Origin of the sequence: Vibrio sp. 10N.261.55.A7 (assembly GCF_002877365.1) — a bacterium.
GTDB lineage: Bacteria > Pseudomonadota > Gammaproteobacteria > Enterobacterales > Vibrionaceae > Vibrio.
Genome location: NZ_MCWZ01000001.1, coordinates 1 through 43252, shown reverse-complemented (window position 1 = coordinate 43252; position 43252 = coordinate 1). Strand labels below are relative to the sequence as shown.

Annotated in this window: 39 protein-coding genes and 1 riboswitch; of the genes, 14 read left to right on the top strand and 25 right to left on the bottom strand. The window is 44.9% G+C overall.

The genetic code is table 11. The features are described 5' to 3' along the window. Positions 1-172 precede the first annotated feature (172 nt). Complete coding sequence (locus BCU12_RS00195) at positions 173-859, top strand: SDR family oxidoreductase (protein ID WP_102402400.1); 687 nt, start codon at positions 173-175, stop codon at positions 857-859. 92 nt (positions 860-951) lie between these two features. On the opposite strand, the gene BCU12_RS00190 is transcribed toward BCU12_RS00195, so the two are convergent. Then, positions 952-2895: a DNA topoisomerase III gene (locus BCU12_RS00190; RefSeq protein ID WP_102402399.1), complete on the bottom strand. Its 1944-nt coding sequence runs from the start codon at positions 2893-2895 to the stop codon at positions 952-954. Positions 2896-2980: 85 nt separating this feature from the next. Then, positions 2981-3316: a Grx4 family monothiol glutaredoxin gene (locus BCU12_RS00185; RefSeq protein WP_102402402.1), complete on the bottom strand. Its 336-nt coding sequence runs from the start codon at positions 3314-3316 to the stop codon at positions 2981-2983. Between the two features lie 256 nt (positions 3317-3572). On the opposite strand from BCU12_RS00185, the gene sodB reads away from it, so the two are divergent. The 3 genes from sodB (at position 3573) to BCU12_RS00170 (ending at position 5699) form a co-directional block, all read left to right on the top strand. Next, complete coding sequence (gene sodB / locus BCU12_RS00180) at positions 3573-4157, top strand: superoxide dismutase [Fe] (protein ID WP_102402398.1); 585 nt, start codon at positions 3573-3575, stop codon at positions 4155-4157. Between the two features lie 163 nt (positions 4158-4320). Continuing rightward, positions 4321-4824: a VC2046/SO_2500 family protein gene (locus tag BCU12_RS00175; protein WP_102402397.1), complete on the top strand. Its 504-nt coding sequence runs from the start codon at positions 4321-4323 to the stop codon at positions 4822-4824. A 191-nt stretch (positions 4825-5015) separates the two neighbouring features. Beyond that, entirely contained in the window at positions 5016-5699 is a 684-nt protein-coding gene (locus BCU12_RS00170; protein WP_102402396.1) for an SDR family oxidoreductase, read from the top strand. A gap of 37 nt (positions 5700-5736) precedes the next feature. Here the strand turns inward: BCU12_RS00170 and BCU12_RS00165 are convergent, their stop codons facing one another. Continuing rightward, positions 5737-6207 (bottom strand): low molecular weight protein-tyrosine-phosphatase, encoded by a 471-nt coding sequence (locus tag BCU12_RS00165; RefSeq protein ID WP_102402395.1) that lies wholly within the window; start codon positions 6205-6207, stop codon positions 5737-5739. Between the two features lie 436 nt (positions 6208-6643). Here BCU12_RS00165 and BCU12_RS00160 point away from each other — a divergent pair, with 436 nt between their 5' ends. The 4 genes from BCU12_RS00160 (at position 6644) to BCU12_RS00145 (ending at position 9985) form a co-directional block, all read left to right on the top strand. Further along, the gene (locus tag BCU12_RS00160) at positions 6644-7009 is read left to right on the top strand and encodes a GntR family transcriptional regulator (RefSeq protein ID WP_102402394.1); all 366 of its coding nucleotides are present in this window, start codon (positions 6644-6646) and stop codon (positions 7007-7009) included. Positions 7010-7012: 3 nt separating this feature from the next. Continuing rightward, a complete protein-coding gene (locus tag BCU12_RS00155) occupies positions 7013-7885 on the top strand; it encodes an ABC transporter ATP-binding protein (protein ID WP_102402393.1) in 873 nt (290 codons plus the stop codon). Then, on the top strand, positions 7885-8715 hold the full coding sequence (locus tag BCU12_RS00150; RefSeq protein ID WP_102402392.1) for a hypothetical protein: 831 nt from the start codon (positions 7885-7887) through the stop codon (positions 8713-8715). The genes BCU12_RS00155 and BCU12_RS00150 overlap by 1 nt, the downstream gene beginning before the upstream one ends. A gap of 145 nt (positions 8716-8860) precedes the next feature. Beyond that, on the top strand, positions 8861-9985 hold the full coding sequence (locus BCU12_RS00145; protein ID WP_102402391.1) for a M14-type cytosolic carboxypeptidase: 1125 nt from the start codon (positions 8861-8863) through the stop codon (positions 9983-9985). A 146-nt stretch (positions 9986-10131) separates the two neighbouring features. On the opposite strand, the gene phnE (BCU12_RS00140) is transcribed toward BCU12_RS00145, so the two are convergent. From phnE (BCU12_RS00140) to phnC, 4 genes are all read right to left on the bottom strand, one after another. Further along, the gene (gene phnE / locus BCU12_RS00140) at positions 10132-10998 is read right to left on the bottom strand and encodes a phosphonate ABC transporter, permease protein PhnE (RefSeq protein WP_102402390.1); all 867 of its coding nucleotides are present in this window, start codon (positions 10996-10998) and stop codon (positions 10132-10134) included. Further along, a complete protein-coding gene (gene phnE, locus BCU12_RS00135; RefSeq protein WP_102402389.1) occupies positions 10995-11870 on the bottom strand; it encodes a phosphonate ABC transporter, permease protein PhnE in 876 nt (291 codons plus the stop codon). Before phnE (BCU12_RS00135) ends, phnE (BCU12_RS00140) begins: the two co-directional genes overlap by 4 nt. A 62-nt stretch (positions 11871-11932) precedes the next feature. Further along, the gene (gene phnD / locus BCU12_RS00130; protein ID WP_102402388.1) at positions 11933-12856 is read right to left on the bottom strand and encodes a phosphonate ABC transporter substrate-binding protein; all 924 of its coding nucleotides are present in this window, start codon (positions 12854-12856) and stop codon (positions 11933-11935) included. Between the two features lie 41 nt (positions 12857-12897). Then, positions 12898-13737: a phosphonate ABC transporter ATP-binding protein gene (gene phnC, locus BCU12_RS00125; RefSeq protein ID WP_102402387.1), complete on the bottom strand. Its 840-nt coding sequence runs from the start codon at positions 13735-13737 to the stop codon at positions 12898-12900. Positions 13738-13989: 252 nt separating this feature from the next. Here phnC and cobO point away from each other — a divergent pair, with 252 nt between their 5' ends. Beyond that, positions 13990-14595 carry a cob(I)yrinic acid a,c-diamide adenosyltransferase gene (gene cobO / locus BCU12_RS00120; RefSeq protein ID WP_102402386.1) on the top strand — a complete coding sequence of 202 codons (606 nt, stop codon included), beginning with the start codon at positions 13990-13992 and terminating at the stop codon, positions 14593-14595. 89 nt (positions 14596-14684) lie between these two features. On the opposite strand, the gene BCU12_RS00115 is transcribed toward cobO, so the two are convergent. The 3 genes from BCU12_RS00115 to apbC form a co-directional block, all read right to left on the bottom strand. Further along, a complete protein-coding gene (locus BCU12_RS00115) occupies positions 14685-16880 on the bottom strand; it encodes an AsmA family protein (protein ID WP_102402385.1) in 2196 nt (731 codons plus the stop codon). A gap of 191 nt (positions 16881-17071) precedes the next feature. Beyond that, positions 17072-17713, bottom strand: coding sequence for a uridine kinase (gene udk, locus BCU12_RS00110; RefSeq protein WP_102402384.1), 642 nt, complete (start codon positions 17711-17713; stop codon positions 17072-17074). A gap of 159 nt (positions 17714-17872) precedes the next feature. Beyond that, positions 17873-18964 carry an iron-sulfur cluster carrier protein ApbC gene (gene apbC / locus BCU12_RS00105; protein ID WP_102402383.1) on the bottom strand — a complete coding sequence of 364 codons (1092 nt, stop codon included), beginning with the start codon at positions 18962-18964 and terminating at the stop codon, positions 17873-17875. A 156-nt stretch (positions 18965-19120) separates the two neighbouring features. On the opposite strand from apbC, the gene metG reads away from it, so the two are divergent. The 3 genes from metG (at position 19121) to BCU12_RS00090 (ending at position 23133) form a co-directional block, all read left to right on the top strand. Further along, positions 19121-21196 carry a methionine--tRNA ligase gene (gene metG, locus BCU12_RS00100; RefSeq protein ID WP_102402382.1) on the top strand — a complete coding sequence of 692 codons (2076 nt, stop codon included), beginning with the start codon at positions 19121-19123 and terminating at the stop codon, positions 21194-21196. A 195-nt stretch (positions 21197-21391) separates the two neighbouring features. Continuing rightward, entirely contained in the window at positions 21392-21934 is a 543-nt protein-coding gene (locus tag BCU12_RS00095) for a hypothetical protein (protein WP_102402381.1), read from the top strand. 377 nt (positions 21935-22311) lie between these two features. Beyond that, positions 22312-23133, top strand: coding sequence for a hypothetical protein (locus BCU12_RS00090; protein WP_241909702.1), 822 nt, complete (start codon positions 22312-22314; stop codon positions 23131-23133). Between the two features lie 113 nt (positions 23134-23246). Here the strand turns inward: BCU12_RS00090 and BCU12_RS00085 are convergent, their stop codons facing one another. After that, a complete protein-coding gene (locus BCU12_RS00085; RefSeq protein ID WP_102402380.1) occupies positions 23247-26369 on the bottom strand; it encodes an efflux RND transporter permease subunit in 3123 nt (1040 codons plus the stop codon). Continuing rightward, positions 26362-27543 carry an efflux RND transporter periplasmic adaptor subunit gene (locus BCU12_RS00080; RefSeq protein WP_157939848.1) on the bottom strand — a complete coding sequence of 394 codons (1182 nt, stop codon included), beginning with the start codon at positions 27541-27543 and terminating at the stop codon, positions 26362-26364. The genes BCU12_RS00085 and BCU12_RS00080 overlap by 8 nt, the downstream gene beginning before the upstream one ends. A 266-nt stretch (positions 27544-27809) precedes the next feature. On the opposite strand from BCU12_RS00080, the gene BCU12_RS00075 reads away from it, so the two are divergent. Beyond that, a complete protein-coding gene (locus tag BCU12_RS00075) occupies positions 27810-28622 on the top strand; it encodes a hypothetical protein (protein ID WP_102402378.1) in 813 nt (270 codons plus the stop codon). 199 nt (positions 28623-28821) lie between these two features. Here BCU12_RS00075 and udp read toward each other — a convergent pair whose 3' ends face one another. From udp to moaA, 10 genes are all read right to left on the bottom strand, one after another. Next, positions 28822-29580 (bottom strand): uridine phosphorylase, encoded by a 759-nt coding sequence (gene udp, locus BCU12_RS00070; RefSeq protein ID WP_102402377.1) that lies wholly within the window; start codon positions 29578-29580, stop codon positions 28822-28824. Positions 29581-29890: 310 nt separating this feature from the next. Further along, positions 29891-32242: a zinc/cadmium/mercury/lead-transporting ATPase gene (locus BCU12_RS00065; protein WP_102402376.1), complete on the bottom strand. Its 2352-nt coding sequence runs from the start codon at positions 32240-32242 to the stop codon at positions 29891-29893. Positions 32243-32332: 90 nt separating this feature from the next. Continuing rightward, positions 32333-33808 carry an MATE family efflux transporter gene (locus tag BCU12_RS00060; RefSeq protein ID WP_102402375.1) on the bottom strand — a complete coding sequence of 492 codons (1476 nt, stop codon included), beginning with the start codon at positions 33806-33808 and terminating at the stop codon, positions 32333-32335. Positions 33809-33886: 78 nt separating this feature from the next. Continuing rightward, positions 33887-34303, bottom strand: coding sequence for a CBS domain-containing protein (locus tag BCU12_RS00055; RefSeq protein WP_102402374.1), 417 nt, complete (start codon positions 34301-34303; stop codon positions 33887-33889). 150 nt (positions 34304-34453) lie between these two features. Beyond that, positions 34454-34669, bottom strand: a complete 216-nt coding sequence (nrtS, locus tag BCU12_RS00050; protein ID WP_102402373.1) for a nitrate/nitrite transporter NrtS — start codon at positions 34667-34669, stop codon at positions 34454-34456. 120 nt (positions 34670-34789) lie between these two features. Continuing rightward, positions 34790-35245 (bottom strand): molybdopterin synthase catalytic subunit MoaE, encoded by a 456-nt coding sequence (gene moaE / locus BCU12_RS00045; RefSeq protein WP_102402372.1) that lies wholly within the window; start codon positions 35243-35245, stop codon positions 34790-34792. A gap of 2 nt (positions 35246-35247) precedes the next feature. After that, the gene (moaD, locus tag BCU12_RS00040; protein WP_102402371.1) at positions 35248-35493 is read right to left on the bottom strand and encodes a molybdopterin synthase sulfur carrier subunit; all 246 of its coding nucleotides are present in this window, start codon (positions 35491-35493) and stop codon (positions 35248-35250) included. Then, a complete protein-coding gene (gene moaC, locus BCU12_RS00035; protein ID WP_102402370.1) occupies positions 35490-35969 on the bottom strand; it encodes a cyclic pyranopterin monophosphate synthase MoaC in 480 nt (159 codons plus the stop codon). Before moaC ends, moaD begins: the two co-directional genes overlap by 4 nt. 12 nt (positions 35970-35981) lie before the next feature. Then, a complete protein-coding gene (gene moaB, locus BCU12_RS00030; RefSeq protein WP_102402369.1) occupies positions 35982-36494 on the bottom strand; it encodes a molybdenum cofactor biosynthesis protein B in 513 nt (170 codons plus the stop codon). 83 nt (positions 36495-36577) lie between these two features. Beyond that, positions 36578-37567, bottom strand: a complete 990-nt coding sequence (moaA, locus tag BCU12_RS00025) for a GTP 3',8-cyclase MoaA (RefSeq protein WP_102402368.1) — start codon at positions 37565-37567, stop codon at positions 36578-36580. After that, a riboswitch (molybdenum cofactor riboswitch) is annotated at positions 37556-37700 on the bottom strand. It overlaps the preceding gene by 12 nt. A 233-nt stretch (positions 37701-37933) precedes the next feature. On the opposite strand from moaA, the gene BCU12_RS00020 reads away from it, so the two are divergent. Further along, positions 37934-38824 carry a YvcK family protein gene (locus BCU12_RS00020; protein WP_102402367.1) on the top strand — a complete coding sequence of 297 codons (891 nt, stop codon included), beginning with the start codon at positions 37934-37936 and terminating at the stop codon, positions 38822-38824. A 66-nt stretch (positions 38825-38890) separates the two neighbouring features. Here BCU12_RS00020 and luxU read toward each other — a convergent pair whose 3' ends face one another. From luxU to uvrB, 3 genes are all read right to left on the bottom strand, one after another. Beyond that, positions 38891-39232, bottom strand: a complete 342-nt coding sequence (gene luxU / locus BCU12_RS00015; RefSeq protein ID WP_102402366.1) for a quorum-sensing phosphorelay protein LuxU — start codon at positions 39230-39232, stop codon at positions 38891-38893. A 2-nt stretch (positions 39233-39234) separates the two neighbouring features. Continuing rightward, complete coding sequence (gene luxO, locus BCU12_RS00010; protein ID WP_102402365.1) at positions 39235-40623, bottom strand: quorum-sensing sigma-54 dependent transcriptional regulator LuxO; 1389 nt, start codon at positions 40621-40623, stop codon at positions 39235-39237. Positions 40624-40877: 254 nt separating this feature from the next. After that, the gene (gene uvrB / locus BCU12_RS00005) at positions 40878-42908 is read right to left on the bottom strand and encodes an excinuclease ABC subunit UvrB (protein ID WP_102402364.1); all 2031 of its coding nucleotides are present in this window, start codon (positions 42906-42908) and stop codon (positions 40878-40880) included. Positions 42909-43252 lie beyond the last annotated feature (344 nt).

Here is a 43252-nt window from a genome sequence, read left to right as displayed (position 1 = left end):
ATCATTTAATTTATCGGGTTGATTTTTATGTCTAAGAACATCTATTTAGTCCTAGGGGTTCTCTCTGGCGCTCTAGGTGCCATCACACTATTCTCTATAATGACTTTTACGAGCTATTGGTTCGTACGTACTATCTTACTTAGCTAGTTTGAATTTAGTGAATGAGGAATACATGAAAACAGTTTTGATCACAGGTGGAAACAGAGGTATCGGGCTAAGCTTAGTCACCCAATATCTTCAGCGTAACTGGCATGTTCATACTACTTATCGAGAAGTGAGTAAATCAAGAGAGTTACTGGACATTGAAAGAAATAATCACAACCTAGTCTGCCATCAATTAGAGATAACGGACTACACCAAGTTTCCTACATTGGCCGACATCCTTCCCAACCTCGACTTACTCATCAACAGTGCTGGCTATTATGGCCCTAAGAGTAACCAACTTGGTCAAATCGACGTTGAGGAATGGCGGAACGTTTTTGAAACCAACACTATCGCTCCCTTGAAACTGGTTGAAGCGCTCTACCCTAATCTACTTGAGGGGGCAGACAAAACAATCGCCTGTCTTTCATCTAAAGTTGGGAGCATGACAGAGAACACATCAGGTGGTGGCTATATCTATCGATCGTCAAAAGCCGCGCTCAACTCGGTCGTTAAGAGCTTGAGTAACGATCTTTCTGCGGAAGGCTTCAGAGTGGTTGCCCTTCATCCTGGATGGGTAAAAACGGAAATGGGCGGGCCCAATGCGCTAATAGATACCAATACATCGGCCTCTGGCCTAATCAACGTGATTGAGCAGTTAACACCAGAGAAAAGTGGCCACTTCTTGAACTATGATGGAACCTCTATTCCTTGGTGACACCAATGTTGCCCTCACATGCTGAGTACCCGCACATGCTTATCACGCCATTCATTGGTCATGTTCGTAAGACTTGGCACTGACTGGGTCACCTAAGCAGCGGGCTTCTTGCCTTTCTTGGCATAGGCTCGCTTTTTGCGCTTGAAGGCCGGGCGCTCTACCTTTGGAAGAGATCGCAGAGATTCTGGCACTGCGTTAACTTTTACATCTGACATAATGGACGTTACACGGTCTTGTAAAGCGTGCATAAAAGGTTGATAAGCTTGATTCTTTTCTGCCATCCCTTGAAGCTGATGTTCCCAGTGCGCTGTCATATCAGGATAGGTAGACTCTTTGGGCAAAGCATGAATCAGCCCTCTTCCTGCAGGGCTTCCATTGATGCTTTTACCGTTTCGAATCAGCAACTGCCTCTTAAAAAGCGTGTCCAAAATACCCGCTCTTGTCGCCTCAGTGCCTAAGCCATCGGTTTCTTTCAAAATTGATTTCAGGCTTCTGTCTTCAACAAAGCGAGCGATACCCGTCATCGCTTGCAGTAGGGTGGCTTCCGTAAAGTGTTTTGGCGGCTCTGTCTTTCGATCATGAATTCGACCTTCTCGACAGGTTAGTACTTCTCCTTGCTTTAATGCAGGAACCGTATCACTGGTCTCATCGTCGGATTTACTTTTTCCAACCAGTTCTTTCCAGCCCGTCTCGACTAACTGCTTGCCTTTAGCAATAAATAAACCACCCGCAATATCAAACTCCAGCTTGGATTCCGCATAGACTGCCGGCGGATAAAACTGCATCAAATACTGCCTAGCGATCTGTTGATAAATTTTCATCTCACTGGCAGAAAGCGCGGTAAGTGATGATTTTTTCGGAGTAGGAATGATCGCATGGTGAGCGTCGACTTTGCTGTCATTCCACGCTTTGGACTTGATCGACAAGTTTGCGTTTGAAACCGCTTGGTTTAGATCGCTGATATTGTTTGCGATCGCTTGTGTCACCGATCCAGCCTGAGCATAGTGTTCTACTGGCAGGTAACGGCTATCAGAACGAGGATAGGTAATAAGCTTATGCTTTTCATACAATGACTGACACGTATCCAACACTTGCTGCGCGCTCATACCAAAGCGTTTGGCAGCGTCAATTTGAAGAGATGAAAGCGAATACGGCAATGGCGCATACTGTTTGGTGTGCTTTTGCTCTGACTTCACCACTTTTGCAGGCTGACTAGCGATTCGTTGCGACACATTTTCAACCAACTTCCGATTGAGTATTCGCCCTTCTTCATCCTGCCAGGGCTCACACGCCTCACTGGGCTTCCACTTTGCAACAATATCAAACATTGCGTTGTTATCTTGATATGGGATGAGCGCATCGAGCGTGAAATAATCTTTCGAGATAAAGTTCTCTATCTCCTCATCACGCCTTACCACTAAGCCCAATACAGGGGTTTGCACTCGCCCCACAGACAGTACGCCGTGATACCCTGCTTTTTGTCCAAGCAACGTATAAGCGCGAGTCATGTTCATGCCATATAGCCAGTCGGCTCTTGAACGTGCTAACGCAGAAATAGAGAGGGGAATAAAGTCGCGGTTACTTCTCATGTGAGTAAGTGCTCGCTTAACAGCTGGAAGGTTTAAGTCGCTAATAAGAAGGCGTTGGGCCGCTTCTTTTTTCTTCTTAGCCACTTTGCAGTAATCAAGAACTTCATCAACTAACAGTTGCCCTTCTCTATCAGGGTCGCCTGCATGAACAATAGAAGACGCTTCTTTCAGAAGTTTTCTAATCACCGTGAGCTGTTTACTGGATGTCTTTCTAGGTCGAAGCTGCCACTGTTCTGGCACGATGGGAAGATCGGAGAGATTCCATTTTTTATAGCGCTCGTGGTAAGCATCGGGCTCAACCTGTTCTAGCAAGTGACCAATACACCAGGTCACAATATCGCCATTTCCACAGCGGATAAAACCTTGATCTTTCTTTTGTGGATTGGGTAAGGCGGCGGCGATAGCTCGGCCTAAACTGGGTTTTTCGGCAATAATTAGACGAGACATGAATACCGTCGCTATAAAAACAATCAGGGCCACATTCTAAAATGTGGCCCTGATATTTCAAGCAATATTGTATATTTACACAGTATTACTCAGCGTCGTCTTGCTTGTCAGCCATCGCTTCTTTTATTAGAGGCTGAAGTTCGCCTTTTTGGAACATCTCTAAAATGATGTCACAACCGCCAATCAATTCACCTTCAACCCAAAGCTGCGGGAATGTAGGCCATTGAGCATAAGCAGGCAGCTCAGCACGGATATCTGGGTTTTGCAGAATATCTACATAAGCAAACTTCTCACCACACGCCATTAGCGCTTGTGATGCTTGAGAAGAAAAACCACAGCTAGGTAGTTTAGGCGAACCTTTCATGTATAGAAGGATAGTGTTTTCAGCAATTTGCTGTTTAATTTTATCGATAGTTTCCATTGCTTCCTCTGAATCGATGTCCTGCATTGAGTTCGTCATTCTAAAGCATTGCTAAAGAATAAAAACCATTGAAATAGTCAGGTTATTAATTTGTTCTCATTTTGATGCAAAACTTACAACAAAATTGGTGACAAACCTTTTAATAAAGTAAAAACTTGCTAAACTATATCTCAAGTCGCCTTGACCGACAAAAATAAAAATATATTGGAAGCAATGAAAGAGAGTTAAGTCTCTCATCTAACTGGAGAATTAAGCAATGTCATTTGAACTACCAGCACTACCTTATGCAAAAGACGCACTAGAACCACACATCTCTGCAGAGACTCTAGATTTCCACCACGGTAAACACCACAACACTTACGTCGTTAAGCTAAACGGTCTTCTCCCTGGTACTGAGTTCGAAGGCAAGTCTCTAGAAGACATCATCAAGACTTCTACTGGTGGCGTATTCAACAATGCTGCTCAAATCTGGAACCACACGTTCTACTGGCACTGTCTAGCTCCTAAAGCGGGCGGCGAGCCAACTGGCGCTGTTGCAGAAGCGATCAACGCTGCATTCGGTTCTTTTGAAGAGTTCAAAGCAAAATTCACTGATTCAGCAATCAACAACTTCGGTTCTTCATGGACTTGGTTAGTGAAAAAAGCTGACGGCTCTCTAGAGATCGTAAACACGTCTAACGCAGCGACTCCACTAACAGAAGAAGGGACAACTCCACTTCTAACTGTTGACCTATGGGAACACGCTTACTACATCGATTTCCGTAACGTTCGTCCTGATTACATGGCTGCGTTCTGGAACCTAGTAAACTGGGATTTCGTAGCACAAAACCTAGCGAAGTAATTCGTCTACGTTTTCACTCAATTTAGTCATTTCTAAAGCCCACATTTTTGTGGGCTTTTTCTTTATTCATCCATATCTTCTGTAATTTAGCTTCCCTTCACTGCATATAAACCTAAAGTTATCCAAACACTTGCCGCTAAAAGTGAATTCAACGGGGAGTGTCATGCAAATACATACGTTAGACAAAGCAGCAGTTATCAACGAGCTACAATTTGGCTCGGGGATAAGTCATGCCGTTCAAACGGGTCGGCGGGCTGATTTTGCACTCATTATGTCAATGTTCTCAGACGATGTTCGAGACAACACACCTGTAGAAAAAATTGATGAGCCAGAGTTCACCGATCAAACTCTACGAAAACGATTTGAGCTTCGGCCCCCTCAACAACTGAGATCTGATCAAAATTCCTACAAAATATCCGCAACACAGGCAAACGCGTTTCATCAAGGTGGGTTAATGAGTGCCAAACTCAATCATTACCTAGTTCCTGAAACGCTGACATTTTTACCTGAAGAAACGAGCGGTCTTCCGGAAGAGGTTTATCATAACTTATCCGGCCATGTAAGAAGGCAACTTACTGAAAGTAAACCAAAAAACCTTCTTCCACTTGACCTTTACAATCAGCTTGTGGTCGCGCAACGAAGTTTCCAAATACAATCCCAAGTCTAGAATATTGTTCTCACTATTAAGACCGATTCAGCAAATGAATGCATTAATGTGATGGCTCGCTAACTTTCATCATTAAACCTTCTCATCCACAGCTTATTTGAAGTTATTCACACATAAAGCACAGTTAATGAACCATGCTATGTGGACAAAAAAATCCCACCAATAAAAATAGACAAGGGGTATTATCATTAATGGATATTAAAAGTGCTGTCATCTTAATTACATCTGCCGGTTCGTTGTTAGGGGGTACGCTGGCAACTCACTTTGCATCACTCGGTGCAAAGATTGTACTGTGCGATCAAGATATGAATCTGCTGAACGACACCTATCACCGTTGTAAAACAATCTCTGATGACGTGTATTATTTCAAGGTAGAAGATTACTCTTTAGGCTCCATCCACCAGCTTTTTGATTTTGTTGATGACAAATTCCAGCGCTCGCCTGATGTTCTAGTTAATAACTGGCCAAATGCGCCACTACCTGGTTTGATTGGTAACCAGTCTGCTGAGCAGTTTTCTCATCAGTTAACAACATTAGCGTCAACTCTGTTTGGCTTCGGGCAAGCAAGCGCTGAAAGAATGTGCCTAGAAAAGAAGCACGGCGTCATCGTTAACGTTATTTCAGTCGACGACAGACATGATTTGGAAGGGTTTGAGAACGCCTCATCGATTGTGACAGGCTTTACCCAGAGCTGGGCTAAAGAGCTGACACCATTTAACATTCGCGTTGGAGGCGTTGTGCCAGCACTGAGTCGCTCTTCTAAAAATCGAGATTACCACTGGCCACAGGTGAGAGATGAACTGATTCGAAATACGGAATACATTGTCGCTAATGACTATTTTAGTGGACGCATAATGGCAGCAGAAGCATCATGATCCCCTCCATTCCGGCACTTATCTCTATCCAAGTACGCTAATTTTGCAGTTGGTCTAATAGTCGGTCAGCTGCTTCTTCTATCAAATCGAGCACCAAATCGAACCCTTTGTCCCCACCATAGTACGGATCTGGAATTTCACTATAATCAGACGATGAATAACTGAGAAATAGTGCCAGTTTATGTTGATGTTCCACCGGGCAAATGTCGTAAAGATCAGCTAAATTCGCTTTATCTGCCGCCAAAATCAGACCAAATCGTTCAAAATCCGAACTTTCAACCTTTCTTGACTGAATGTTAGCAAAGCTATATCCACGTTGCTCTCCAACTCGTTGCGATCGGCTGTCAGGCGCACTTCCTTGATGAAAACCAATCGTTCCCGCAGAATCAACGTCAATATCCATCCCCCGCTCTTTGGCCTTAGCTCTTAGTACAGCTTCCCCAGTGGGTGAACGGCAAATGTTGCCCATGCAGACCACTAATATTGAGGGTTTGTTCATGTTTTCCATTCTATTGATTCCTTTCTTATCCATACTTCCGAAACACACATAACGGATGTTATCACCAACAAAGTCAATGGTTTATAATTCTTTTAGGCAGTATCAATTTTGCAAACTCTTTCCATGCTTAAAATCAGTACGAATTGAAACCGATTGTATCACTAGCTCCAATTAAGGAGTTGAACCCTAAAGATTTTTATCGTCAGTCGAAGCAAAGTCTAGTTGATCCACATGTTCAGATCTTGCTATAGGGCCTTAATACCGCTGTACAGCAGCACTAATGCCTACCAGTGCCATCGCCCATCATACCCACTTAACACCATTCTATTCGGATACTGCCCCTCATTCCTAACCTTTGTGCTATCAAGGAATAAGAAAATCTCTTTCTTTGAACCCTTCTAGGTGTTATACATATATATAACACCAATTCAGCAGAGACCCATTTATGACGCACTGGAATGATCGCCAACCGATTTTTCGCCAGTTGGCTGATCAAATCACTCAACAGATATTGAAAGGCGTTTGGCGAGAAGGCGAAGCTTTGCCTTCGGTTCGCAATATCTCGGCAGAGATGAAAATCAACCACCTAACCGTCATGAAAGGTTACCAACTACTGGTTGACGAGGGCTTGGTGGAAAAGAAACGAGGTCAAGGCATGTTCGTGGCACTTGGTGCAAAACAGCGATTGCTCAATGATGAAAAATCTCGCTTTCTTGAACAACAAATTCCTCAGATCGCCGCAACATTGCAGCGTCTCGACATGTCTTTAGAAGAATTCGTCTTGCAACTTAAATTACATACGAAAGGGTGACAAATGAGTGCATTAGTCAGTGTAAAAAACGCCTCCAAGCTCTATGGTAAACAACAACATAGCAAACAGGGAGATGCCCTTCACAACGTCAGTTTTGATTTGCAGGCAGGTCAAGTTCTAGGTCTTCTCGGTCATAATGGTGCCGGCAAATCAACCTTAATCAATGCCCTACTTGGGGCTCATAATTACCAAGGCTCGATTAGCATCAATGGGTTTGAGCCTATTTCGCAACGTGACAAAATCATGCAGAGCTTATCGTACATCTCTGATGTCAATGTACTGCCAGGCTGGATGACGGTGACGCAGCTTCTCAGCTATACCCAAGGTGTTCACCCGAGTTTCAACCGAAGCAAGGCTGATGGCCTGCTCCAGCAAACCGACATAAAGCCTCGTGCTCGTATTAAGACCCTTTCCAAAGGGATGAAAGTGCAATTACACCTTGCCATCGTCATTGCAACAAATACCCAAATTTTAATACTGGATGAACCGACACTCGGTCTTGATTTGGTTTACCGAGATACCTTTTATCGCCATCTTTTGGAGTGGTTTCATGATGGTGAGCGCGCATTGATCATTGCTAGCCATGAAGTCGCTGAAATAGAACATCTACTGACCGATGTGTTGATCCTCAAACACGGTCAGCCGGTACTGCAATCTTCAATGGATAGCATCAGCGAAGACTACTTTATTCTGGATGCCAGTGACAATCATCGTTCGGTAATCGAAACCCTGAACCCGCTTTCTTCTCAAAAAGGGCTCGGCACGACCAAATGGCTACTTTCTTCTCAATACTCTGACCAGGTTGAAAGTCTAGGCGACATCTACACAGTGAAATTAGCGGATCTATTTTTAGCTTTACAGAAGGAGGGATTGTAATGCGTTCTACCTTAGCGATGTTACGTAAAGAATGGTTAGAAAACCCTCTCGTTACGCGTATTCCTTTATTCATGCTGGCTTGCGGCATACTACTTTTTATTAGTTTGCTCAGTAGTTCAACCCTGCAACACAATATGTTTTTCCAAATGAGTTTCAACGGCGATGTGAGCGACATCCATAAAGAGTTGGGCGACGACGTCAACATGCTGATCACTGGCGGTGTTGGGCTGTTGTCCATCTTGCTTGGCACACAATATTTCCCTAGAACACTTCGCAAAGAGCGGTTAGAAGGCAGTGTCATGTTTTGGCGCAGCATGCCTGTTAGCGATGTAAAAACGCTGTTGGTTAAACTTGCTTTCGGTTTACTTGTGATCCCGTTGGTGTGTTCACTCTTAGTTTTTTTCGCGGATTTTTTGCTTTGGGTTTTAAATATATCAACAGAGAATCAACTGGCTTTACTGTATCGCCAAGCATCATTGGGCTACGTCTTATTCCACTGGATTGAGTTTCTACTTCGAATGGTTGTCGCTGGCGTACTTCTGTTGCCATTGGCTCTGGCGGCGATGGCTGTCTCTCAAAAAGTCAAATCTCCACTGTTGATACTGCTAATTTCGATTTACGCATTACGTTGGATGCCCATCGCAATGTTTAACTTTTACGGGCTAGACGAATTCTTCTCTAAAATATTCTTCATGCCTCTGCATGCTGTTCTCGCGCCAAATCCTTTCAGTGCGGTGCCGGAAGCTGGTTGGCTAAATGTTGTGATTTACGCTTTGTTAGGCATGATTGCTTGGGCGACAACACTTAAATTCAGTCGAACAATCAACTAAACCCAATAATGATAGCGAGGTAAATACCTCGCTATCAGCAACAATAACCCTATTTTACATTGTATGAACAAGTTATCTCAGTGCATCGTTTACTAGAAAAAATGTGCTAGTCTTACGGCAACTCAACAAAGAGATAACAACTACAATGAAAATTTTCAGTAATTTCGAAAGCGGCAATATTCATGTCGTTTCAGCAGATAATCCACAAGACATTCAACTCACCATCCCTGCAGACAACCAGACAGATATCTCTCAATGGTTTCATTTTCGCCTTGAAACAGACGCACATCAGCCTCACCACTTTACCATCAGTGAACTGGCGACATCCGCTTACCCTGAGGGTTGGCCAGATTACGATGTGGTTGCATCCTATGACCGCGAAGAATGGTTCCGAATTCCAGCTCAATTCGATGGCAATGCGCTGAGTTTTGATATCATTCCTGAACATGAATCCATGTATTTCGCCTACTTCGCACCCTACTCTTATGATCGTCATCAAGACCTTTTACATGGCGCTCAAACTCACCCAGCATGTAAGTTGGAAACGCTTGGCCACACGCTAGACAACAACGACATCAGCATATTAACGATTGGTGAGCCAAGCCCTGAGAAGAAAAACATCTGGATTATTGGTCGCCAACATCCAGGTGAAACGATGGCCGAATGGTTTATTGAAGGGCTAGTGTTACGCTTGCTTGATGAAACCGACACAGTGGGTCGCTCGCTGCTCGACAAAGTCGTAATCCATGTTGTTCCTAACATGAACCCAGACGGCAGTATCCGTGGACACCTTCGTACCAACGCTGTTGGCGTGAACCTAAACCGTGAATGGCAAACGCCTTCTATGGATCGCAGCCCTGAGGTTTTCCTTGTGCGCGAGCGAATGCTAGAAGTGGGTGTCGACATGTTCTTAGATATCCATGGTGACGAAGCTATCCCATACAATTTTGTCGCAGGCAGCGAAGGGACGCCATCTTACAATGCGCGTATTGCCCATCTTGAAAATCACTTCAAGCAAGCATTGCTGACGATCACACCTGAGTTCCAAGATGACATTGGTTACGACAAAGATGAACCAGGCAAAGCGAACCTTACCGTGGGTTCAAACTGGGTCGGAGAGCAATTTAAGTGCTTGTCTTACACCGTAGAAATGCCATTTAAAGATCATATTAGCCACGCAGACGAACTGTACGGCTGGTCGCCAGAGCGCAGCGTGACATTCGGCCACGACATGCTTGCAGCAGTTTGGGCAACCGTTAGCGAACTCTAAGTCGTTAGAATGAACAACAACAAGGCCTGTCAGCATTTTGCTTTCAGGCCTTTTTTTGACTTCGTGGGAGTGAATACATTTTGTGACAATGAATAAGGTGAGATTCACTATGTTTAAATGGAATGCTCCCAATACCCTAGTTCGAGTCAGCGTTTTTCATACAATGGGATGTTCTCACCCACGATGTATTTCTGCCTCAAAATACTCGATACTTTATCCAGCACCATGATAATAACGACCAATATCAGCGTAATGAACGTCACCACATCCCAGTTCCATAGCCGCATATTCTCAGCGTAGACTAAACCGATACCACCAGCACCCACAAAACCCAGTACCGCCGCCGATCGCGTGTTTGATTCTAATTGATAGAGACTCAACGCCAAAAACGTAGGAAAGGACTGAGTGAAGATACCAAATCGATGTTTCTGTAAGTTGTTCGCACCCAGTGCAGTTAGGCCTCGAGACGGTTTTTTATCGGTTGCTTCGTGACTTTCCGCATACAACTTACCAAATAGCCCTAAATCTTGAACAAAAACAGCCATCACACCCGCCAATGGACCAAGGCCCACCGCGCGTACGAATATCATCCCCCAAATGGCCATATCAATGCCACGCAAAACGTCGAACAGTCGGCGCATTGCAATCGCTATGATTCCAAAAGGCCCAGTCATGACATTTCTTGCTGCGAAGAAGGATAAAGGCAGCGCGACCACAGAGGCGCTCAATGTGCCGCCAAACACAATCGCTAACGTTATGCCGATCTGCTTAAAGTAATACGCAAATGGCCAGTCAAGAAAGTCTCTCCAAATAAACATATGCTTGAAATAACTGAGAATTTTTCCGTTACCCAACTCAAATTGTTTTCCTGATACACCAAAGAAGCTGAAAAACAGGAAGTAATAGGCCAAAACGATCACTGCCGCCACGGTTACTCCTGTCAGGTAGCGCCTTTGTCGAGAGAAAATGTCGCTGTTCTCGAGTTTGATTTGCTCTATTGTCATCTGTGTCATTTTGCATCCCCACTGATAATTTTCTTTCTAAGAATGCCTGAGGAAGTATCAATCAAGCCGACCACGATGATGATTAGCATTAACGTAATGCTCACTTGATCATGACGACCTAAACTAATATTGGTCATTAGCTCTTGGCCAATACCACCAGCCCCTACGAGGCCAAGAATGGTAGAGGATCGGAAGTTAATCTCGAATCGTAGGAAAATGTACGACAATGCGGTGGGCTTAATTTGAGGCCAAAAGGCATATCGAAGTCGTTGAATTGGGTTGGCACCGCAGGCAGTCAAACCACGAACAGGCTTGTCTGAAATCGTCTCAATGGATTCATAAAAAAGCTTGGTTAAGCTGCCAATCGTATGCAGCGTCAAGGCAACGAACCCAGGAAAGGTTCCAACGCCATAAGCCATGACAAACATGACCGCCCAAGCTAACTCTGGCATCGTTCGTAAGAAGGCGACAAAAGAACGGATACCCACTCGAACCGAGGTAGGCGCGTATCCGTTTGACGCAGATAAAAATGCCAAGACTATCGCAACAATGGAAGACACCAATGTCGCCGCTATTGCCACATTAATGGTTTCCCAGAGCAATGGAATCTGAATATGCAGTCGGTAGCCCCAGTAAATTAGAGAGCCGGGGACTGCCCTGCCATTTTCATCACGGCTGACAAACAGCACATCCCATGAGAGTGTTGGCAGAGTATCGTAGATATAATCAAACAGTGCTGGCGCATTATTGATGATCGTATAAAGGCTGAATTCGGCGTAGTGTCCAGAAAGCAGGTAGAGAAACATAAAAACGGAAGACCACATCAAGGCGTCTGTTTTTTGTTTGCGACTTATCTGTTGATAGTATTGTTCAAATTGCATGAATGAGACCGTACAAGTAGAAAGCTGACTGAGACTCAGCCAGCTTTTTTAAGAGAAAGGTATTAGCGCTGAGCAAACTTCGTTGCTTTAACCAAATCAATGATTGACTGGTATTCCGCAACGCTCGTTTCTTCCAAGTGAAGCGAGCCACCCGCCGCTTTGCTGAAACAAGCATTTTCTTCACGAGCGAGTTTCTTCACCGCCACAACAAGATCATCTTTAAACTTAGGGTCAAGGCGATTGCTTACAATGGTTGGGCCATTTGCGATAAGTGGAGATTCCCAGATAATACGAACCTTGTTCATCAATTCAGGTTCGTGATCCATAAAGCGAGTTAACGCACCTGCACTGTAGCCTTTGTCTTTCTCACCCACCATAGATGACCAAGTAACGGCCGCATCAAATTGCCCGTTCAATACACCCACTATGTCCTGCTCATGACCACCTGAGAAGTTAACAGACTCGAAAAAGTCGTTGTATTTATTATCCATATTGCCACCCAACTTCATCTCTAGCTGGTTGTTTGGAATCAAGTAACCCGATGTTGAGTTAGGATCTGCAAATGAAAATACAGTGTTTTTCAGGTCGTCAATCGATTGATACTCGCTGTCTTCTTTCACAAGAATAACGGAGTGATAACCACGAGAGTTATCAGTGTTATCGACCGTGATACCCACTAAATCTACCGCTTTCGGGTCATTTAGATACACTTCGGCGTATGACTTTGGTGACATGTTCACAACCAAATCGATCTTCTCACCTAATAGCCCTTGGATTACCGCATTGTAGTCTGTCGAGTTACGAATGTTTGTCTTTACACCCAGCTCTGCTTTGAGGAAATCAGCCACACACTGGTTGTCACCAATTTGATCCGCTGCATTTTGTCCACCTAAAATTCCTAGATTAATTTCGCTTGGCGCTGCCGCATTAACATTAAACGTCGCGGCTGATGCCATTGCGATACCAACAGATAGAAGCTTTTTCATCACTTGTCCTTTATGTGTAGTGTCTGGTTTTCTATATGGGTTTATTGGATTTGCTCGATCTCATCACCGTATAAGCGATGTAATACCTGATCATTAAGTCCAGAAGGATGCCCGTCGTATATGACTTGACCTTTTGCAAGACCAATGACACGGGTACAGTACTGCTGAACTAATTCGATTGAGTGTAGGTTCACCATGACCGCAACACCGTCGCTGCTGACTTTTTGCAATGCTTCCATAATGCGAACGGTGTTTTTAGGGTCTAAAGAGGCGACAGGTTCATCTGCCAGAAGTATTTTGGGGTTTTGCATCATGGCGCGACAAATAGCCACACGTTGCTGTTGACCACCAGAAAGATTTTCAGCGCGTTGCAGCGCATAGGGCAGCATGTTGAGCCATTTAAGCAGCTGAATTGCATGAGCGCGGTCTTTATCACTGAACACTTTCAGCAAAGACTTTAGCGTCGATGTATGGCTCAAGCGTCCCAATAACACATTGGAAATCACATCAAGACGAGGCACTAAACAGAAGTCTTGGAAAATCATTCCGCAGTGGGTTCGCCATTCACGCAATTCTTTTCGGTTCATGCTTAATACATCATCAACGGTTTTATCACGGTGCACATTGAGAATGTTTCCGCCTGTCGCAGGGATCGTGCCATTTAAAGTGTGCAGTAATGTCGACTTGCCTGCGCCTGAACGCCCAACGATAGCGACAAATTCTCCCGCTTGAAGCTCAAAGCTTATGCCGTCTAATACCACTTTGCCTTCTTGGTAAGATTTCGTCAGCCCCTGAACTTCAAGCACTTTTCGACCAAAATCTTGCTGTAGCTGTTCACTGCTGTCCGTCACGATTGACAACTCGGGTGCGCTCATCGCCATACCCATTACTCCAAGTCACTATTTACAAATTGAACAGTATTACAACGCAACAGTTTGACGGATTTTCGACGTTTTTATGACCAATTTGTGAATCAGTAGAGCCGACAACTGGACAGAAAGGTCGTTGATTAGAGTATTTGCACGGCGCAAACATCGTATACATCGTTGTTATTTCCTTTTATAAATTGGGGTATTTAAAGAAAAGGAACTTCGATACTATAAATAGATATTAGGGACTTAATTGGAATCACTATGGCCGACTCAAATACCAAAGAAACACGCCACAAAGCTCGACAACAAAAAGTTAAAGAACAAGTTGATGAGCGTGTCGCCGCTGCGCAAGAAGAAAAAGGGTTACTCCTTGTGATTACCGGTAACGGCAAAGGAAAATCCACCTCTGGCTTTGGGACTATCGCTCGCGCGGTTGGCCATGGCTTTAACTGTTCCGTTGCACAGTTCATAAAGGGCACATGGGACAACGGTGAAAAGAATCTTCTAGAAAAACTGGGCGTAGAGTTTCAGGTAATGGCCACGGGGTTTACTTGGGAAACTCAAGATAAAACGGCGGATACACTTGCCGCTCAAAAAGTGTGGCAAGAATGTAAGCGAATGCTGAAAGATGAATCGATCGATGTGATTCTATTTGATGAGCTCACTTATATGGTCAGCTATGGCTATATTGAACTCGATGAAGTGCTTGAAGCGCTGAGCAATCGACCAAAGATGCAATCGGTGATCATTACTGGTCGAGGCGCGCATCGCAGCCTGATTGAATTAGCCGATACGGTTTCAGAAGTGAAAAACGTTAAGCACGCGTTTGAATCGGGTGTAAAAGCGCTCAAAGGTGTGGACTGGTAAACAGGCTTCATACTCTGGTTTCCACTCAAAAGTAAGGGCTGAAAATAACAGCCCTTACTCGTTTCTATTGTGAAATACACAAGGTTAGATTAGTTAAACAACCCTTTCAGAGCGCCTCTAATTTTTTCCTTGGTTTTCTCATCACCAATCTTATCTCCGTACTTTTCTTCCAGCTTGTTAAGACCACGGTCTATCTCTTTTTCAGCTTTCTGCTTTAGTACGTCATCGAATATCAGTGCGAATTTTGGTTGTGCCCAAGCGCCAGTGACCTTAATTGGAATGGTGACATCTTTAAGCTCATCGATATTCTTACCGCCCTGCCCTTTTAACGAGCCAACAACAGAAGTTCTCACTAAGAAGTCGACCGTCTCGTTAAGGTAGTTGGCACTGCCTTCACCGTGGATGCGTAGAAGTGGAGACTGAGCGGTTAGATTGTTCGTAGTAACCGTCCCTTTATTAAGCTTTAGCGTCGCTTTCATTGCGCTGAAGTCCGTCTTCTTCGGCCCAGTTTCTTGCTCTACTTTTTCGCCTGTAATTTTTGCGTAGTTTTCTCGAATCAACTGAGCAACATTAATTCCGTTCACTGCACCATCTTCGAAATTAATATCAATGGTTCCGACCAGGTTCTTTTTAATGCCCGTTGGCGTCAAGCTTTGTCCCTTAACATCGACATCAATGTTGCCTGTCCCCTCAAGCTTATCAACCTGAGCAACATCTTGAAGCAGTGGCAGTACTTTGACACCTTTAATGCGTTTCTTCGCTGTATAGCTTGCTGGCGATTTTCTCGCGTCTAACTTTGCGGTGGCTTGAATCGAGCCGTCATAAAGTTTAGAACTGAAAGACGTTAACTCAGCGACACCACGATTGACGGAGAAGTCCGTCTTCACATCTTGCATCTTGGCGTTATTCGCTTTGAACTTATCGATCACGATAGAGCCTTTAACATCTAACGTTTTCAAGGCCGTGAGATCTGGCTCTACTTCCGCGGGCTCGCTTTTCACTGGTGCTGGCGAAGTTGATGCTGTCGTTGAACTGCTTGAATCAGAGCCAGAAGAGGCCGTATCGCCTGAGCTTTGAGAAGCCGACGATGCTTGACCAAGACCTAAAAACTCATCCAAGTCGATGTTGGGGCTATGAAGATTAAATCGTACCTTAGGGATCTCAAGGAGCGTGATGTCGGCTTTACCGTCTAGCTCTATGCTATTCGCCGTCAATTTCTCTAAAATAAACGCGAGATGACTCTTGGCTAAATCAAAGCTCAGATCCGATGCCATATCAACCTTCATCGGATTCTGTGGCAATGCGTCACCCTTAAAGGTGGCATCAAGCGTCAGTTTGTTAAGCTGAAGCAGGGTCATCGCACTATCGATACTAAGCTGCCCCGCACCTTTCATATCTAAACCCAGATCGGCCGCAGTCCCTTTAACGCTATAAGTTAGGTTATTGACCTTATCAAACTCAAACGTATCCAAACCTATCTTGGCCGTTTCGATTGTATTACTTGGGTCTTTAAAACTTGCATCAACGTCAATGTTACGAAGAGCATAACGAGCAAAGCCTGTTGCAAGGTTGAACTCGGCTTGTCCGTTAGCAGCAAAGGTTTGCTGATTGTTTTGGCCTTTCACGGCAAATGTGGCGGTCGTCCAGTTATCAAATTCAAACTGAGAAAGCCCAAGAGAGATATCATACAACTTAGTAAAAGAGCCGGCTTGATGATCTTGGATATCCAAAATGGCATTCGAGACCGTCACACCAGCGAGGTTGATTGTCCACGCAGCAGCGGCACTGCTATTTGGCTCAGACGATGTTGACTCGGACGCACTTTGAGACGAATCGGATGACGCATCGCTTGAAGTGGTGTTTGCCTGCTCAGAAGGTGCAGCGTCACTTTGCGCTTGGGTTAACGCATCAATATTGCGCTCACCGGATTTCAATGTTTCCAGATAGAACTCAGCGCCATCAAGGGTAATATTACCAATCTCTAACTGTTGATCAAACAAAGGCATGACGGAAACATCAACGCCGATAGTGTCGACTTTAAATAGGTTGGGTTGACTGAATCCCTGCGGATTTTTCAGTTCAGTTTTACCTAACTCGAAACCAATAGAAGGAAAAAACTGCCAGCTGATATCGCCCTCGATAACAAGATCCAAACCCGTATGTTGTTTCGCTTGTTCAACAATTAGGGGTTTAAATTGATTCGGGTTGACGAGAAGAATCAGGGCTGCAATCGCAATGAGAATAGCGAACAGTGGGATGGCAATGAACAAAAACAGTTTTTTCATTAGCTTTTTCCTTGCTTGAGGTAATTCCTTTCAATCATTGTCTAGGAATTGGAAAAAAGAAAGTGGCACTTAAAGTGCCACTTCTTTTGACAAAAATAAAGACTCTACCGTCAACAAAACGTGAGAATCCAATCTTTTTATGTATCAGTCGCTTAAGAGCTTACTGCCTTGATAAAAAGCAGCGTTCCCTACTACGCTTTTAACAGTTTTGCGATATGCGCTTTCAGTACATCGATCGCGATACGGTTTTTACCACCACGCGGTACGATGATGTCAGCATACTGCTTAGAAGGCTCTATGAACTGCATGAACATAGGACGCACCGTTTCTTGATATTGCGTTAATACCGATTCCATTGAACGACCACGTTCTTCTACATCACGTTTTACACGGCGAAGTAAACAGATATCTAATGGTGTATCCATAAAGACTGTCGCGTGCATAAGGTTGCGTAAACGAGGGTCCGTCAGTAGCAAGATGCCTTCTAAAATAATCACTTTCTTTGGCGTCAAGGTTGTCGTATTTTCAGTACGAGTATGCTCGGTATAGCTGTACTCTGGCACCTCTACAACTTCACCTTGAATCAAGCTTTCAAGATGCTCACACAACAAATCATGGTCCAACGCCTTCGGGTGGTCGTAGTTGGTTTTAACACGTTCTTCCATACTCAAGTGAGTTTGGTCGTTGTAATAACAGTCTTCCGTGATAACACCAATTTGGTCAAATCCCACCTTGGCACATAGCTCTTTATAAACAGTACTTGCAATAAGACTCTTACCAGAAGCCGATGCGCCAGCAATTCCGATGATGACACATTGATTATTCTCAGACATTTTTACACCCAGTGATGATTTGGAGGAACAGATAAACGGCCCGATTATAGGGAGTTCATTCCTTAGATTCTAGTCGTGTACTGACTTAATTGTCAGCTTTTAAAGAAATAGAATAACAAACCATCATGTAATCGATTGCTTGGTATATAGAGGCCGATATTATTCATCCACCATGTGGAAACTTATCGCATCGGGCTTAGGAGTTCCCTGCCAATATAAGCAACTGCACACCCTCTCTGCCAGCGCTAGATAACGCTGAGTATGCTCATTACGACTTTCATCACTTGAATTTTTGGCTACCGTCGGCTCACCGCTATCAATATCCTCTCGCAAATTGATGTGCAATGGAATTTGCCCCAATAAAGAAAGCCCATATTCAATGGACATACTCTGCGCACCACCGGATCCAAATATATGCTCTTTTTCCCCACAATGACTGCATATGTGGTAGCTCATATTCTCAATCAAACCAATAACCGGCACATTGACTTTGTTGAACATGGCAGCCCCTTTGCGAGCGTCGGCTAAAGCCAAATCTTGTGGCGTAGTGACAATAACGGCCCCCGTCACAGGGATCTGTTGTGACAACGTAAGCTGAATGTCGCCGGTACCCGGTGGCATGTCTATCACTAGGTAATCTAGGTCGGGCCACTCGGTTTCATTCACAAGTTGCGCCAGTGCTTTAGAGGCCATCGGACCACGCCAAATGGCGGCCTCACTTTTGTCCACGAGATAACCAATAGAGTGCGTATAGATCCCATGGGCCTCAATCGGTTGCATCCATTTATTGTCGCGTACCTGTGGCTGTGCGTCTTCGGTCCCCATCATCATGGGTACTGACGGGCCATACACATCCGCATCCAGCAACCCCACCTTGGCGCCCGATTTCGCAATCGCTAGCGCTAGATTGACGGATGTCGTCGATTTACCAACCCCACCTTTCGCAGACGTCACCGCGATGACATTCTTCACTCCTTTTATGGGGTGCGAAACTTGGGTTTGCAGTGATTTTGCTTTGATAGCTATCGAATATTGAAAAGCGGCGACTTGTTGAGTTTGCTGTGCAGATTGCATCCAAGCGTCGAGCTCTTCGGTTAATTCATTGGCGGCAAATGGAATGGAGACCTGAAAAACACCACTGGGTGTAATCGTTAATATTCCGGCTTGGTTTGCCCAGCCTTCCACGAGGCTTTGATGCTCAAATTCATTGAGCCATTGACAAAAGTCCTGTTTAGAATCGAACTGACGCATAACTTCTCCTTTTTTCAACATCCTAACACTCGCCAGCTCTGGACTGAACCACAAAAAAACTGAGGGAATAGCGCCTGTCACAGCTTGGCGTCAATCGCTTCATGCGGTAGTATTAGCCATAATTTTACACCTATCAATGAAAGCGATTAATTAAGTATGGCAACCGATCCAAGAAATGTTTCTTCAAGGAAACTGCTGGTAACATGTGCTCTTCCGTACGCTAACGGCTCGATTCACCTTGGACATATGCTAGAGCATATTCAAGCTGATATCTGGGTTCGCTACCAACGCCTGCGTGGGAACACTGTAAACTTCATCTGTGCTGACGATGCTCACGGCACGCCAATCATGCTAAAAGCGCAACAGATGGGTATCACGCCAGAAGAGATGATCGCTGCTGTCAGTGAAGAGCACCAAAAAGACTTCGCCGGTTTTGATATCAGCTTTGACAACTACCACAGCACGCACTCAGAAGAGAATCGCGAGCTGGCTTCTCATATCTACCTAGAGCTTAAAAAGAACGGCTTTATCTCTAGCCGCACTATCTCACAGCTTTTCGACCCTGAAAAAGAGATGTTCTTACCAGACCGTTTCGTAAAAGGCTCGTGCCCGAAATGTAAGTCTGAAGATCAATATGGTGACAACTGCGACAACTGTGGCGAAACCTACAGCCCAACTGAACTGATTAACCCTAAATCAGCGGTTTCTGGCGCAACACCAGTAATGAAAGATTCAGAGCATTTCTTCTTCGACCTGCCTCAGTTCGAAAGTATGTTGAAAGAGTGGACTCGTTCTGGCTCTCTACAAAACGAAACGGCAAACAAAATGCAGGAATGGTTTGAGTCTGGCCTTCAGCAGTGGGATATCTCACGTGATGCGCCATACTTCGGTTTCGAAATTCCGGGCGAGAAAGGTAAGTTCTTCTACGTTTGGCTAGACGCGCCCGTTGGTTACATGGCGTCATTCAAAAACCTATGTGATAAGACTGAAGGTTTAGAGTTTGACGAATACTGGAAAAAAGACAGCACGACAGAGCTTTACCACTTCATCGGTAAAGACATTGTGTACTTCCACTCACTATTCTGGCCAGCGATGCTAGAAGGTGCCGGTTTCCGTAAGCCGAATAACGTTTTCGTACACGGTTACGTCACGGTAAATGGTGCAAAAATGTCGAAGTCTAAGGGCACGTTTATTAAAGCGGCGACTTACTTGAACCACCTAGACCCTGAGTGTCTGCGATACTACTACGCAGCGAAACTCAACAGCCGTATCGATGACTTAGATCTTAACCTTGAAGACTTCACGCAACGTGTAAACTCTGATGTGGTTAACAAGATTGTGAACCTTGCTTCTCGTAATGCTGGTTTCATCACTAAGCGTTTCGACGGCAAACTATCGGCTGAATTTGCTGAACCTGAGCTATACAACGAGTTCGTTGCTGCAGCCGACCGCATTGCTGAGCTTTATGAATCACGTGAATTTGGCCGTGCTATTCGTGAAATCACGGCATTGGCTGACAAAGCAAACCAATACGTTGATGAAAAAGCCCCATGGGTTATCGCGAAAGAAGAAGGCAAAGACAAAGAACTGCAAGATATCTGTTCTGTCGGTATCAACCTCTTCCGCGTTCTGATCACTTACCTTAAACCGGTTATGCCTGAACTGGCGGCTCGTACAGAAGTATTCTTAAACCAAGAACTGACTTGGGAAGGCGTGGCTGCACCGCTGACCAACCACGACATCACTAAGTTCAAAGCGCTATTCAACCGCATTGATCCGAAGAAAGTGGAAGCGATGATTGAAGCATCAAAAGAAGATGCCGCAGCAGAAGTCGCAGCGAAAGAGAAAGCAGAAGCTGAAAAGAACAAAGCAAGCCAAACTGAGCTAGACAAAGATCCAATCGCAGACGAGATTGAGTTCGATGCGTTTGCTGCAGTAGATATGCGTATCGCACGTATCATCTCTTGTGAAGAAGTGCCAAAAGCCAACAAACTGCTTAAGTTCCAACTGGACATCGGCGGCGAAACTCGTCAGGTATTCTCTGGTATTAAATCAGCATACAAGCCTGAAGAGCTTGAAGGCAAGCTAACCGTTATGGTTGCCAACCTAAAACCTCGCAAGATGAAGTTTGGTATGTCTGAAGGCATGATCTTAGCGGCAGGCCCTGGTGGCAGCGACCTGTGGATCCTAGAGCCACACGAAGGTGCACAGCCTGGAATGCGTGTAATGTAAGCCAACCGCTTCATTCACGAATCTGCACAAAACTTGAATCCCCGTTATAAATCAGTTGTCACGGGGATTTTTTATTGATAACAGAAACAGCCAGCCCTAACGACGTGTAAGCGTTTGGTCAGATGTTTTGTCTCATATTGTAATGACATAGCACTTTCGATACGCTCGGCTGATACTACTAAAAATGAGCAAACCATGAGATTTACCATTCTTTTAGCAGCAACATTCGCCTGCGCAACCGTTAATGCCCAGCCTTTTGTCAATGCTCAAATTGGCGTTGGTTCAACGAAAGCGAACAAGGTATCCATGGGGTACACTATCGACAAACACGCCTTAGCCATCGGCTACATGGCGAGTGACGGCAAGAGCGATATCTCTTATCTTCAAGGCTCACCAACGACAACTCAACGAGATGAAGCTGAAGCTGAATTCGTGACTCTTGATTACTCCTACACGTTTGCCAACTACGATGGTTTTGACATATTCGTGAATGCAGGCGTTGGGCTAGGAAAAAGCGACATTACTCGAACCATCACTGACAGTGGTTCAAACAATTCTTCAACGAGTACATCCGATCACTCATCGACCTACTACGGTCTGCACTTAGGATTGTCACGTACCTTTGAAAGTATTGATGGATTAGGCTTCTACGCTTTAGTGGGCGTCGATTCTTATGACTACGATACGTTTGATAGCAGCGGCCTATCAGGAAATCTAGGGGTGAGATACACATTCTAAATCGTATTCCTGTATAAGCATTATGTCGGCTCTTTGTCATTCTCTTACCGATTAGAGACTCGTTCGAAGAGCCTATTTATCCTTTCCTTCCCCCAACTCTCTATCTTCATCTGCTTGCGTTTTTTCATTGCTTACGATTTCTTCCTACTTCTAACACAACGCTAGAATGAGTGCTTAACACACCTCCGCTCCCTTGCATTCGGCCGCCCCCCCCCAAAAAAAATCAAATAAATGCCCTACTTTAGTTCTGCTCGCACTAGAAAGTCGCAGCCCAGGAACTCAGCAAGACTTTAATTCATTGTTTTTATTACTTTTTAATTTTGGCATAAATAATGTACTAACTCTTTATAGGTACGTCTATTAAGGAGTAACTCATGATGACAACGATGGCTATTTTAGGATGTCTTTTTTTGGCTGGCATCATCTTAATGTTTCAAGCGTCTAAACAAAAACAAGCCAACTTTCAGCGTAAGTATGAATTGATCGTCACGCTAAGGCACTTAATCATCTTATGCAGAAAGCACCGTAGCGCGACACACTCTGGATTAATCTCGTCGAATAACCCTAAAAGCGCACTAGAGAAGATCAATTCGCTTTTATTGGAGCAAAGCAATCATCTAATTTCAATTGCCCACTTCAATAACAAACCGACCTACCGTATTTTGCAGATGAGGCTATCAAAACTATCACAAGACTGGAGTGAACGTACCATCGCGAGAAATCAAATAACTCATGGAGCCGCCATTCGACACTGCATGTATTCAATCGATGAAATCGTCATGGCATGGCTTGCTGAAACCGATCAGTCGGAATTGTGCTACCAATATCATACTAATTGGCAGCAGATCATCGACTCTATGGAAGCGTTAACTCAGCTGAGGATTTCAATACAAGATATCGATACTAAAAACGGTCTATTAAGAACACAATACCGATGTACAGCCATGAGGCGAAAACTCAATCAATTAGCATTGATAAGCCCACTATCCATAGCATCACCGGCGTGTTCTAGAGCAATGCACATTATGGAAGAGATGGCTGACAACACCGACTATGCCTTGTCATCGAATGAACTGTATGACTTAACCAGTGATATATCGATAAGCATTACGGCGGTTTACGACCAAATGCTCTCTAAATTAACGACTGAGCTCTATGTCCCACTGCCGAAAATGACGACACCTATAGAGTTACAATGATCAAGGCATGCCAATCGCTCACAGACTTCTCGCCAGACAAGTAAAGACACACATAGAAAGGTCGTAATAAGAAGAACCCCAAACAAATGCTGGGGTTCTTTTTTTCTATCTGTTTATTCGGCCTGGTTAGGCTGCCACCACCATTGGTAGAATCGTCGGCTGCCATTTTTTATATCGTTCAATACTAAATAAAGAATTGGCACCAGTAAAAGCGTCACAAATGTCGAGAACAGAATGCCAAACGCCAAGGAGACCGCCATGGGTATCATCACCTGCGCTTGTAAGCTCGTTTCTAACATCATAGGCACCAAGCCAAAGAACGTGGTTAGTGACGTTAAAATCACAGCTCGGAAGCGGAAACAGCCGGAATCGATGGCCGCCTGTGCGATGCTTTTCCCTTCCGATCGCGCTCTGTTGACATAGTCCACCAACACCAGTGAATCATTCACCACCACGCCACCTAAGGCAATGATACCCGTCATACTCAACATGCTCATCGACAACCCAAGGAAGAGGTGACCAAATAAAGCGCCAATCATGCCAAATGGAATGACGGACATAATGATCAGAGGCTGGGCATACGATTTGAGCGGAATGGCGAGCAAGGTATACACAGCGAGCAGTACAAACAACGCACCTTGCACAAGCGCCACCATTGACTCTTGTTCATCGAGACTTGAACCGCCCAATTTCACCGATAAGCCCTCGTACTTTGAGCTAAGTTCAGGCACGAAATTGGCTAACACATCGTCAATCACTTTCGTAGGCTCAGCAATGCTCGTATTAACGTTGGCAACCACCGTTAACGCACGGCGATTATCTTTTCGATTGATCGACGAGTATGAATCATCAAGCTCTACCTCTGCCACCGTCGAGAATGGTACACGCTCACCAGATGGTGTGCGAATCAACATATTCTCTAAATGGCCAATGCTACGTCGGTCCTCTCTCGGGTAACGCACCATGACCTTCACTTCTTCTTTATCTCGCAGTAGGCGCTGCGCTTCATAGCCAAAAAAGCCATGACGAACCTGAGACGCGAGATCGAGCAGGGTTAAGCCTAACGCTTCTGCTTCTGGTTTAATCTGTAATCGAATCTCACTAGAACCGGAAGAAAAGTTATCCGAAATATCGTATAAACCATTATAGAGCGCCAGCTTCTCTTTCAACTCTTTTGACGCAGCGGTTAGCGAATCAAGGTTGTCCGAAGCCAATTCAAAGGTGACCGTGTTGGTTTGCGCCCCTCCACCAGCATCAAATGAGAGCTTATTGATCCCAACTAACGTGGGTAATTCCGCTCGCCATTTATCCGCAATTTGTACGCCATCAATCTCTCGGTCTTCTGCCTTCGATAACTCGACAAAAAACTCGATATTCGTTAATGAAGATTTCACGACAAAATAGTGGTCGACCACAGAGCTACCGTATTCTTTTGTCACCTTTTCATCCATTTGATGAAGTGACTGCTCTATCACTTGTGCCGTTTCGATCGTGCGAGCTTCAGAAAAAGCGGGTTCCATCTCCAAGGTCACATGGATGTAATCTGAAGGCATATCTGGGAAAAACACCCACCGTACTTTGCCGCTCATCACAAGCGCCACCGACAACATCAAAACACCAAAGAAAACAGCGAGTACGCTGTATCGGTACTGAATACAGCGCTGTAAAAATGGCTTGTATTGCTCAATCACAAAGCGATTCACCTGCGCATTAAACCTTTGCTTCGCTTTAACAAAACGATTCGGCTTTTTATTTGGCTTTAGCTTCATGTGTGCCAAGTGAGCAGGAAGAATGAGTTTGGATTCAATTAAGGAAAAGATAAGACAAAGAATCACAACCCAAGCTACCGCTTCACTTAAGCTCTTCATTGGTCCAGAAATAAGCAGCATGGGGATGAACGCCACCATGGTGGTCAGCACGCCAAAGGTGGCGGGTGTTGCAACCTTACGAACACCAGTGACGACACTGTCAACACTGTGCCCATTTTTCTCAATCTCTTGCGCGGCACTTTCTCCCGTTACGATCGCATCATCCACCACAATCCCGAGTACGAGAATGAATGCAAACAAGCTGACCATGTTCAAGGTGACATCGAAAGGTGGATGAGGCATTAAGAAAAACGCCCCCAAGAAACAAACAGGCAGCCCCATCATGACCCAAAAAGCGAGCTTTACATTCAAGAACAACGCGAGAATCGCAAAGACCAAAATGGCACCAAAAACGATGTTGGATATCATCATATCCAAGCGACCATCAAGGTAGTGAGTCAAATCCAACCAACTGTCCATGAATACGCCACTTGGCAACGTTTTCTTATGTTCGTCCAGCCAGGCATTCACTTGCGTTGAAATTTCGACAGCGTCTTGGCTATCAACACTGTTCACCTGAATAATTGCCGCTGGGTAGCCATTGAAACGGACATAATTATCCCAATCAATGAAGCCATCTCGTACATCAGCGACTTGCGACAACAGAATACGACTGCCATCTTCATTGGCGGCGACAACAATATCGGTAAAATCACTTTCTCGGTATGCCTGCGCCTTGGTTCGAAGCAATATATTGCCATCGTCCGCGCGTATCGAACCACCCGGTAAATCGAATGACGACCGCTGCACGGCTTGGGCGACATCATCGAAAGTTAATCCATATTCTCGTAGCTGTCGCTCCCGAATCTCGATCGCAATTTCATAATCTAACGCGCCAATGAGATCCGCACTAGAAACAGCAGGAAGAGCGGTAAATTCATCACGCGTCTGCTTGGCAAGCTCTTTCATCTCATGATCAGTGAGATCGCCGTAGATCGAGACAAACATGACCAGATTCTTCGGTTTTATCTGAAAGATATTGGGCTTTTCAATGCTATCTGGAAAGGTCGAAATCGCATCGACTTCCAGTTTTATCTCATCAAGGATGTCTTTGGGTTGATAACCCGACGCCACTTCGACGGTAATCGTACCCATGCTGTCGGCGGCCACGGACGACAGCTGCTTAATGCCTCGAATATCTTTGATCGCTTCCTCGATCTTGATATTAATGCCTTCTTCAATTTCTTGCGGTGCCGCGCCGGGATACGCGACCGTGACCTGAACAAAGTTGGTCTCTATCGTAGGGAAGACCTCTTTGTTCAGCGTAAACGCACTGAACGTACCACCAATAATGAGCAACCACATGATGAGGTTTGCAGCAACAGGGTTGTGAGCAAACCAAGCAATAATTCCGCGCTGCTTACTCATCCAAGCTCTCCTCTGAACCTAGGTGATTCTGCGAACCAATGATGGTGACCGCCTGATCGCCACTGTATTGGCTCACGGGAGTTAAGGAGATACGTTCTCCTGCGACAAAGCTTGCTTGTATGTACGCGAACGCTTCATCTTGACGAATAATGTTGACCTGACGAGGCTCCAATTTGCCTTCGGAATTAACGACAAAAGCTTCCCCATTTCTGACTAGGTTTCTTGGCAATACAACAATGTCTTCAACGGTTTCCGCCTCAATCTTTGCTGTGACATAACTGCCAAACTTCAACGAGGGGGATTCGCAGCGCTCACCCGCTAAACAGTAGGGGTCGTCAATTTCAGCAATCAGGTTAAACATACGTGAGTTACGATCAATGACGCGTTCGCTTCTGGCGATCAGGGCTGGGTAGTCAAAGGCCTGCCCAGCATAACGAACCTGTAAAGTACTCAATAAAGAGACGTCATCATCGATTGGAAGATACGCGAGATCATTATTGACAATGGGTAATGACACCTGATCTTTGTGGGTATCGTAGATATCGGTGATTGGCGCACCGATGGTGAGGTAGTCGCCTAAACTGGCATGACGTTCACTGATCAAGCCATCAAAAGGGGCTCTAACCACTGTGCGCTGCACGTTACGCGCCGAGCGTTTCACCGCAGCCTGAGCAAACTTTACATTCGCAAGTTCACGTTTCACCTGCGGCTCTCTCAACCCGAGCTTTGGCGCTTCCCCTTTTCCAACGTGTGCCCAATCGCGCTTAGCCACTTCAGCCCTAGCCAGCTCTTCTTCTAGCAGTGCTTTTGCTTGAGCCAATGAAGCCTTCGCTTGTTCATGGTCTGCCTCATAATCCGATGGGTCAATACGAGCCAGGACCTGCCCTTTCTTAACAAGCCCCCCCACCAATAAATCGGGTGATAAACTAATGATTCGACCCGAAACTTCGCTCACGACTTTCGACTGATATTTGGGCTCCACAAAGCCATAGGATTCGATGTGGAACGTCATCATTTTAGGTTCAGCTTCAAGCACTTCAACACGTAAGATGGTCGGTTCAATGGCGACTTGCTCTGGCTCTTCCTTACTGGCAATCAACAATTTAGATGCAATAAAAAACAAGCCTAAAATGACAAGTGGAGCGGATCTTCTGGCGATCATTTTCATGTTCATGGACATCTCGAATGCATAAAGGAGGTTTAAATTTGGTCAATTTTTTCAGATACTAGCGACAAAGACATTGCTAGAAGTCATTAGTTCCACCATTCAGAGAGGAAAACCATTACAAATGATGACGTAAAACACCAAAAAGGGGAGTATTGCCCTAAATTGAGTCGTCGAAATGAACAGAAAATTCACAACCCATTGAAATGATGAAGCTTAAAATCTGGCACTATACCTGCTTTACCTCTTAAGTGTTACTTTGAAGGAAGTTAGGTATGTTTATATTTATTTCGATTCTTATCGCGATGTCTACCATTCTAACACTGTCGTATCTGTCCAAGCAGAAACGCACTTCATTAAAACAGAATTTTGACAGCCTTGTCGTGCTCCGCGAGATACTTTTGCTTTGTAGACAGCATAGAATGCACACGCACCACGTTCTAAGCTGTACTCATCAAATCTGTACGAACAAAGCCATTGATGGGATCTATGACAAGTTAACGCTCAAGTCGAGTCAGTTGATACGCAATGTTGATCATCAAAACAAACCCATGTACCGAGTTTTCCAACGCAACCTCAAATCTATGCACGACAACTGGCAGTGCTATTCCACCTCCCGTAATCAAATCGTACACGGCAAAAATATTCGCCACTGCTTGTTTCTAATGGATGAAATCGCTATCACATGGCTAAGTGATTCAGGCTGTGATGATATCAGCAATACATACCACACTCATTGGCAGCTGATATTTGACAGTATGGAGGCTTTAACTCAATTAAGAGTCGTCATTCAAGATTATCACCGCCCAAATGGCCATGTCAGAATCCGTCATTATTGCCAGAAAATGAGTGCAAAACTCAATCAGCTCTCAATGATCAATTCACTCATTCTTGGTTCGCCTAAGGGAGAAGGTTCAATGCAGCAGCTTGAGGCGTTGGGTAGGCATCAAAATAAACGCATGACTGAAGAAGAGCTTTATCAACTCACCAGCGATGTTTCACTATTGATCGCTCTCGCGTATGACCATGTGCTTTCCAAGGTCGCTAAGCAGCTCTATCAGCCATTACCTAATACAGTTACAAATTAAATGGCTTGGTTATCAACCGCACAATTGGCTTACTTGCTAAATGTACTAATGACTAACGAGACAGCCGGCGAGTGAACGGTGCAGAGCAAACGGATGCTCTGTAAACCAATACCCTGTTAACTAATCCCTTGTTAACTAACACACACAAAAAAGCCGCCTAGGATTTCTAGGCGGCTTCTATTTTTGAAGTCGTTAAGTGTTAAAGCATTTTACGCGCGGCTTCAACAACTACCTTGATTGAACGAGCCTCTGTCACTTTTAGTGTGTCGTGATCTGGCGTCTCTTTTTGAGTACGGTTAATGATTACACCCGCAACACAACCTGCTTTCAGACCCGAACTTGCACACATAGTCAGTAGTGTTGCTGATTCCATTTCAAAGTTCAAAACACCCATGTCTTGCCATTCTTGCATAGAGCCTTGGAATCGCTTAACAACACGGCCAGAGAAGGTATCGTAACGCTCTTGACCAGGGTAGAAGGTATCGCTAGACGCCGTCACACCCATATGAACATTCGCGCCAGCCTCTTCAACGGCCGCTTTCATCGCTGTTGCCACTTCAAAGTCAGCCACAGCAGGGAACTCCATAGGAGCAAAGTGCAGGCTTGCACCGTCTAAACGAACCGAACCCGTTGATACAATCATGTCGCCAACATTAACGTGTGGCTGAATCGCACCTGTTGTACCCACACGTAGGAATGTGCGTACACCAAGTTGCGCAAGCTCTTCTACCGCGATAGAAGTTGAAGGACCACCGATACCCGTTGAACAAACAACGACCGGTTTACCATCTAACTCAGCGCGGTAAAGCGTGTATTCGCGATGACTTGCTAGAAAAACAGGGTTCTCCATCTCTTCTGCAATTTTTTGAACACGTGCGGGATCACCAGGAATGATCGCAAGCGTTGCGCCTTCTAAATCAGCTTCAGTGATACCTAGGTGAAAAACAGCTTGAGACATAAGTCACTCCTTTAATAGCTTGTACAGCTTTGGTTGATTCGTCATATAAATTGGCGAAATATTAAGTCATTCATTACCGAGTCACTGTAACCAACCTGACCACAACAAAGAGTGACCAAGTTCACACTGGTGATGGGTCAATGACATTGTATTTCACACAAAACCGATTGGCATCACACTTTATCAAGACTCAATAACAATTGATTGCACAAACTTGATACTTACTTCGAACAAAGCAGTTATTCAAGCCCCATTAACCATAGCGCATTTTAAGAAGCATCCTGATGGATTAATACACAATTCAGAGCTCTCAATCGCTATATTTAGGTTTGAATTTTAGCAATCGTAATGCATTTAGAGTCACTAACGCTGTCGCACCACTGTCGGCCAACACGGCCACCCACAAACCCGTCACGCCGAGTAAACTCGTAACCAGAAATACTGACTTCAAACCTAACGCTAAAAACACGTTTTGCCTGATATTGGTTAATGTCGCGCGCGACAACTCAATCATGCCTGATAGCTCCACCAGACGGTTATGGGTGATCGCCGCATCGGCTGTTTCAAGTGCCACATCCGTACCGCCGCCCATCGCGATTCCAATGCTCGCCGCTTTCATTGCCGGTGCATCGTTAATGCCATCACCAATCATCGCAACCGTCGCATTTTGTGATAACTGCTCAACATAATTAACTTTGTCTTTTGGTAGTAAGCTGGCTTTGAAATCGATATCAATTAACGCACTGATCGCCGAAGCACTGCGCGGGTTATCCCCCGTTAACATCACAGCATCAATACCGAGTGCTTTCAGCGCCTTGACGGCTTGTTTCGCATCCTCTCTGAGCGTGTCTTGCCAGGCAATGACCCCTATGCACTCTGCTTCCTCTTTTAAAGCCACGACGACTGTTTTCCCCTCGCCTTCAAGCTTGTCAATAGTACTTAGAACGCTCGGTTCAAGAGGTATGTTAATTTTACTTGGGGCGCTAACCTGATACCTAACCCCTGACACTGTTCCCTTAACACCGCTGCCTATTAAGGCTTGTTTGTCTGTGGCACTGGGTAATGAAATGCCAAGCGCTTCGGTTTTCTTAATCAGTGAGACCGCAAGAGGATGACTGGATCCCACTTCAATAGCACCAACCACTTCAAGAAGTGATGATTCCTGCCACTGGTTAAAACTCACGACGTCGGTTACTTCAGGCTTACCTTTGGTCAAAGTGCCCGTTTTATCAAAGGCGACCGTTTCGATTCGACCTAATTGCTCTAGTGCCGCACCGCCTTTAATCAAAGCCCCGCGACGCGCTCCAGCCGCCAAGCCGGACGTGATAGCCGCAGGCGTCGATATCACCAACGCGCAAGGACACGCAATCAACAGTAAAGCCAAGCCTCGATAGATCCATGTTTCCCAAGGTTGTGAGAAAAGTAGCGGAGGCATCGTTATCACGGCTAACGAAACAAGCATCATGAGCGGTGTATACCAGCGGCTAAATTTATCTAAGAAACGTTCTAGCGGCGCTTTACGAGATTCGGCCTCTTCAATGAGATGCAGGATTCGGTCAATCGCATTTTCGCCTTGCTTTGAGGTAATGGTAAACCGAACGACCCGATCCGCCACCACGGCTCCTGCCATAACAGCGTCTCCACGGTAGCGTTCGACAGGAATCGATTCCCCCGTTAACGCGCTCTCGTCAAAGCTAGCCACTGCATCTTGAAGCGTTCCATCCGCGGGAAGCCGAGCGCCCGGAGACACTTCAATCACGTCACCAGGGGTCAATTCATTGGCTGAAACATCGACACGCTGACCGTCAACAATTTTAATCGCGGTTTCAGGGACAAGCGCCATTAGAGCTTGAACACCGCTTCTTGCTCTCGAAGCTGCAAACGCTTCCAAGCGCTCACCAATAAGAAATAGCAGCAATACCATTGCCGCTTCGACGGACTCGCCAAGATATAAAGCACCTAGAGCGGCGACACTCATTAAGGTCTCTATAGAGAATGGGGTGCCAGATTTCGCAAGCTGAAACGCTTTTTTACTGATCGGGAGTAAGCCTGCTAAGCAGGTCAGAACGAATAGCCATTCACTCACCAATGGGAAGGTTGGTTTGAGCACCGCAGCAACAAGCATAGCAAGCGCAATCGCGATGATTTTGGAATTTTGTTTTAAAACTGACTGCCAACCCGATTGAGGCTCAGGCTTCGTTTTATTGTTCGGAGTACTGAAGGTAAAACCCGCAGTGATGATGGCTTGTTCAATGCTGTCGACAATAGAGGGGTCTTCAAACTTAGCGACGAGTTTTTCAGTCGCAAAAAGGACTTTCGATTCCGTAATCCCTTCAATTTTATTGACCGCGGTTTCTACTTTTCTGGCACACGAAGGGCAGTCCATGCCTTCTATCTTCCAGCTTTGACTGAGGGGGGCTTGAGACGGGGTCAGGGTTTCATTTTTTAATGTTGAGTCCGCTGAAGAGGCACTGGACTCACCTTCCTCATCACTGCTTGCGCTAACGCTACTGCCACAAGAGTCCGTGCTGCAGCAGGTTGATTCAGACGCTGACGAGGTGGCTTGCTGAATAGACATTATCTTAGGGCTACCACAAGAACTGTTGGATGCTGAGGTTGATACAAGCTTGTTTGAGCGGCAAGCCGCGTGTTTTGTGCACATAAGGTTCTCTCCATAATCCATATTCAAAGAATGATATCGGTTTATAGTGAGTGTAAACCTTTGAGCCTACTCCAAGGTCAAACGAAATTTCTATTTTTCTTTGGATTTGTCCGACTGAATAGCTTCAATAATTTCCTCATCAATAATCGCATCATCAATCAGTACTGCATCGTGACTACAAAATGGTTGGGTATTGACGCTGGTAAAAGAAGATTCCTCATCCACTTCTGGCTCTTGTCCTTCCATCATGCTGGAAATGTGTTTTCGCAGCATCACGATGGCAATAATGCCGAATACAATCGTACCGACGGCCTGCCCGTACAGAACCCCGAGAGCCCCAAACCATAATGCACCAAAGTATACGAACGGCAGTGTACCGATCGTGGCTTTACCAAGATTGAGTGCGGTTGAATAAAGAGGTTTACCCAAGTTATTGAACGAGGTATTGGCCACAAAGAGCGTACCATTAAAGACAAAACTGATGGCCACGTAGGTACAGAAAGCGGCGACAATAATGGCGGCATCCCCCTCTAAGCTGAACATACCCACAATCAGGTCTTGAGCGAAGTAAAGTAAAATACACACGATAAGAGTGTACGTTGTTGTCACAATAAGAGAGTTCGTGAGTGTCTCTTTCACTCGATCAAAACGTTCCGCACCAAAGTTTTGCCCAATAATCGGTCCCACAGCACCTGAAAGCGCGAAAATCACCGCAAAACAAACAGGAATCAATCGCCCAATCACTGCGTAACCGGCAACAAAGTTCTCACCAAATTGGGCAATAGCGGCCGTAACAATGGCATTACCCACCGGGGTTGCAATGTTTGTAATAATGGCTGGGATAGCGATGGCGAGAATCACTTTTAAATTACGCTGCCATTGAATCAAAGAAGGTCTCGCGACTAAGTTATGAACCTTGATGAGCGGGTAAAGAGAGAAAAACAACACGGTAAAGCGAGCGAAAACAGAAGCCAACGCCGCGCCTTCAACATTCCAACCGAAACCAAAGATAAATAACGGGTCAAGAACGGCGTTCACAATCCCGCCAGACAATGTCGCCCACATTGAACGCTTAGCATCACCAGCAGAACGCAAACCTGCCCCTGCTGCCATCGCTAACGCAATCACAGGCCCACTTGGTAAAATGATTTGAAGATAGGCTTGCGCTTTTTCAGCCGCCAGACCTTGGGCACCAATTAAGGCCAGTAACTCGGGAATATAAATGTACATCAAAGCGCAGACAACCGAGCTGATTAAAAAAGCGGTTGTCATGATACTGGCGCTTAGCTGGCGTGCACTGTCACGATTTTTTGAGCCTATTGCTTTTGATACCAGTGCACCCATGGCAATGGATGTACCAATGGAAATAGAGGTTGAGAAGAACACCAAGCTTCCAGCAAACCCAACAGCAGCGGCCAGTTCGACCTGACCAAGCATACTGATAAACAACATATCGAGTAAGTCGACGACGAAAAGCGCCATCAACCCTACCGAACCCGCACCAGACATGACCAAAATATGTCGCATTGTAGAACCTTGAACAAATTTAGCGGTCGGATTGGGCATTGAATTCTCCTAAAACAAGAAAAGGCGCATCACATGCGCCTTCATTTTGTTACTTATCAGCATGAAGCGGTCAAACTATCACACCGGATGTTTAAAGCAATCATCAATACTCTTACCAATCGCTCTTAATACATCACGTCGACTGATGATTCCAACCAGTTTATCGTTATCAACAACTGGGTAGACTTTCGGTTTTCCAACTCTCATCATGTCGGCCATCTCAATAATCGTCGTGTTTGGAGACACAGAGAGAACCTCTTTGTGCATGCAGTCACTCACTAAATGCGTGTCTTGGCAGAAGTAACTCACTTTGACTAGCTTATCGAGTAAGTCTTGTTCAGATAGAAACCCTATCACTCTCTCTTGGTCGTCGATTACAGGCCCACCAAGATGCGTACACTTCATCACCTTTTGTAAGGCGATACTCAATGACATCTCAGGTTTAAATGTCACAGCCTGAAGCGTCATATAGTCTTTTACTCTTTGTGATTCCATAACTTACTCCTTAAGCTACAAATTTTATTGCGTATAAGGTAATTGTTGTCTAATTTCTTGATTTTACTAAATGGATTTGGCCTATTTTATCGATAGTTTTACCCTATCGACGTGCTAAGCCCCATGTAGCCTCAGTTTATAAGAAAAATTCTATCGACTCTTTTTCTGTTCTTGTGCAATATCTCTCATTGTAATCACACTACTGACAACCGATACACAGAAGGGAACACAATAGGTTAACGCCGCTTTTACCCATTGAATCGACGCGCCATACACTAAGGCATCGTATTGGTTGATGACATTGAGTAGTGTTCCAACGACCAATGCGATAATCGTAGACCGCTTAATTACCTTTTTATTCACCACGCTAACCCCTCCCTTTATCTCTCAATCTAGTATGGCAAACTATCCCTGCCAATAAGAGTTGGACGATCAAAAAAGGCTAACCGAAGTTAACCTTTAACAAAGCATGACCTGTGCCAACTATCAGCTTTCCCAGCGTTCAGCGGCTTTTGTATCGGAGTCTCGAGATTCAACCCAACGGGTCGTTTCAGTGGTTCGCTCTTTTTTCCAAAATGGTGCTTTGGTTTTCAGATAATCCATAATGAATTCGCACGCTTCAAATGCCGCACCTCTGTGAGCACTTGAAACACCAACAAAAACAATCTGATCGCCAATATCGAGATCACCAATCCGATGTATCACACGCAGCTTCAATAAAGGCCAACGGCTTTCCGCTTGATCACAGATTTCCAATAAGGCCTTTTCCGTCATTCCTGGATAGTGCTCCAGTGACAAACCGGTCACGTTGTCACCTAAGTTCATGTCTCGAACCTTGCCAATGAACGTTACAACGGCACCCGATTGGCTTCCTTCGGCAAGGGACTCATATTCATCCGCTACCGAAAAATCACTAGCTTGGACACTTACTCGGTTATCCATGATTAACCTCCAGTCACAGGAGGAAAGAACGCCACCTCATCGCCATCATTGATTGATGACTCAAGTGGAACAATCGACTGATTGACAGCAGCCAATAGCTTTCCTTCTTCTAAGGCAATGTCCCATTTGCCTTTTTGACTCGCAAGGTGAGAGCGTAATTGCTCGACAGTCTCGAATATGGCGTCCACTTCAAGTTCATCAACACCGACAAGCTCACGAGTTTGTGCAAAAAATAGAACTTTAATCATGACTCCACCTTAAAGTGACCCGACTTACCGCCGCTCTTTTCTAGCAAACGGACTTGCTCAATCACGATGTCTTTCTGAACCGCTTTACACATATCGTAGATCGTGAGTGCCGCTACTGAAGCCGCCATTAGCGCCTCCATCTCTACACCCGTCTTGCCAGCTAATTTACAAACAGACTCGATTCGAACTTTACTTTCACTCTCTATCGCTTCGAGTTGAACTTCAACTTTTGACAAAAGCAATGGATGACAAAGGGGAATAAGATCCCACGTTTTTTTGGCGGCTTGAATGCCCGCTATTCTCGCGGTCGCAAAGACATCACCCTTATGATGCTGACCTGACACGATGAGATTCAGCGTTTCTGCTGACATTGAAACAAAGGCTTCCGCTCTGGCTTCACGCACGGTTTCAACTTTCGCTGACACATCCACCATGTTTGCTTCACCCGAAGCATTAATATGGGTTAATTCGCTCATTATGCTCACTTCCTATACAGAGAGATGTGGCATGAAGTTACAAGGGCGATGACTGGCATCAAGCTGCTGCTTAATGATCTTCGTCCACGCGGTACGACAAGCGCCCGTTGAGCCTGGCATCGCGAATATTACTGTATGGTTTGCAAAGCCCGCGATAGCGCGAGACTGGATAGTTGACGTACCAATTTCTTCGTAAGACACAGTACGGAAAAGCTCACCGAAACCTTCGACTTGCTTATCAAACAGAGGAACTAAAGCCTCTGGTGTGCTATCACGTGAGGTAAAGCCTGTACCACCCGTAATGACAACCGCCTGCACAGATTCATCCGCAATCCATTGAGAAACAATGGCGCGAATCTTATACATGTCATCAATAACAATCTGCTTGTCTACAACGTTGTGACCCGCTTCTTTCGCCTGCTCGGCTAAGTAACCACCTGAGGTGTCATTGTCTTCGGTGCGAGTATCTGAAACGGTTAGTACTGCGATGTTTGCTGCCTGGAATTTGCTTTCTGCGTGGCCCATTTGTTGTTCACCTAATATTTAATTTTTAATCGTACATCCACGATGGTTTGGGTTGGCCATTATTGGGGTGGCCAAGAAGCCAATTAACCACCAATAGACGCTAAATGAGGAGTAATCCCTGAATTGCCATCGTGTAAAAAGTGGCTTTGAGATTTATTTTGTAATTGTTCAGAGATCCGAGCCATCAATTCATCCTGTTGGCTATCACGCTGCAGTAAGTCGCGTAGTTCGACACCATGATCGCCAAAGAGACACATGTGTAGTTTTCCGCGCGCGGATACTCTCAAGCGATTGCAGCTGTCACAAAAACTTTTTTCATAAGGCATGATCAGACCAATCTCGCCTTGATAGTCTGGATGAACAAAGACTTGTGCAGGGCCATCATTGGCCGCTCGTACTTTTAATATCCACCCATTTGCGATGAGTTGATTACGAATCGCGACTCCAGAGACATGATGCTTTTTGAATAGATCATCCATTTCACCCGTTTGCATCAGCTCGATAAAGCGCAATTGAATCGGACGATCTTTTATCCAAGTTAGAAAGCTCGGTAGCTCGTGAGCATTCAGGTCTTTCATCAACACAACGTTGACCTTAACCTGAGAATAGCCGACTTCAAATGCACGCTCGATCCCCCCCATCACTTGTGAGAATTTATTCTCTCCAGTAATTTGATGGAACATCCTTGGATCAAGGCTATCTAGGCTGACATTAATATGGGTCAAGCCTGCGTCTTTCCAATCGGCAACATGCTTTTCCATGCGATAGCCGTTGGTCGTTGTCGCGACTTTGCTGATGCCTTGAGTGGATGAAACGGTATCGATAATATCAAGGAAGTCTTTACGTAGGCTTGGCTCACCACCCGTGATACGCACTTTAGAGGTGCCACAATCGGCAAAGGCCGACACGACACGCTTAACTTCCGGTACCGTTAAAAAAGACGAGTTTTTCTGCCCCGAAGGTTTATAACCATCAGGTAAACAGTAGGTACATTTGAAGTTACAGACATCTGTAACGGAAAGCCGCAAATAATAAAACTTGCGGTGAAATTTATCTTCGAATTGTTGCGCCATGGAACACCTTTCCAAATACGGGAGGCGGAATCATTTCTAATTCAGCCCTGGTGACTTTGTGTCACTGGCTCATTCCGCATATCCTTACCGACGTGGTGAACTTAGCTAAATGAGCTCGGAGCTATGGCAACCAGTACATGCTCATTAACACTTACTGGCAGCTTCATAATAAAATACATTATAAATATAGGGGGATTCTACCCTCGCGGTCAAAAAAATATGTTCATACCTCAAAATACCTACTTTTGAGTATTTAAAGCCGTCGTATTACACTAAATTAATAGATTAGCGTCATTCGTTGAATCGCGATACGATCGAAACTGACAACAACTAAAATAACAATACCTCTACAATAAGAAGAATTTCATGACTCTATACTCGTCTAAAAAAGTGGTTGCCATTGGCGGTGGCCACGGTCTAGGTCGAATGCTTGCTGCACTTAAAGATTTCGGTTCAAATGCGACCGGTATTGTAACAACGACAGACAATGGCGGCTCTACAGGTCGCATACGACACTGCCAAGGTGGCATAGCGTGGGGTGACACTCGAAACTGCATCAATCAATTGATCACGGATCCTTCCATCAGTTCCATGATGTTCGAATACCGATTCAAAGGAGCAGGTGAGTTAGATGGGCATAATTTGGGCAACCTAATGCTGACGGCATTGGACAACCTTTCCGTCCGCCCTATTGAAGCCATACAGTTGATTCGCAACATGCTCAAGGTAGACGTCAATATTATTCCAATGTCGGAGCATCCTTCTGATCTGACCGCTCTTTCCGTTGAGGGAAAGTGGGTGACAGGGGAAACCAATGTCGATGAAATGCCGGATGATTTAATGCGTCTAGACCTGTCGCCTGAAGTCCCCGCCACGAAAGAAGGCGTAACGGCAATCGAAGAAGCCGATTGTATTGTTCTAGGCCCAGGAAGTTTCTTAACCAGCATCATGCCGCCGCTTTTATTGCCCGAGGTAGGAAAAGCGATTGCCTTAAACACCAATGCCAAATTGGTCTTTGTTGAGAACCTGTCGCCGGAATTTGGACCAGCCGGCAGAATGACACTGAAACAAAAGCTTGAGTGGTGTCAAAGAGCCTGCCAAGGAAGAAAAATTGATGTTGTTCTTGGTGATATGGAACACCCGGAACTTTGCGACGATTGGAACTGTTTAACGACAGATCTTGCGTCGCCAAACCGAGATTGGCGACACGATAGAGACAAACTTCAAAAAGCGATTGAGGGATTGCTCTCTCATTGAGCGCCCTCTTCAAAGACGAATAAATGCTTTACCTAAAACCGGCAATCGAATGGTTTAACTGAGATTCTATCGGGTCACTAATTCTCGATAGACATCTCGAGTAATCTCAAGCGTTTTAACCATTATCGCTGAATCTTCAATTGGGTTTAAAGCTTCACCCGCTTTGATTCGATTGTCCATTTGTATTGATAGGTGACATAACTGGTCGGCCCCAAAACTCGCGGCACTGCTTTTGAGAGCATGGCTAATCTCCCTCAAATAATCAGCGTTATTTCGAGTTTCATCATTCACTATCGTACTGATGTACTGGTTGAGTTCCCCAAGAAAGATATCTAACAAAATAGGCACGTTTTCTGCCCCTATTTCATTTGAAAGCCGATCTATCTTTTGTTGATTTAAGATTTCCATTACTATTTATCAGCATTCCATACTTGTAGTTTTCTATAAAGAGTCGACGGACTGACATCCAAATAACCCGCCGCTTTGGGGATATTCCCCTCACACGCTTCAATTGCTTGCTCGATAGCTGTTTTTTCAGTGACCCACAGTGGAAAAATGTCATGCACAGACAGTGTTTCTTTCGTATTAGACTGAATGCGAATCTGATTATCCATAGGAGCATTAAGTGGTGGCGGCAACATATTCAGTGTAATTTCTTTGCCGTTATTCAGCACAACGACGTTACGTAACACATTCTGTAACTGTCTTACGTTACCCGGCCATTCGAAACGATTAAAGCACTCAACCACTTCAGGGGAAAGACGCACAAAGCCCTTACCTTCTTCATTGGACATATACCCCAGTAAAGAATAGGCGATCTCTATGACATCTTCACCACGTTCTCTCAAAGGCGGTAAATGCAGAGGAATAACATACAGACGATAATAAAGGTCTTCTCTAAAGCGCCCTTCCTGAACCTCTTTCCATGGATCTCTATTCGTTGCGCATACGAACCGAACATCAACGCTCTTCATTTTAGAAGAGCCCACTTTCTGGAAAGTACCGGTTTGAATAAAGCGTAACAGCTTAGTTTGCAGGTCGAGGTCCATTTCACAAAGCTCATCGAGGAACAAGGTCCCACCATCAGCCAGCTCCGCAGCGCCTTGACGATCAGTCGCAGCTCCTGTGAACGCACCTTTAACATGCCCAAACAGCTCACTCTCAATCAGGTCTTTTGGAATAGCAGCACAGTTGATCGCGATGAACGGCTTATCGCCACGCTTACTCGCTGCGTGAATGGCTTCCGCACACACTTCTTTCCCTGTCCCACTTTCACCTGTAATGAAGATACTCGCTTTACTCATCGCAGCGGAATCAATGGTGCGATACACCGCTTGCATATTTTGACTGCTGCCAATAAACCCTTGGTAATTCTGGTTACCCGGATAACTGTCTTTATCTCGCAGCTTACTCGCTTTACGAATACCATTGTTAACCGTGACACGAAGCCTATCCGCTTCACAAGGTTTGATAAGAAAGTCTTGAGCACCTAGTCTCATTGCTTCAACGGCTGTATCAATAGAACCATGGGCTGTCATAAAGATCACTGGCACATCCGGATGACTCTGTTTTACGCTTTCTAAAACATCCATTCCCGTCATGTCAGGCAACCTCAAATCCAAAAGAACCAGATCAGGCGTACGGTATTTAACGCTTTCAATCGCATCACGACCCGTGCCAACAATGTGAATATCAAGCCCTAGAGGCGTTAAGTAAGAACGATACAACGCCGCTACTGAAGCGGTATCTTCTACCATCAATAAGTACTTTGACTTATGTACATTAGATAATTGCTGCATAACCTAGCCATTAGTTATTTGCATTTTTATAGATAATTGCATTGCGAGTCGCAATATGCAAATAACGAGAGTAAATATAGCTCGAAAGGGGTAATTATTGGACGGAAATCGCTAAATCACATTGGCTTAAATGATGCATCATTAAAACTGACCTTAAGTGGTCACCTAGCCAACTGACGTTTTTAGTGGGTTAATTATCCACAAAATACAGCCAATAGATATATGTCTCTATTGGCTGCTTTTTTATGTTCGATCTAACTGTTTGTAATGAATTGCTGACGCAACGTTTCAATTTGGTCTCGTTTTTGGGCGGCAAGCTCGAACTCCAAATCCTGAGCATGCTGATACATTTGACCTTCCAACTTCGCGATTTCTTTATCCAACTCTTGAGGGGATAGCACGGTATAAGCTTTCGAAGATTCTGCCACTTTAGAAAGAGGCACTTGTTTATTCTCTCGCTGTTTCTTGGACTTAGTAATATCACCTAATTCCATAATATCTTTAACATTGCGCTTGAGTGCTTGCGGAACAATCCCTTGCTCAAGGTTGTGCGCTTGCTGCTTTTCCCGACGGCGGTTCGTTTCATCCATCGCCTTTTTCATTGATTTCGTAATCGAATCGCCATACAAAATGGCTTTCCCTTCAAGGTTACGTGCCGCACGGCCAATGGTTTGTATCAACGAACGCTCTGAACGCAAAAAGCCCTCTTTATCCGCATCTAGAATCGCAACCAGGGAAACCTCTGGCATATCCAAACCTTCTCGAAGTAAGTTAATGCCGACTAACACATCAAACTCGCCAAGTCGCAAATCTCGAATAATTTCCACGCGCTCAACCGTATCAATATCAGAGTGGAGATAGCGTACTTTCACATCGTGCTCTGTCAGGTACTCAGTCAGATCTTCAGCCATTCGTTTGGTCAACGTCGTGACCAATACTCTTTCATCTTTTACCGCACGAATTCTGATTTCAGACAGTAAGTCATCAACCTGAGTTGCCACTGGGCGAACTTCAAGCACAGGATCAAGTAATCCTGTCGGTCGAACAACTTGATCTGCAATCTCATCGGCAGATTTTTCTAACTCGTAATTACCTGGCGTTGCGGAAACAAAGATCGTCTGAGGTGCGAGAGATTCAAACTCTTCAAACTTCAGTGGGCGGTTATCAAGCGCTGAAGGTAATCGAAATCCAAACTCAACCAAGGTTTCTTTTCTTGAACGGTCACCTTTATACATCGCACCGATTTGAGGGACAGTGACATGGGACTCATCGATAATAAGAATGCCATTATCAGGCAGGTAATCAAAAAGCGTCGGGGGCGGCTCACCCTCTTTTCGACCACTTAAATATCGCGAGTAGTTTTCAATGCCGGAACAAAAACCAAGTTCGTTCATCATCTCTAGATCAAACTGAGTTCTCTGGCTGATCCGTTGCTCTTCTAACAGTTTGTTGTTGTCCATTAAATACGTTTGACGTTCTTTTAGATCAACTTTAATGTCTTCAATCGCATCTAGTATGCGTTCGCGTGGCGTCACATAGTGTGTCTTCGGATAGATGGTGTAACGAGGTAAATCTCGTTGCTTGATGGCGCCAGTTAGTGGATCAAACACGCTGATACAATCTATCTCTTCGTCAAACATCTCCAATCGAACCGCATCTTGCTCTGATTCAGCGGGGAAAATATCAATCACTTCACCTCGAACGCGAAACTGCCCTCGCTCAAAGGCCACATCATTACGCGAATATTGAAGCTCGGCCAAACGCCTTAAGATATCTCGCTGGTTCATGACGTCACCACGAGTTACATGAAGCATCATCTTGAGGTAAGACTGTGGGTCACCCAAACCATAAATAGCAGAAACAGACGCGACAATGATGGCATCTTTCCTTTCTAGCAGTGCTTTTGTTGCCGACAGTCGCATTTGTTCAATGTGAGCATTAATAGAAGAGTCTTTCTCAATAAAAGTATCCGTCGTTGGTACATAGGCTTCTGGCTGATAATAATCATAATAAGAGACAAAATACTCTACGGAGTTATTGGGAAAGAAAGATTTCATTTCTCCATACAGTTGAGCAGCTAGGGTCTTATTTGGAGCAAGTAGAATGGCAGGTCGCTGGGCGTCAGAAATAACATTCGCCAGTGTAAAGGTCTTGCCCGAGCCGGTAACACCCAACAATGTTTGATGAGCTAACCCTGAATCCAAGCCATCTAACAACTGCTTAATAGCGGTAGGTTGATCACCTGACGGCTGATAATCTGACTTTAAATTAAATACTTTACTCATCTCTACTCCACAGAAAACGAACTGTACGTCCGTTCATTGTCGCTGTATGTATATACACCTGCAATAGCTAGTTTCGCCTATTTTTACAAAAAACCAATCTGCATCAATATTGGGCTTAAAATAGTGTGTAATTCAGTCTAGATCTTACTTGATTACTCTGTTATTATTTTTCGCCCTGCAACAATAGTCACCTAGAATTTGCATTATTTTTATACACACGATTTCCCCAAAATTGTGTTGATAATGCCTCAATTAAGATTTTCAATTTTCGCTTCTTGTCTCAGATATTTCTTAGAAACTCAAAGTTAATTTTTCATATCAATAACTTATCGATAAATTTAAAC

Excerpts from the sequence above, each read along its gene's own strand:
- moaA (WP_102402368.1), bottom strand. The coding sequence starts at position 37,567 with ATGGCGCAACAATTCGAAGATAAATTTCACCGCAAGTTTTATTATTTG.
- moaC (WP_102402370.1), bottom strand. The coding sequence starts at position 35,969 with ATGAGCGAATTAACCCATATTAATGCTTCGGGTGAAGCAAACATGGTG.
- BCU12_RS00080 (WP_157939848.1), bottom strand. The coding sequence starts at position 27,543 with ATGAACATGAAAATGATCGCCAGAAGATCCGCTCCACTTGTCATTTTA.
- BCU12_RS00075 (WP_102402378.1), top strand. The coding sequence starts at position 27,810 with ATGTTTATATTTATTTCGATTCTTATCGCGATGTCTACCATTCTAACA.
- BCU12_RS00175 (WP_102402397.1), top strand. The coding sequence starts at position 4,321 with ATGCAAATACATACGTTAGACAAAGCAGCAGTTATCAACGAGCTACAA.
- BCU12_RS00185 (WP_102402402.1), bottom strand. The coding sequence starts at position 3,316 with ATGGAAACTATCGATAAAATTAAACAGCAAATTGCTGAAAACACTATC.
- BCU12_RS00195 (WP_102402400.1), top strand. The coding sequence starts at position 173 with ATGAAAACAGTTTTGATCACAGGTGGAAACAGAGGTATCGGGCTAAGC.
- BCU12_RS00160 (WP_102402394.1), top strand. The coding sequence starts at position 6,644 with ATGACGCACTGGAATGATCGCCAACCGATTTTTCGCCAGTTGGCTGAT.
- phnD (WP_102402388.1), bottom strand. The coding sequence starts at position 12,856 with ATGAAAAAGCTTCTATCTGTTGGTATCGCAATGGCATCAGCCGCGACG.
- BCU12_RS00090 (WP_241909702.1), top strand. The coding sequence starts at position 22,312 with ATGACAACGATGGCTATTTTAGGATGTCTTTTTTTGGCTGGCATCATC.
- luxO (WP_102402365.1), bottom strand. The coding sequence starts at position 40,623 with ATGCAGCAATTATCTAATGTACATAAGTCAAAGTACTTATTGATGGTA.
- phnC (WP_102402387.1), bottom strand. The coding sequence starts at position 13,737 with ATGGCGATGAGCGCACCCGAGTTGTCAATCGTGACGGACAGCAGTGAA.
- BCU12_RS00165 (WP_102402395.1), bottom strand. The coding sequence starts at position 6,207 with ATGGAAAACATGAACAAACCCTCAATATTAGTGGTCTGCATGGGCAAC.
- BCU12_RS00085 (WP_102402380.1), bottom strand. The coding sequence starts at position 26,369 with ATGAGTAAGCAGCGCGGAATTATTGCTTGGTTTGCTCACAACCCTGTT.
- BCU12_RS00020 (WP_102402367.1), top strand. The coding sequence starts at position 37,934 with ATGACTCTATACTCGTCTAAAAAAGTGGTTGCCATTGGCGGTGGCCAC.
- sodB (WP_102402398.1), top strand. The coding sequence starts at position 3,573 with ATGTCATTTGAACTACCAGCACTACCTTATGCAAAAGACGCACTAGAA.
- udk (WP_102402384.1), bottom strand. The coding sequence starts at position 17,713 with ATGTCTGAGAATAATCAATGTGTCATCATCGGAATTGCTGGCGCATCG.
- BCU12_RS00095 (WP_102402381.1), top strand. The coding sequence starts at position 21,392 with ATGAGATTTACCATTCTTTTAGCAGCAACATTCGCCTGCGCAACCGTT.
- BCU12_RS00155 (WP_102402393.1), top strand. The coding sequence starts at position 7,013 with ATGAGTGCATTAGTCAGTGTAAAAAACGCCTCCAAGCTCTATGGTAAA.
- BCU12_RS00065 (WP_102402376.1), bottom strand. The coding sequence starts at position 32,242 with ATGTGCACAAAACACGCGGCTTGCCGCTCAAACAAGCTTGTATCAACC.
- luxU (WP_102402366.1), bottom strand. The coding sequence starts at position 39,232 with ATGGAAATCTTAAATCAACAAAAGATAGATCGGCTTTCAAATGAAATA.
- phnE (WP_102402390.1), bottom strand. The coding sequence starts at position 10,998 with ATGACACAGATGACAATAGAGCAAATCAAACTCGAGAACAGCGACATT.
- metG (WP_102402382.1), top strand. The coding sequence starts at position 19,121 with ATGGCAACCGATCCAAGAAATGTTTCTTCAAGGAAACTGCTGGTAACA.
- BCU12_RS00060 (WP_102402375.1), bottom strand. The coding sequence starts at position 33,808 with ATGCCCAATCCGACCGCTAAATTTGTTCAAGGTTCTACAATGCGACAT.
- moaD (WP_102402371.1), bottom strand. The coding sequence starts at position 35,493 with ATGATTAAAGTTCTATTTTTTGCACAAACTCGTGAGCTTGTCGGTGTT.
- cobO (WP_102402386.1), top strand. The coding sequence starts at position 13,990 with ATGGCCGACTCAAATACCAAAGAAACACGCCACAAAGCTCGACAACAA.
- uvrB (WP_102402364.1), bottom strand. The coding sequence starts at position 42,908 with ATGAGTAAAGTATTTAATTTAAAGTCAGATTATCAGCCGTCAGGTGAT.
- BCU12_RS00115 (WP_102402385.1), bottom strand. The coding sequence starts at position 16,880 with ATGAAAAAACTGTTTTTGTTCATTGCCATCCCACTGTTCGCTATTCTC.
- BCU12_RS00150 (WP_102402392.1), top strand. The coding sequence starts at position 7,885 with ATGCGTTCTACCTTAGCGATGTTACGTAAAGAATGGTTAGAAAACCCT.
- moaB (WP_102402369.1), bottom strand. The coding sequence starts at position 36,494 with ATGGGCCACGCAGAAAGCAAATTCCAGGCAGCAAACATCGCAGTACTA.
- phnE (WP_102402389.1), bottom strand. The coding sequence starts at position 11,870 with ATGCAATTTGAACAATACTATCAACAGATAAGTCGCAAACAAAAAACA.
- udp (WP_102402377.1), bottom strand. The coding sequence starts at position 29,580 with ATGTCTCAAGCTGTTTTTCACCTAGGTATCACTGAAGCTGATTTAGAA.
- BCU12_RS00190 (WP_102402399.1), bottom strand. The coding sequence starts at position 2,895 with ATGTCTCGTCTAATTATTGCCGAAAAACCCAGTTTAGGCCGAGCTATC.
- BCU12_RS00145 (WP_102402391.1), top strand. The coding sequence starts at position 8,861 with ATGAAAATTTTCAGTAATTTCGAAAGCGGCAATATTCATGTCGTTTCA.
- moaE (WP_102402372.1), bottom strand. The coding sequence starts at position 35,245 with ATGGATAACCGAGTAAGTGTCCAAGCTAGTGATTTTTCGGTAGCGGAT.
- BCU12_RS00170 (WP_102402396.1), top strand. The coding sequence starts at position 5,016 with ATGGATATTAAAAGTGCTGTCATCTTAATTACATCTGCCGGTTCGTTG.
- BCU12_RS00055 (WP_102402374.1), bottom strand. The coding sequence starts at position 34,303 with ATGGAATCACAAAGAGTAAAAGACTATATGACGCTTCAGGCTGTGACA.
- apbC (WP_102402383.1), bottom strand. The coding sequence starts at position 18,964 with ATGCGTCAGTTCGATTCTAAACAGGACTTTTGTCAATGGCTCAATGAA.